The following is a 42,494-nucleotide window of genomic DNA, read 5'->3' on the forward strand; positions in this document are numbered from 1 at the left end:
GCCGACCGGGTTCGCAGCCCGGTAAGCGCGGTAATACCGCTCGAACCGCCAGACCTCGAGAAAGAAGACCGGCCAATAGTAGAGCGGCAGGAGGGCCAGCGTTTCAAGAATCCAGGCGCGGGTCAGCATGGCCCGAATTGGACCACGGGTTTTGTGGGGGTGGGATGAATTAGCGCCTCTCCCTTCTCCCTCGGGAGAGTGCGCAGGGAGAAGCATCGCATGTCGATGCGCCGGAGCACGGGGATGAGGGGGACTGGCTTGGCAACGCTCGCGCCCGCCGGAATGCTGCATCCCCTCACCCCTTGTCTCTCTCCCCCGGGGAGAGGGGAATAGACCGCTCTAGAGCGACCCGCCGGCGTCGGCATCGCAGTGGCGCGAGAGGTCGTCGACCGTGCTGCTGTAGCGCGGCGGCAAGAGGCGCTTCAGCTCAGGCCGGTCGATCTGGTTGCATTCCATCAGGCCGAGCACGAGGCGGGTATCGTTCTGGATCGTCTGCATTTTGCGGATCTCGTCGCGCGAAGCCCCGGCGCTCTTCAGCGCCTTTTCATTCTCCATTGCTGCGATGTGGCGCACGGTCAGGTTCCAGGCGAGCGGGAGGATGTCGTCGATGCGCTTGGTGTGCTCAAGCGCGGCTTGCCAGTCCCGGTCGAGGATATGGATGAAGCCGATATTCTCTTCCGTGTAGGCTACACCGACCGAGGTTGCGCCGCGCTCGCCGCGGATGCGGGCGGCTTCGTGCAGCTCCGACAGGGCTTCCTGCAGCGCCGTCTCGGAGTCCTCGCCGGGCGGGAGTTCCTCGCTGGCGACAAGGGCAACCAGCGTCGTGCCGACGCCGTGATGGGCGAGCTGGGCGTGCAACAGCGTCTCCTCGAAATCGCCGCCTTCCAGCATGGTCGCCGCCTTGCTGAAGGCCTGGTAGGCCGTCAGCGCATCGCCGCGCTTGCGCAGGCACTGGCCTTTCCAGAGCAACAGCATTGGCGCTTCGAGGCCGCGCGCAGAGGCCTGGTTCACATAGTCGACAACCGTCGAGCAGCCCCGGTTCCAGCCCAGCGAACTGTCGCTGGCAGAGCGATATTCCAGCGCCGCAAGACCAGCCGCGCCGCGTGCCTGGTCAGCCAGGCTTTCACCGTCCTGGTAAAGCGTGTTGAGCGCGGTGCGCACCGCCTCGCTGTTCTGGTCGCCCCAATCCTCAAGCGCCGCATGCAACATCAGCCGGTCGGCCGACGACAATAGCTCGCCATCGGTCCCGTCGGCGCGGAGCACAACCGCAATCACCTGCGAGGTCACCTCATTGAGCGGGATGCCGAGAAAGTGCTTCTGCGCGAGCTCGATCGCGTTTTCCTTGTAGCCGGCGGCCTGCTTGACCGAATCGGCCCGCTGGATTTCCCGGGCGAGTTCGGCCTGCCGGCGGGCGGCTTCATTCTCTTCGCGGATGGCGACAATGGCGGCTTGCGTGGACTCGCGCTGGCGCCCGGCCTCGCCGGCGACGATGCGCAGATTCATCTCGTTGAGCCGGGTCTGCTCGGCATATTGCGACTTCAGCCCGGACAGCTCCATGTAGAAATAGATCACGCTGCCAGCCACGATGACGGCAGCCATGCCGATGATCGCCGCCAGGGCGGTCATCAGGAACCGGAAGCTCTGCTGCTCCTCTCGCAGCTCGGCCAGCAGGTCGGCTGAAGTGATGCGCTGCTCGTCGGTTGTTTCACTCATCGCGGGATCCTCACGCGGATGCGGCCTTTCGGCGCCTTGTTCTGGTTATCCTGCCAGACCTGGTCGCCGAAGACAGGCTCCAGCAGCAGCTTCATGGCCGTGTCATTGTCATTTTCGCGGATGAAGGCTTCGGCGATCATCAGCTTGATGCGCATCTGACGGAAACGCCACATGTTCAGCGCCGCGCCGACAGCCGTCATCATGAAGAAATTCGTGGCGCCCAGCAGGCGCTCGGGATTATCGGACAACAGGTCCGCCCCCATCGGCAGCGGGTACTTGCCCGACAGGGTCGAGACGAAGACGACGAAACAGGTCAGGGTCGCCATGATGGCAAGCACAAGGATGTAACGCGACAGGCGTGCGCGCTCCTTGATCTGTCCCCTGTAGCGGCCAATGAGCCTGTTCATGCTCTCCATGCATCAAGGAGTCTGACGTTCCCGGCAGGAAGTCAATTCAATTCCCGGTACCGGTGACGCCGCGCAAACCAAGCCATGCGGGCGATTTGGCGCTATGATGCCTCAAAACAGAATAAAGGGAGGAAAAACATGGCCGACGGTACGAACCCAAAAGACATACCCCAAAGCATTTTCCAGGTATCGGCCTTCGATCCGGATGCGCGGAGCGACCCGCACACGCCGCTGAAGCAGTTGCGCGAACATTGCCCCGTGATGCGCGACGAAATGGCGAAGACGTGGTTCCTGACCCGCTATGAGGACATCCGCGCCACAGTGAATGACCGCAGCTATGTGCGCCTTCCCAGCAAGGCTGAGGAGGGTTCGCTCTCGCGCCGGCTGGTCGATGAGGAGAGCGGCGAGATGGAGCAGCCCTCCATCCTCTTCCTCGACGATCCCGATCATGCCCGCATCCGCCTGCCGCTGGCGAAAGCCTTCTATGCACGCATCCAGAAGATGAAGCCCGAGATCGAGGCGATCATTGACGAGATCATCGAGGCGGCGCCGGAAAGCGGCCGCTTCGACCTGATGAACGACATCGCCGTGCCGATCCCCGTCTTGGTCATCGCCCGCATCCTTGGCGTCGATGAAAACCGGCTGGCGGAGTTCCGCGACTGGTCGGAAGGGGTGATCCTGTCGCTCAACCCGGTGCGGACCGAGGAAGAGACCGCCCATCTCGTCCGTTCGGCAGACGCCATCAACGCCTATTTTGACGATCTTATCGCAGCGCGGCGGGCCGAGCCGCAGGACGATCTCGTCAGCGACATGGTCGCCCTGCAGGCGACCGGCGAGGCCGATATCAGCGATGAGGAGCTCCGGCGGAACCTGGAAGCCCTGCTGGTTGGCGGCAACCTCACGACGACGGACCTGATCGGCAATGGCGTCTGGCTGTTCCTGACCCATCCCGACCAGCTTGAAGCCCTGAAGGCCGATCCGGGCCTAGCCGGCCAGGCCGTCGAGGAAGTGCTGCGCTATGAGGCACCCGTCTCTGCAACCTCGCGGATTTCGCCGGATGAGCGGGAGATTGGCGGCTGCCCGGTCAAGGCGCGCCAGACGGTGTTCTGCTCACTCGCCTCGGCCAATCGCGATGCCGCGACCTTCGACCAGCCGGACCGGTTCGACATTACCGTCAAACGGCCCTCGCACGTCGCCTTTGGCGGTGGGCCGCACATCTGCATCGGTGCGCCGCTGGCCCGGATCGAGGCGCGGCATGTCTATGTGAAACTGTTCGAGCGCTATCCGGACATGAAGCTTGCCGATGCGCCGCTTGTCTGGCGCACCCTGCCCTTCTTCCGGGGCCTGGAAACGCTCGAGGTCGAGACCGGCGCCTAGGCGCAAGCCGGGTCAGACCGCCTTGGCGTGGCGCGGCTCGGCATTGGCGCGGGGCACATATTCGTCGAAGCAGCGCGCCACGGTGCGCAGCAGGGTGCGCGCCTCTTCCGGCACGGTGAGACGGCGCCCGTCAATCGCGCAAAGGCCCGCCACTTCAAGCGGCTGGGCGCGTTCCAGCGCGCAATCGAGGCTGTCCTCGGCAAGGCCGAATTCCCGGCAGACAGCCGCCGTGTCGACGGAGAGGTTGCACATCAGCGCCTCGATGGCGCGGCCGCGCAGGCGGTCCTGGGCGCCAAGCTTGAGGCCCTTTTCGCTGGCCAGCCGGCCTTCGCGTACAGCGTCTTCCCAAGCCCGGCGGTCCTTCGTGTTCTGCACGAAACCCTGCCGGAAAGCCGAGATCGACGACTGGCCGAGGCCGATCAGCGTCTCGCACGGATCGGTCGTATAGCCCTGGAAGTTGCGCCTGAGGCGGCCCTCGGAGGCCGCGCGTGCCATCTCGTCGCCGGGCCGCGCGAAATGGTCGAGGCCAATGGCAGCATAGCCGGCCGATGTCAGGGTTTCGGTGACGGCGTCGGCCTGGTCGAACCGCTCATTCACGCCCGGCAGCGCGGCGGAATCGATGGCGCGCTGGTGCTTGGCGAACCACGGCACATGCGCATAGCCGAACACCGCGACCCGGTCGGCGCCGGTGGCCGCCGCAAAGCAGGCCGCATCGATGACATCGTCGACGCTCTGGTGCGGCAGGCCATACATCAGGTCCATATTGATCGCGGGGATGCCGGCCTCGCGCAGGTCCTCGACCGCGAATGCAATCATCTCGCGCGACTGCACCCGGTTGATCGCCTGCTGCACGTTTGGCGCCAGGGTCTGCACGCCGAGACTGGCCCGTGTCACACCGCTCACGGCCATGGCCGCGATGCGCTCGGGCGTCAGTGAGCGCGGGTCCAGCTCGACGGCAAACTCGGCCTCCGGCAGGAGACCGAAAGCTTCGCAGATATGTTCAGAAACCTCGACGAAGTCCTCCGCCGACAGGGCGTTGGGCGAGCCGCCGCCGAAGTGCAGGTGCCTGACCCCGCCATGCGGCCCGAGGCGGCTGGCCCACAGCTCGATCTCCTTGTGCAGGTAATCGAGATAACGCTCGATCCGGCCATAGCCGTTCGGCACGCTGGTGTGGCAGCCGCAATACCAGCACAGCCGCTCACAAAAAGGCACGTGGACATAGATCGAAATCGGATCGTCATGATCGACACTGGCTGCCCAGTCGCTCGCAGCAGGTTCGGCAATGCCGGTGTGGAACTGCACCGCGGTCGGGTAGCTCGTATAGCGCGGCACGGCGGCGCAGGCGAATGGGATCCAGTCTTGTCTCATAAGCGCCATCAACACCGCCCGGCGCGCACGCGCTATCCGTGATATTCCCTAATGCCCCGCCGCCGCAGGGGCATGGCTTGCCCGGCGCGGCGCATCCTGCTCAATAAGCGCCAAGACCTGACCGAGGACACCGCCATGACCGATCATATCAAGCTCGACCTTTCCGACCGCATCCTGACCATCACCATCGCCCGGCCCGAGCGCAAGAATGCGCTGACCCAGGCGATGTATGGCAAGATGGCGGACGCGATTGTCGATGCGAACACGAACAAAGCCGTCCGCGCCATCGTCATCACTGGCGAAGGCGACATGTTCACGGCCGGCAACGACCTCTCCGACTTTGCGTCCATGGAAGAGCGCGAAAGCGGGACGCCGCCGGTGACGCGCTTCCTGAATGCGATCCGCGATGCCTACAAGCCGATCATCGCGGCCGTGAACGGACCGGCCATCGGCGTCGGCCTGACCATGCTGCTGCATTGTGACATTTCCTTCGCGGCCCAGTCGGCGAATTTCCGCGCCCCCTTCACCCAGCTTGGCCTGGTACCGGAAGCCGGTTCGTCGCTGCTGCTGCCGCGCATTGTCGGCCGCTCCATGGCCAATGAAGTGCTGCTGGCAGGCCGCATCCTGACGGCAGACGAAGCCCTGGCCTGCGGCCTCGTCTCGCGTGTCCTGCGCGATGAGGAACTGCTTGGTGCCGCCATGGCAACGGCGCAGAAAATCGCCGCCTCCGCACCGACGGCCATCCTCAAGTCGAAGGCACTGATCAACTCCCGGACCGCCGAAATTGCCGACCAGATGCGCGCCGAGGGCGAGATCTTCGCAGCCCAGCTCCAGTCGCCCGAATTTGCCGAAGCCGCCGCCGCTTTCGCCCAGAAAAGAGCCCCCGTTTTCGAGGATTGAGGCCCCGCTGGCGACGGCCCGGAACGCCCGGATTCCGCCGATTTTCGGGACTTTGCGGACCGGCCCCTGCAAACAGTTGCACACGCCCCTGTAAGGCCCTGTTTTTAAGGGGTTTTCAGGGGTGCCCAGGATTTCCCTTTTGGCCCCGAATCCTCTACAATTTCAAAGAATTGTGACGAATCACAAAAGGCAGGCAGAACCCCATGGCTGAAACAGCTGAAAACATGCCCGAATATGGCGCCGATTCCATCAAGGTCCTGAAGGGCCTCGAAGCCGTCCGCAAGCGTCCCGGCATGTATATTGGCGACACCGATGACGGGTCCGGCCTGCACCACATGATCTATGAGGTCGTCGACAATGCGATCGACGAGGCGCTGGCCGGCCATGCCGACGAAGTGACCGTCACGCTGTATCCCGACGGCTCCGCCGAGATTACCGACAATGGCCGGGGCATCCCGGTCGAAATGCACAAGACCGAAGGCGTTTCGGCGGCCGAGGTCATCATGACCCAGCTGCATGCCGGCGGTAAGTTCGACCAGAACTCCTACAAGGTCTCGGGCGGCCTGCACGGCGTCGGCGTCTCGGTCGTCAACGCCCTGTCGGACTGGCTGGAGCTGCGCATCCACCGCGGCGGCAAGGAGCACTATGTCCGCTTCATCGAAGGCGGCCAGGTCGAGGCGCCGCTGAAAGAGGTTGGCGAGAGTCCGCTGCGCGCCAATGGCAAGGTGCTGACGGGCACGGCGGTGCGCTTCATGGCGAGCCCGTCGACCTTCACCATGACCGAATATGACCGCAAGACGCTGGAACACCGGCTGCGCGAACTGGCCTTCCTGAACTCCGGCGTGCGCATCGTCTTCCGCGACGAACGGGGCCCTGAGCCTTACGAATCCGTGCTCGAATATGAGGGCGGCGTGAAGGCCTTTGTCGAGCATCTCAACCGCCAGCGCCAGACGCTGATCCCCGACACGATCTATGCCGTCGGCGAGAAGGACGGGATCACTGTCGAGGCGGCGCTCGCCTGGACCGACAGCTATCACGAGCAGGTGCTCTGCTTCACCAACAACATCCCGCAGCGCGATGGCGGCACGCACCTTGCCGGTTTCCGCGGCGCGCTGACCCGGATCATCAACAAATATGCGACCGAAACCGGTATCGCGAAGAAGGAAAAGGTCGAGATTTCCGGCGACGACGCCCGCGAGGGCCTGACCTGCGTCCTGTCGGTAAAAGTCCCTGATCCGAAATTCAGTTCACAGACGAAGGACAAGCTGGTCTCCTCCGAGGTGCGCCCGGTCGTCGAGAGCCTGATGGGCGAGAAGCTGTCGGAGTGGTTCGAGGAAAATCCGCGCGAAGCCCAGAACATCATGCAGAAGATTGTCGAGGCCGCCGCCGCGCGCGAAGCGGCCCGCAAGGCGCGTGAGCTGACCCGCCGAAAGACTGCGCTCGATATCACCTCCCTGCCCGGCAAGCTGGCCGATTGCCAGGAAAAAGACCCATCAAAATCAGAGCTCTTCATCGTCGAGGGTGACTCGGCTGGCGGCTCGGCCAAGCAGGGGCGCGACCGCTCCAACCAGGCCATCCTGCCCCTGCGCGGCAAGATCCTCAATGTCGAGCGCGCGCGCTTCGACAAGATGCTCTCATCCGACCAGGTCGGTACACTGATCATGGCGCTCGGCGCCGGGATCGGGCGCGACGAGTTCGACATCAACAAGCTGCGCTACCACAAGATCATCATCATGACGGACGCCGATGTCGACGGCGCCCACATCCGCACGCTGCTGCTGACCTTCTTCTATCGTCAGATGCCGGAGGTTATCGAGAACGGCTATCTCTACATCGCCCAGCCGCCGCTCTACAAGGTGACGCGCGGGCGCTCGGAGCGCTATCTCAAGGACGATTTGGAGATGGACAATTATCTCATCAATGAGGGCACGACGGGCGAGACGCTGATCCTGGCCGACGGCACGCAGATTGCCGGTGAGGACCTGCGCGAGAATGTCCGCAAGGCAGCGCAGTTCAAGCAGGCGCTATGGCGTCTCCAGCTGCGCGCGCCCGGCCCGATGGTCGAGCAGGCCGCGATTGCCGGGGCGCTGGCTGCGGGCGCCTCCAACACCGAAGCGCAGAAAACCGCCGACCGGCTGAACCTGTTTGCCGAAGAGGGCGAGGATTGCTGGGAAGGCGAGTTCAACGACGAGGGCAGCCTGGTGCTGCGCCGTGAAGTCCGCTCGGTCGAGGAGAAGGCCGTGCTCGACCGGACCTTGCTGGCGAGCCAGGATGCGATCCGGCTCAACAATCTCGCCAACGAGATCCGCCCGATCTATGTCGAGCCGTCCATCCTGCGCAATGAGAAGGCCGGCGAGGTCAACGTTTACGGGCCGGTCGGCCTGTTCGAGGCGGTGCTCGCCTCCGGCCGCAAGGGCCTGAAGATCCAGCGCTACAAGGGCCTCGGCGAGATGAATGCCGACCAGCTCTGGGAAACGACGCTCGACGCCAATGCCCGCACGCTGCTGCAGGTCAAGGTCGCCCATGCCGACGACGCCGACGAGATGTTCACCCGCCTGATGGGCGACATCGTCGAGCCAAGGCGCGAATTCATCCAGGACAACGCGCTTGAGGCGGAGGTGGATGTCTAACATCCTCTCCGCCGGTCCCAGCGAAAGCGGGGACCCAGGACGGTCCGGTAGCGCCAGACGCTATCGTCTCGATTTTCTCCCAAAAAGCATCTTGGATACCTGCTTGCGCAGGTATCCGCGGCGGGCGGTTGAGCAGGCCAACTAACGGTAATCGCGACGCATTCCCCTCTCCCTTGGGAGAGGGGCAGGGGTGAGGGGGACAGCCCTCTCGGCCTGATGGGACAGCAGCGACGGTCCCATCGGAGCAGAGCCCCGCTCATGTACCGCTTGCGGCGAATATTGCTCCCCCTCATCCCCGGCCCTTCTCCCCGAGGAGAAGGGTGCAGGGCGCCGCAGCCCTGCCCCGCCCCGCTTGACCTCCCCGCCCATCCGGCCCACATCCCCGCGCCATGGCCCTGAAAGACTATCCCCACACCCCCGATGGCCGCTATTTCGTGGCATCCGGCAAGCTGTGGCGCTGTTCCGATCCGCGCCTGACGCCCGAGGGCCGCAAGGCGCTGACGGCGAAGCTCATGGCGGCGCGGCGCAAGGTGAAGGAAGTCCAGCACAATGAGGCGCAGCTGAAACGTGCCCGGCGCGCGGTCAACGCGGCCAAGGAGGCGCTCGGCGAGCGCGGCCCGGTCTGGTGGGACGATTGCGCCCCCGACGAGACGATGAAGGCGCCGTCTGAGTCCTCCTATGCCGACTGGTGGGCGAGCCTCAGCGACGAAGAGCGCGTGAAGGGCTATGCCAACCCGCGGGGGTAAAGGCGCTTCCCATTTCGCCTCTCACGTGTAACGCTCCACCCCTGTTCCAGTGGGAGGACGCATGATGAGACTTGCCATCGCTACGGCGCTTGCCGCGATCGCGCTGCCGGCCGCCGCGCAGACCGTCACCGTGACCTTTGACGACGAGGCGGCCATGTCCGTCTATGGCTACCAGCTGGACGACTTCCATCAGGAGCGGCTCGACCACTGGCGCGGCGAGATCGAGGCGAAGTCCGCCGAGATCGGCGCCCAGCAGGCCCGGATCGCGCAGGACGGCGCGGTCTGGCCGGAAGAAACCCTGCTGCTGCAACAGCAGAGACTGGCCGAGCTGCAGGACCGGCTCGTCGACCTGAATGTCCGCGCCAATGAGGAGGTCGACCAGCTCGCCCGCACGGCCAAGGCCGGTTTTCGCGCCGATGCCCGCCCCTTCATGCGTGATTTTGCGAAAGCGAACGGGATCGGCGAGATCCTGGTCGATCCCATCGACGATGACGGGCCGTCCTTCCTTGTCCTCAATCCGGCCTATGACATCTCGGCGCCGATCGGGGAGATGATGAAGTCCGGCCCGGGCGCGGACGTCCCCAACGGTCCGGACCGCCCGCCGGTCATCCGCTATGTGCACGCCAAGGATGTCTATTATTTCAGCGGCAACCAGGCCGCGCGCGAAGCCGACCTGGGCGAGCGCCTGCGCGCGGATGAAAACAGGCTCGCGGGCGAGCGCCGGGACCTCGACATGCGGCTTGCCAATCTCGAGCAGAGGCGGCTGATCATGTCGCCCGAGGAACAGGAACTCGCCGAGCTGAAGCTAGAGGCCGATAGCGAGGACATGACCGAGGCCTACCGGCAATCAGGCGAACGCTTCGTCCTGCTCGGCAAGGAACGCCTCGCCTCCTTCAAGACCGACATCTACATCTATCTCGCCAACAACCCCGATGAGGTGAAGGCCGATATTGTCCGCTTCATCGACGATGACGCGCTGGATGGCACACTGCTGGTCGCGCATCCCGATCTCGACATCACCGAAATGGTGACGGCGCGGATGACGCTGCCGGAATAGGCGCTGGCGCTACAGCCGCACCGTGCCGGAGCTGCGGATCGCGGCGAGCTTGCGGTGCATCTCTTCGACGTCGGAGACCTCGATGCGCTGGGCATCCTCGAAGCGCCAGTCGCGCTTCTCGCCATACTGGCGCTCATAGGCGCGGTCGAACTTTTCCTCGGTCAGGTCGCCGGCAAAGCGGTAGGTGGTGAGATCGTCGCCCGCATCGGCGCGCGAGCCGCCCGGCAGGTAGATCGCGCCGGAACCGAAGTCGACCGCAAAGGCGATCAGGCCCGGCACCAGGAAGAGCAGGAGGCCAAGCCCATCGAGGATGACCACGGCGGTGTCGAGCCGTCCGCCCGTCTGGCCGCGGCGTTCAGGGTAAAGCAGCGTGCCGCAACCGCCCAGCGGGGCGGCGAGGGCGGTGGTTCCGGCAAGGGCCAGAAGGCGGCGTCGGGATTGATCCATGATTTCCTCCTCCAGATCGGCTCACCCAGCTGGAAACGCCGTGCCGCGCGCACGGTTCCCGTCAATCGGCCGGGCAATCGGCCTCGTAGCGTACAGCAATAAAAGCTGACGGGTCATTATTGGAATAGTTTAAACTATAGAAAGGCTGAGACCGCGTCTCGCACCGGCCAAGGCGCGCGGCGGAGGCTTCGACCTTGGGGAAGTCTTCCTGCGCAGTCCGGTTCTCCAGATTGACGAGGTAGACCACCGGATAGGCCGCCTCATCCTCCGGCAGTTCGAGCGGGGTTTCCGGCGGGTGGAGGTTCTGCGTGCCGAGGGTGAGGACGTAGGACGGCTCTGCAAAGCCAAGCGCGAGGACGCGGTCGGGCCCTTTGGTCTCGCCGCAATCGGTGCGCGGGATGCCGCAGACATCAGCCAGGGCGAGCTTCGCGGTCTCGGTCGCCTGCACCCAGGTCTGCGTCGGCAGAACATAGATCCGCGCCTGCCAGCCGAGCAGAATCGCCGCTGCAACGCCGCCCGCCACGGCCCAGCTGATGCGCCGGCCCAGCATGGCGACGGCGGCAAGACCGGTCGCGCCGAGCCCCATCCACCAGAGGAAGAGCGGATAATCGGTCGAGCCGGACCATTGCGCGAGGACCGCGTCGGCCCCCACGGTCTTGAAGTCGCCCGCCTTGTCGGCCTGCAGGGCCTCGATCGCCCAGGGCGAGGTAAAGGCGATAAGCGCGGCCCCGCCAATCACGAAGAAAGCCGTCGAGACCCAGCGCGCGACCGGGGCGCGGTTGCCCTCCATCAGCTTCACCGCCGCCCAGCCGCAAAGCAGCGCAAAGGCCGGATAGGCGGGCAGGATGTAATGGCTGAGCTTTGTCAGCAGCAGCTCGAAGAAGATCCAGGTCGTCAGCGACCAGGCGACCAGGAATTTCAGCGCATCGCGGTCGACATCGCCGAGCGATTCCAGCGTGCGGTGGCGCAGGTAGCGCCAGGTGAGCAGGATGGCTGGCAGGACCAGGATGATGCCGGGGAAGAACCAGGCCGGCAGGTGCATCAGGTGATAGCCCGGCAGGCCGCCATGGCCTTCGGACGCGGTCACCAGCTTGTCGCGCAAATCCTTGCCGACCGCCCCTTCGACATAGGTGCCCTGCGTGGCGATCTGGATCATGATGAACCAGGGCAGCACCATGAGCACGCTGATCAGCGGCCCCGGCCACCAGGCCAGGCTCTTCATCCAGTCATGGTCACGCCGGTCCCAGAGCCACAGTACCAGCAGCGCCATGCCGGCCACCAGCGAGATCACCGGCCCCTTGATCAGGAAGCCGGCGCCATGGATCACCCAGAAGGCGATGGCGAGCTTCCTGTCATTGTCCTTGCGCAGGTAGAGCCGGAGCAGGCAGCCCATGGCAGCGGTGATCAGGAAGACGAGAACGCCGTCTGTCTTGGAGATATGCGCTTCGGAGGTCAGCAGCAGGCTGGAGCCGAAAAGGGCGGCGCCGATAAATGCGCCCCGTCGCCCGATCGCGGCGATGCCGACCCAGAACACCATCAGCGTTGCCAGCCCCGCGCCGATCCAGCTCGGCACGCGATAGGTCCAGACGTCCAGATGTTCACCCTCGCCGAACGCTGCGGTCGAACCGGCCTGCAGCCAGTGAATGCCGGCCGGCTTCTTGTTGCGGTATTCGTCCTGGTAGCGGATCGTGATGTAGTCGCCGGTCTCGAGATATTGCTTGGAGGCCTGCGCAAAACGGCTCTCGTCCCGGTCCAGCGCCGGCAGGTTGAAAACCCCCGGCGCGGCCGCCGTGATGGTCAGCGCGAAGAGCAGCACCCAGGCTTTCCAGCCCGTCGAAAGTCGGTCGATCCAGTCCATGTGCGCCTGCTTGTAAACGGTTCCGCCAGCGTGTGAAACGGCAAACCGCCGTCAATCCGCACAAGCCGATTTGATTTCAGCGCGGCGCCGTCTAGGCTGCGCCCCAATCTGGTGGTTTGAAAGGGGTTCGGGATGAAGGCCTGGTTCAGGATTGATCTCTGGAAGCGCGTAATGATTGGCCTTGCGATCGGCCTCGCGATCGGCACGGCGGTCCGCTACGGGATGATATCGTCGCTCGGCCATGATGACGGCATTGCCCGGTCGCGGGAGATCGCCGAGATTTTCAAACCGCTCGGCGATCTCTTCCTCAACCTGATCCGCATGCTGGTCGTGCCGCTGATCTTCCTGACGCTGGTCTCTGGCGTGCTCGCCCTTGGTGATCCGCGCAAGCTCGGCCGTCTCGGCGGGCGGACCATCGGCATCTACATGATGACGACGCTGGTCGCGGTCACCCTTGGCCTGATCATGGGCACCATCTTCCAGCCGGGCAACGGCTACGACCTGTCATCGGTGACCCCGGAGCAGATCGCCGAGACGCAGGCGCGCCTGGAAAGTGGCGGCGCGCTCGAACAGGTCGGCGTTTACGAGTCGATCATGCGCACCATCCTCTCCATCGTGCCGACCAATATCGTCGCCTCGATGACGAATGGCGACGTGCTGCCGATCATCTTCTTCGCCATCATGTTCGGCATCGGCATCCTGCTCGCCGGCGAGGCGGGCAAACCGATGGCGAAAGTCTTCGATGCCGGCTCCGAGGCGATCCTCAAACTCACGCTGATCGTCATGGAAACGGCGCCATTTGGGGTCGCCGCCCTGATGGCATGGGTGATGGCCGACCAGGGCTTCAGCGTCGTCTCCTCGCTGGCACTGATGACGGTCGCGCTCTACCTCGCCTGCGCGTTGCACATGCTGCTGACGCATGGCTTCCTGATCAAGGTGGTCGGCCGCCTGCCGCTGATCCCCTTCTATCGCGGCATTACCGATGCGCAGCTCGTTGCCTTCTCGACCTCGTCCTCCAGCGCGACATTGCCCGTCACCCTCAGCGTCGCGGAGAAGAACCTCGGCGTCGGCAAGTCGGTCGCCTCATCGGTGCTGCCGCTCGGCTCGACCATCAACATGGACGGGACCGCGCTCTATCAGGGGCTCATCGCGCTTTTCGCCGCGCAGGCGCTTGGCATCGACGTGTCGATCGGCATGTATTTTACCGTCGCCGTCATGGCGACGCTGGTCTCCATCGGGACGGCCGGTATTCCATCCGTCAGCCTGTTCCTTGCCACGACGACGCTGGGGGTTGTCGGTGCCACGCCCGAGCAGATGTTCGTTATCCTCGCCCCGCTATTCGCCTTTGACCGGCTGCTCGACATGATGCGGACGGTGACCAACATCACCGGCGACCTCGCCGTCTCGACGCTGGTGGCAAAATGGGAGGGCGACCTGGATGAGGACATCTTCCGGGCCGAGGACAATGTCACGGCGGAAATCGACCGCACGGTGACGCACGACGCTTAAGGCGTCGCTGCATCCTTTCGTGTCGACAGTGCCTCGCGCACACTCTCGCCGATCATGCGGGCCTCGGCTTCACGCGGGGATCCGGCGCGCCAGGCAATCCCGATCTGGCGGCCGATCACCGGCTTGTCGAAGGTGCGCAAAGTGACATCCGTGCCCGCCGTCACGCCAGCATCGGCGGCAATACGCGGCAGCAGCGAGACGCCCAGCCCGCCGGCCACCATCTGCACAAGCGTCGCCAGCGAGGTCGCCCCGACATCGGAACTCGCACTCGATGGCGACAGGGAACAGACCGACACCGCATGGTCGCGCAGGCAGTGGCCGTCTTCCAGCAGCAGCACGTCCTCGCCATTCAGGTCGTCCGGCTGGAGGCTGTTTGCCTTCGACAGCTTGTGATCCTTCGGCCCGACGAACAGGAATTCGTCATCGCCCAGGACTTCGGTCTCGATCCCGCTGGCCGGCCAGGGCAGCGCGATCAGGGCGGCGTCCAGCGTGCGGTTTCGGAGGCCCTCCAGCAGCCGGTCGGTCTGGTCTTCGCGCAGGTAGAGCTTCAGCTCGGGATGACTGGCCCGCAGCGAGGCGAGCGTGCGCGGCAGGAGATAGGGGGCGAGCGTCGGAATGGCGCCGAGATGGAAATGCCCGGTCAGAGGCTCACCGGCCTGGTGGGCGGCCGCGACAAGGTCTGCGGCGCTGGACAGGATCGCCCGGGCGCGCTCGACAGCGGCCTCGCCGGCGCGGGTCAGCGAGGCCCCGCGCGCTTCGCGTTCGACCAGCTGGACGCCGAGGATCGCCTCGACTTCCTTGATCGCGGAAGACAGGGTCGGCTGCGTCACATTGCACACATCGGCAGCCCGCGAGAAGGACTTCTCATCGGCCAGGGCGCACAGGAACTGGAGCTGTCGGAGGGTCGGTAAATGCATAGACCTAATCTATTGCAGGAATTTTATTTATCAATTGGATTTCTTGCACCGCAGCATGCCATTGCCGCATCACGACAGCGGTCAGCGCTGCAAATATGCATAATAGTTCACAGTGAAAGGACCTCCCATGCTTGGAATTGGCGAAAAGATCCCGGAATTCAAAGTCGTCGGCGTGAAGCCGAAATTCATGCAGCACGAGCAGAACGGCGAGAGCGCATTCGAAGAGATCACGCAGGACAGCTTCGAGGGCAAGTGGAAGGTCATCTTCTTCTACCCGAAGGACTTCACCTTCGTCTGCCCGACCGAGATCGCCGAATTCGGCCGCCTCGCCGGTGAGTTCGAAGACCGCGATTGCGTTGTCCTCGGCGGCTCGACCGACAATGAGTTCGTCAAGCTTGCCTGGCGCCGCGACCACCAGGACCTGCACGAACTGCCGATCTGGCAATTCGCCGACACGACCGGCTCGCTGGTCGACGGCCTCGGCGTGCGCAACCAGGAAGAAGGCGTCGCCTATCGCGCGACCTACCTGGTCGACCCGCATGGCGTCATCCAGCACGTCTACGTCAACAATCTGAATGTCGGCCGCAACCCGCAGGACACGCTGCGCGTCCTCGACGCCCTGCAAACCGACGAGCTGTGCCCGTGCAACCGCGCCATCGGTGGCGACGTTCTGAACATCGCGGCTGAATAAGGTTTCTGTCTAAACGCGGCAGCCTGCCTGCCGCCTCCATCATCATGACAGACAACTGGCGCCGCCCCTGACCTGCTCAAGGGCGGCGCATTTTTCTCGACCTGCAACTTATCAGACATTCTGGAAATCTTCTTATGACGATCGACACACTGAAGTCGGCCCTGCCCGACTATGCCAAGGACCTGAAGCTCAATATCGGTTCGCTCTCCAATGAGACGATCCTCGACGATGAGCAGAAATATGGCTGCATGCTCGCCTGCGCCTATGCGGTCGGTTCGCCGGACATCGTGAAGAACATCGCCGCCGAGGCCGAAGGCAAGCTGAGCCCGGAAGCGGCCAAGGCTGCCAAGGCCGCCGCCGCCATCATGGCGATGAACAATGTCTATTACCGCTCGGTCCACCTGGTCTCGAACGACACCTACAAGACACTGCCCGCCCGCCTGCGGATGAACGTCATCGGTGCGCCGGGCATCTCCAAGGCGAATTTCGAACTGTTCTCGATGGCCGTGTCCGCCGTGAATGGCTGCGGCATGTGCCTCGACGCGCATGAAGCCGAGCTGCGCAAGGCTGGCATGACATCGGAACAGATCCAGGCCAGCCTGCGTATTGCGTCCGTCATCAACGCCGTGGCGTGCGTCCTGCAAGCGGAGACCGCCGCGGCCTGACCGGCTCGAATCGAGACTGGCCGGGGCGCACCGCAGGGTCGGCTCCGGCCGGTAAATTATAGTTAAGGAATGGCCCGGCCGCGTGTTGCAAGGCGATGGCGGCTGAGCCACAATGCGAGCGAAATGGAACTCGGCGCCCCCGGACTGGAAACCAGCCTCATCAGGCTGGAAGCGCTCGGTGCAGAGCACCGGCCCGCGCTGCTCGAATGCGGGGTGGCTGACGACATCTGGAAGCTGATGCCGCTCATACCAGAGGGCAATTCTCCCGAAGCCTATTTCGACTACACCATGCGGATGGGCGAATTGGGGACCGGCCAGGCCCTTGCCGTTATCGTGCGCGAAACCGGCGCCTTTATCGGCATAGCGGCCTATCTCTATCCCAACCGGCTGAACCGCCGCGTACGGATCGGCTACACATGGATCGATCCGCGCTACCGGGGCATCGGCATGTCGGCGCATATCAACTATCTGATGCTGAAACGGGCGCTCGAATGGCGCGCGCGGCGCGTCGAATGGATGATGTCGATGCGCAGCGAACAGGCCATCGCCGTCATGGACCGCTGGGGCATGGTGCGCGAAGGCGTCCTGCGCGCCTATTCGCGCATGGCTGATGGCAGCTGGGCCGACGTCGTCGTCTATTCCCTGATCGCCGATGAGATTCGCGCGACGTTGATGCGGATGGGCGGCGAGATCGGCGAGCTCGAAGCCGCGCCGGGCGCTTGATTTCAAGCGGCTATCGTGCTTTAGGGCGCATCTTAAATCACGCGCAAAAGGTACAAGCGCACTTTTCCAGGGCCATGAACCTGGCGAAGTCCCTGCTCGGCGACGTTTCGCTCAGCGGGGTCGCGACGCTTTGCGTGAACGGTATGAGCGCTTACCTGTAAGGCAATTGCAGGCAAGCATGGAGTGACGCGATGTTCGACGCGCTGACAGACCGCCTAGGCGGCATATTTGACGGACTGACCGGGCGCGGCGCCCTGTCGGAGAAAGACGTCACGGCTGCGCTGCGCGAAATCCGCGTGGCGCTGCTGGAAGCCGATGTCGCGCTGCCGGTCGTCAAGGACTTCATTTCCAAGGTCAAGGAACGCGCGGTTGGCGAGGAAGTCATCCGTTCGGTGAAGCCCGGCCAGCAGGTCATCAAGATTGTGCATGACGGCCTGGTCGACATGCTCGGCGGACCGGATGCGGAAACGCGCCTGCGCGTCGACAATCCGCCATCGGTGATCATGATGGCCGGCCTGCAGGGCTCGGGTAAGACCACCACCACCGGCAAGATCGCCAAGAGACTGGCCGATCGCGACAAGAAGAAGGTCCTCCTCGCCTCGCTCGACGTGCGCCGTCCGGCCGCGATGGAGCAGCTCGCCATCCTGGCGGACCAGGCGGGCGAGAACGTCAAGTCGCTGCCCATCGTCGAAGGCCAGATGCCGGCCGAGATCACGCGCCGCGCGCTGCAGGCGGCCAAGCTCGGCGGCTATGATATCCTCTTCCTCGATACCGCCGGCCGCACGAGCATCGACGAACAGATGATGGCCGAGGCTTCGGAGATCGCGAAGATCGCCGAGCCGAAGGAAACCCTGCTCGTTGCTGACGCGCTGACCGGCCAGGACGCGGTCGAGACGGCCAGGCGCTTCCATGAGCGCCTGCCGCTGACCGGCCTTGTGCTGACCCGGATGGATGGCGACTCGCGCGGCGGCGCGGCCCTCTCCATGCGCGCAGTGACCGGCCTGCCGATCAAGTTCCTCGGCACGGGCGAGAAGCTCGACGGGCTCGATGCCTTCGATGCGAAGCGGCTGGCCGGCCGCATCCTCGGACAGGGCGACATCGTCTCCCTCGTCGAGAAGGCCGGCGACCAGTTCGACCAGGAAAAAGCCGAGCGCATGGCGAAAAAGATGCGCAAGGGCGAGTTCGACCTGAACGACCTTGCCGACCAGCTTCGCCAGATGCAGAAAATGGGCGGCCTTGGCGGCATCATGGGGCTCCTGCCGGGCGCCAAGAAGGCCAAGCAGGCCATGGCGTCGGCCAATATGGATGACAACATGATCAAGCGTCAGGAGGCGATCATCTCCTCCATGACGAAGAAGGAACGCGCCAAGCCGGCCCTGCTTAACGCGTCCCGCCGCAAGCGCATCGCCGCCGGCGCCGGCGTCAGCGTGCAGGACGTCAACAAGCTGCTGAAGATGCACCGCCAGATGGCGGACATGATGAAGAAGATCGGCAAGGGCGGCATGAAGGGCATGATGAACGCGCTTGGCGGCGCGGGCGTGTCACAGGCCGACATTGCGAAAATGGGTCAGGGCGCAGCGCTGCCCGGCGGCATGGGCGGCGGCCAGCTCCCCGGCCTCGGCGGCAACGGACTTCCCCCCGGCATGGGCGGAGGAAAGAAGAAGTGAGCGCCATCCCCGAACTCGAGCGCCTGCGCGCCAGCATCGACAATATGGATGCGATCCTGCTGCATACGCTGGCCGAGCGCTTCAAGCTGACCCAGCAGGTCGGCGTGCTGAAGGCCGAGCATGACCTGCCGCCGGCCGACAAGGCCCGCGAGGCGCGCCAGATCGAGCGGCTGCGCCAGCTCTCAGTAGAAAGCGGGCTCGACCCGGCTTTTGCCGAGAAATTCCTCAATTTCATCGTGGCCGAAGTCATTCGCCACCACGAGAAAATCCGGGAGGGCCAGGAATGAGCCTCCCACAAGAACACGCCCCCGACCTTGCCCTCCACAAGCAAGGCGCAGGCGCAGTGGCCGCTGGCTTCAGCCAGCGATCAGCCACGAGCAAGACACTCACGAAGACGCCATAAGACACTTAAGGAGATACACCATGGCTCTCAAAATCCGGCTCGCCCGCGGCGGGTCCAAGAAACGCCCCTTCTACCGCGTTGTCGTTGCCGACTCGCGCGCCCCGCGCGATGGCCGCTACATCGAGAAGATCGGCACCTATGATCCGCGCCTGCCCAAGGACTCTGAAAACCGCGTCCAGATCGACGGCGAGAAGGCCGCCGAGTGGGTCAAGAAAGGCGCCAAGCCGACTGACCGCGTTGCGCGCTTCCTGAGCGCCATCGAAGTCGACGGCAAGCCGGTCGTCGCCTGGGAGCATGGCAACAACCCGCAAAAGGGTGAGCCGGGCACGAAGGCGAAAGAGCGCGTGCAGGAGAAGGCTGACAAGGAAGCTGCCCGCAAGGAAGCTGAGGAAGAAGCCAAGAAAGCTGCCGAGGAAGCCAAGAACGCACCGGCTGAAGAAGAAGCCCCTGCCGAAGCAGAGGCTGAAGCCGAAGCTGAAGAGGAAAAGGCCGAGTAAGGCCCTTTCCTTTCGAGAGACACTGAAGGCCGGACGGGCAACCGTCCGGCTTTTTTTGTCTGCAGGTTACGCTACCAAGTCCTAGAACCGCACGCCGCCATTTCCGATCTTGCGGAATTCCTCAGGCGTCAGGCGGACATATTCGCCGGTCTCGGGATCGTGATACCAGACCGGATCCTCGACGGCCTCCGGGTCGAAGCCCTGTTTGGCGAGGTCCACCTTGCGGTATTTGAACGTGCCCGTCGTCTCGGCCTGCTGCTGCTCGCGGATGAAGACCGGAACGGCATATTTCGGCAGGCGCGCGGACAGACGGTCGAACAAATCCTTGTAGTCGAGATAGCCGCTGACCGTGACCGAGGCCATGCCGGCCTTGCCTTCGGTGCCCGGCACGGTGACGCCATAGACATTCGCCGTCTCGACACCCGGCACCTGCGACAGCGCTTCGGCGACTTCATTGGTCGAGACATTCTCGCCCTTCCAGCGGAACGTGTCGCCCAGCCGGTCGACAAAATAGACATAGCCATGCGCGCCCTGACGCATCAGGTCGCCGGTGCGAAACCACATGTCGCCCTTTTCAAAGACATCGCGCAGCACTTTGGCTTCGGTGTCCTTCGGGTCGTTATAGCCCTCGATGCGCGTGCGGGCATCCTCGCCGATCCGGCCGATGGCCTCGCCCGGCTCACCCATCGCGGCGCGCTGGCAGAGGCCATCCTCGCCGCGCAGGGGTTGTCCGGTCTCGACATCATAGCGCACGAAGGCGATGTGATCGAAATGCTTGGCGGCATAAGGCGGGATCCGCCCGCAGGCGCCCGGCGTGCCATCGAAGTTCATGAGCTTCACATTGCTCTCGGTCGAGCCGTAGAACTCGATCATCTTGCCGACGCCGAACCGGGTGCGGAAATCGTCCCAGATGTCCATGCGCAGGCCATTGCCGAAGCCGCAGCGCACCTTGTGCGCGCGCTCCATTGCGCTTTCCGGCTGGTTGATCAGGTAGCGGCAGAGCTCACCGATATAGACGAAGGTCGTCACGCCATGGCGCACGCAGTCTTCCCAGAAATGGCTGGCCGAGAATTTGCGCCGCAGGATGACTTCGGCGCCAGTATAAAGCGCGATGCCGACCCCGCACAGCCCGCCCGTGGCATGGTAGAGCGGCAGGGTGACATAGACCTTGTCCTTCGCCGTCGTATTGCAGGGCGAAATGAAGGTCCGCATCATCGAGCGCACCCGTGCATGGGACATCTTCGCAGCCTTGGGCAGGCCCGTCGTGCCGGAGGTGTAGAGATAGAAGCAGATGTCGCGATTGGTCAGATGCGCGCGCAGCTCACGCGATGGCCGGTCGCTGCTGTGGTGATCCAGATCGGCCGCAAGGTCCTCGCCCGCCGAGCCGCCAAGCGACCAGACAGACGGCGCCCCGGTCAGGAAGGGTTTGGCACTCTCGACCTGCGCGTCCTGCTCCTCGCCGGTAATCACGGTCTTCGCGCCGGCAATGTTGATGCAGTGCGCCAGGCCCTCGCCCGACAGGTTGGAATTGATCAGGGCGGGGATGACGCCGATCTTGGTGAGGCCGAACCAGGCGGCGACATATTCCGGACGGTTCTCCATGAAGATGGCGGCGCAGTCGCCTGCCGCAAGACCTTCCGACAGGGCCCAATGGGCGACGCGGTTGGCCATTGCATCCAGCTCGCCATAACTCATCTGGCGATCCTCGAAGCGGAAGGCGACACGGCCCTGATGGCGGTCGACCGCTGCTTCCAGATCGTCTGCCAGGAGGTCTGCGGACTCGTTCGTGACCGGGTCGAGCCACTTCTTCGCGCGCAGCAATACGTTGATCGCGGTCCATTCCCGCTTCACAGCGTCAAACATTTCCATCACCATCATTCCAGTTTCCGGCGCGGTGCGGGGATGGGCTATTGCCTGCTTCTGGCCCCGCATGCCGGTTTCCACGTGCAGCCCGGGATGCTAAGCGCGCGTGGTTAAGATCTGATGGGAAAGCCTATTGAATATGACTGACGCTGTTTCCGAATTGTTAGCCCTTCTCGAAGTCGAGCGGCTGGAAGTCGACCTGTTCCGCGGCTTCACGCCGGAGCATGAGGTTGGCCGCGAACGTGTCTTCGGCGGGCAGGTGATCGCCCAGGCGCTGGCGTCGGCCTACCGGACCGTGAAGGACGACCGGCTCTGCCATTCCCTGCACGCCTATTTCATCCGCCCGGGCGACCCGAAGATCCCTATCATCTATGAGGTCGACCGCTCGCGCGATGGCGGCAGTTTCACCACCCGGCGCGTCGTCGCCATTCAGCACGGCCAGCAGATCCTCAACATGTCCGCCTCCTTCCATGTCCACGAGGATGGCTGGGACCACCAGCACAAGATGCCCGAGGTGAAACAGCCGGAAGAACTGAAGTCCCGGGCTGAACTGGCCGAGGCGTTCAAGGACAAGATTCCCGCCGACCAGCTGGCCCACTGGACGCGCCCGCAGCCTTTCGAGATGAAGGAAATATCGGCGATCAACCCGTTCGATCCGAAGCCGAAATCGGATGTGAACCATGTCTGGCTGCGCACGATGCGCGAGGTCGATATCAGCGCGCCGATGCACCACTGCCTGATCGCCTATGTCAGCGACATGAACCTGCTCGGCTCCAGCCTCCGCCCGCACGGCCTGCACTGGCTGAACCCGAAGCTGATGACGGCGAGCCTCGACCACGCGATCTGGTTTCACGCCCCCATCCGGGCCGACCAGTGGCTGCTCTACACGATGGACAGCCCGAAGGCGGGCAATGGCCGCAGCTTCAATCGCGGCTCCATCTACACCCGCGACGGCAAGCTGGTCGCCTCGACCGCGCAGGAAGGCCTGATGCGGAAGCTGACGAAGAAGAAGTAGGGCCGTTTACCGGGGAGCGCCCTTCGGCCTCAACCCGTCACTCGCCTTCGCTCTTGAAGCCGCCCCGCTGAAGCCTTAGCAGGCCCCATCATGCTTACGATCGACAACCTCACCTACCGGATCCAGGGCCGGATGCTGCTCGATGGCGCATCGGCAACGCTGGCGGCTGGCTGGAAGGTGGGCCTGATCGGGCGCAACGGGACCGGCAAATCGACCCTGCTGCGCCTCATCCGCGAGGCCGACGAGGATGCCGACGCCGCCATCCGGATCGGCAAGGCCGCCAAGCTCGGCTGGGTGGCACAGGAAGTCGAGGCCTCGGACCGCACCCTGCTCGACGAGACGCTTCAGGCCGACACCGAACGCCATGCCCTGATGCAGGCCGCCGAGACCGAAACCGATCCGATGAAGCTTGCCGAAGTGCATGAGCGCCTGACCGCGACAGACGCCTGGTCGGGCGAAGCGCGGGCCGCCTCGATCCTCACCGGCCTCGGCTTTTCGCAGGCCGACCTTGGCCGCGCCTGCAGGGAATTTTCCGGGGGCTGGCGGATGCGCGCGGCCCTCGCCGGCGTGCTCTTTGCCGAGCCGGACCTGCTGCTGCTCGACGAGCCGACCAACTATCTCGACCTGGAAGGCGCCGCCTGGCTGGAAAGCTATCTCAAGCGCTATCCGCATACCGTGCTGCTGGTCAGTCACGACCGGGAACTGCTCAACAATGCGGTCACGCATATCCTCGCGCTGGAGCACCTGAAGCTGACCGTCCATGCCGGCAATTATGACAGCTGGCAGAAGAAGCGCGCCGAGCAGCTCGCCCTGGCGCAGGCCCAGAAGGCCAAGCAGGACAAGCAGCGCGCTCATCTGCAAAGCTTTGTCGACCGCTTCCGCGCCAAGGCCTCGAAGGCGACGCAGGCCCAGTCGCGCATCAAGATGCTGGAGCGGATGCAGGATATCGTCATCCCGCTCGAGGAGCGCACCCATCCCTTCAACTTCCCGGACCCGGAGAAGCTGGCTTCGCCGCTCTTCGTGCTGGACGATGCCGATCTTGGTTACACGCCCGGACAGCCGGTGCTGCGCGGCGTGAACCTGCGCGTCGACAATGATGACCGGATCGCGATTGTCGGGGCCAATGGCCAGGGCAAGTCGACGCTGGTGAAGGCGATTGCCGGCCGGCTGAAGCTGCTGGACGGCAACCGCGTGGCCGCGCCCAAGGTGGAAATCGGCTATTTCAGCCAGGACCAGCTCGATGAGCTGTCGGCCGGCCAGAACGCCATCGATCATGTCCGGCGCATGCGCCCGAACGCAACCGAGGGCCAGCTGCGCTCCATTGTCGCCCAGATCGGTTTCAACCGTGACAAGGCGGAAACAAAGGTCGAGAAGCTGTCGGGCGGGGAGAAGGTCCGCCTGCTGCTCGGCCTGACGGCGTTGAAGACCCCGCATATCCTGATCCTCGACGAGCCGACGAGCCACCTCGATATCGACTCGCGCGAGGCTCTGATCCTCGCGCTGAACGAGTATCAGGGCGCGGTGCTGCTGATTACCCACGATGTCTATCTGGCCGAGGCAACCGCTGAGCGGCTGTGGCTGGTCAATCAGGGCCGGGCGGCGCCCTATGATGGCGACCTGTCGGACTATCGCGCGCTGGTGCTGGCAGCCGACAAGTCCCGCGAGGGCGGTGGCGCGCCGGCCCTGCTTCCGCCGCCGCCTCCAGCGCCAAAACGCTCGGAAACCGAGATCCGCCGCGCCACAGCCGACATCCGCAAGCGGATTTCAGCCGCAGAGCGCGAGATGGACACCCTGCAGGGCAAGCTCGCGGCACTGGACAAGAAGCTCGCCGATCCGACGCTGTATGACCGCGATCCGGCTGAAGCGCAGTCGCTCGGCAGTGAACGCGACAGGCTCGCGGACGCGCTCAATGCGGCCGAGCAGGCATGGCTCGAAGCCAATGAGGCCTATGAAGCCGAGGCCTCGGCCTGATCGCAGCCGAAGCCTCGGGAATGCCACAGTTTCCGGGCAGTTGATCGATCAGGCGAACCCTTCCATTTCAGAGGGATCGGAATCGATTCGAGGGCGTTGATCCCTCAGGAAAGGCGGCAGATTTGCGCAAACCGATGACAGGCTGGCTGGGAGCGGTTGGCGCCGGTTTGCTGGCGGCGGGTCTGTCAGCGTGTGACCTGCCGGTCCGCAACGAGGCCGGCGACCATTGCCGCGAGCTAACCTACAGATCGAACCCCTATGTCGTGTGCAGTTTTGACGCGGCGCGCGAGGATATCCGCCTTTTCTATACCGGCGATGACGGCGTGCCCTACCTGCAGTTCGACGCCCTGGCCGAGGCCGTCGAAGCCGATGGCGGCACGCTCGTCTTCGCGATGAATGGCGGCATGTACCATGATGACCGCCGCCCGGTCGGATACCTGCGTACCGGCTCCGGCGACACCGCCACGGTCAATACGAATGACGGGCCCGGCAATTTCCACATGAAGCCGAATGGCGTGTTCTGGATCGATGAGGGCAAGGCGGGCGTCAGCGTTTCGGAGGCCTATCTCGAGGCAGGAATCGACCCCGACTATGCGACCCAGTCCGGCCCGATGCTGGTCATTGATGGCGATATCCACCCCTCGATCAATGCCGACGGCACATCCCGCAAGCGGCGCAATGGCGTCGGCGTCAGCGAGGATGGCGAGACGGTGTATTTCGCGATTTCGGACGGCGCGGTCACCTTCCACGAATTTGCGAGCCTGTTCCGCGACAGGCTCGATGCGCCGAACGCCCTCTTCCTCGACGGGCAGGTCTCGCGCCTCTATGCTCCGATGATCGGACGAAACGAGCCCGGGCTCGATATGGGTCCGATTGTCGGGGTGGTGGAATGAGGCAGATCCAGCTCAGTGACGAACGCCGCGACGCGCTGATCGGCCATCTGCAGACGCTGTTCTCGACAGAATTCGACGAAACCCTCAGCGATTTCCGGGCAGGTGAAATCCTCGACCGGATGCTCAAGACGCTTGGCCCCACCGTCTACAACCAGGCGGTCGAGGATGTCCGCGCGCACCTGCAGACCAAGCTCGATGACCTCAATGGCGAGGTCTATGTCGATGAAAACTAATTGCAGTTTGTAACCTTGACGTTACTTTCAGAAGCGCCCATTGTGTAACGCGAAGGTTACACAGAGGCATGCTCATGACAAACACGGAAAAACTCTCGGTCCGCCGGCGCTGGCTGCTCATCCTGCTGGGGCTGTCTTTTGCCATCTGGACGCTGGCCGATCTTGAGGTTGCGGAAGCCTATGCCGCAGACGGTCATGGCTGGATGGCGCTGCTTGGCGCGGCGGCCGGTCTGGTCTGGGTCGCCGGGCTCTTGTTTTTTACGTTCTCCTTTGCCCGCTCCAAGCTCGATCCTGCGTCGAAAGCCGCGCTTGAGGACGAACTTGTCGAGCAGAACCGCAAGACGTCCTTCTCGATTTCATACAGCGTACTGATCCTGCTGACGGTAACGTTCTTTCTCCTCTCGCGGATGACCGAACTCAACGCGAAGGACACAGTGACCGTCCTGCTGACCGCAGGCATCGTGACGCCGATGTTCACTTTCGCCTGGCTGGAGGGAAAGGGTGCCTGACCATCCAGACCTTGCCACGTCGCTGAAGGATTACCGTCAGGCCGCCGGCCTCACCCAGGCAGATCTTGCCGCAAAGGTTTCAGTCAGCCGCAAGACGATCAACACGATCGAAAATGGCGTCTTTGTCCCGACAACCGTGCTCGCCCTCAAACTCGCGCGCGCCCTCGGCTGCCGGGTCGAAGACCTGTTCAGCCTGAGAGACTAGTCGCCATCGTTCAGGTCGCGGATGGCCTCGTCGGTCTCACGAGCCATCTCCTCGGCAGCCTGGCTGGTCTCCTCGGCCGCTACACCCATGATCCGGTCCATCCGGGCCCCGGCTTCGGCAAAGGAGCCTTCGGTGATCCGGAAGAAGATCAGCAAGACGAGAAAGACGGAAGCGAAAAGGACGATAAGTCCGTACAGAAATTTGCCCATGGCGTGATGTTCCCTTGGTCTGGCCGGCTGCCTTGAGCGGCCGGCTTCCTTGCCATGGTTAACCCGCAAGGCGCCGACGCGTTCCGCGCTGACGCTTGGCAAGACCGGCAAATGACCCGATATCCCCCGTCAGATATCCGGAACACGAGATGAGGAGCGCGCAATGGCAAACCTGACGCTTTACGGCCTGAAGAACTGCGACACCTGCAAGAAGGCGATGAGCGAACTCGACAAGGCCGGCCATGATGTGGCGATGGTCGATATCCGCGCCGATACCGACCTCGCCTCGAAGGTCCCGCAATGGCTGAAGGCCGTCGGCCCGGACGCGCTGGTCAACAAACGCTCGACGACCTGGCGGGGCCTGTCGGAGGCCGAGAAGGCCGCCGTCGAACAGGGCAAGGCCGAAAAGCTGCTGATCGCCAATCCGACACTGATCAAGCGCCCCGTCATCGAGACAGGCGCCGATGTTCATGTCGGCTGGACCAAGGATGTGCAGGCGGTCTTCTGAGCTAGACCACCACATACCACAGGCAGGCAATCACGGTCGCGAGCATCACGACCAGCGACAGGAGCGTGCCCCACATACGCCCGGGCGATCCGCCGGACGAGCCGCCGAGGCCGACGGCATGCAGCACCCGCGCGAGGAATAGCGTTGCGCCGAGCGCATGCACCAGCCAGACCGGTGCGCTGAGCAGGGCAAGCCCGACAAGCCCAACGAGCGTCACCGGCACGTCTTCGACGGCATTACCCTGCACACGCTGGGCGCGCTGGACAGGCTCCTTGCCGCCATCGCCGAACATCACTTTCTCTTTCGCGCGCACGCGCCCGACATTCATTTTCAGCGCCAGCATCAGGAGCAGGCAGAGCGCCGTGTAGAGTACGGCGGCTTCAATCGCGGTCATGGATCAGTCCTCCCTTTATTGCCGTAGAGCTTCACCGGCTTCGCAGCGCGCCGTCAATTCAAATCACAAGCGCCAGGGTGGACTTCGCGCGGCGCGGCCTATCTACTTTCCACCAAGGACGGACGTCAGAATCCGGGAAACGAGGCACGATGTTAAGAGGGCCGATCAGGGAGGCGATCGACACCGGCCAGCCGCTCGCCGCGAGCGCGCTGGAGCGCGTCAGTACGCAGTTTGGCCATCGAGACGACTATGCCGACACGCTGATCGTGCTGGCCGCGGACGCAACGGACAATGTCTCGGCGGCCGCAACCTGGCTCATCAAGCATCACCTTGAGCAGGGAAAGACACTCTCACCGGCGCAGACCGGCAAGCTGATCGAGACCCTTGTCGCGGTGACGGCCTGGGGCGCGCAGCTGCATGTCTGCCAGTCCATCCGGTTTCTCGACATCCCGCCGAACTATGCGACCACGCTCATCGCCTGGCTGCGGCCCCTGCGCAGCCATCAACGGCCATTCCTGCGCGCCTGGGCGCTCGATGCGACCTGCCAGGTGGCGCGCCAGAGGGAGAATGCCATGCCCGAAGCGCGCGCGGCGCTTGAGGCTGCGCTGACCGATCCTGCCGCGTCGGTGAAAGCGCGGGCCCGCGCAATCAACCGCCAGTTCGAGGCCTGACCGGCTTGCGCGTCGGACTGGCGGTTGACTAAACTCGCCGGAATCAGGTGGAGGACGCATTCTATGCGGATCGGAATCATTGCTGCGCTGGCGGCGCTGGGCGGGCTGGTGCAGCCCGTCGCTCACGCGGACGAGACAGCAGCAGACGCGGCCACGCCGCCGGCCTGCCCGGATGATGCCGTGCAGCAGATGTTCAATGTCCAGATGGCCGTCCTTGCCGGGCAGCTGACGGACGTCCAGCAATTGTTCAACATTGCGGAGAACGCGTCTGCAGCCTGCCCCGAAAACAGCGCGGTCCAGTCCTATGCGAGCCTCTTCTACGGCATGGTCAGCAAGTCCGTCCCCGAAGCCGAAAACCAGCTCATGTTGCTGTCAAAAGCCTATGATACGGCGATCGCCGCCGAAGCCCATATTGGCAGCTCGTCGGCGGAACCAGTCACCCTGCCGGACGGGACGGCGCAAACGGTCTATCCCTACGGACAGGCTTTCGGCGCCCTGAAGAAGGAAGTCTTCCCGGACCTCGCCAAGCTGGCGGCAGCCGGACATGTCCACCCGATCTTCGAAACCGAAACGCTTGAGGCCTGCCCCTATGTGACGGCCTATAATTCGAGCGTCCAGTTTGAGATTGACGGCTTTGCCTGGACCTCGCCCTACGAAGCCGCCGATTTCGTGACGACGCGGCTGGAGGCGCTCAAGGGCGCCTGCCCGCACAAGACGACCAACATTGTCGCCGCGCTCGGCCGTGTGAATGAGCGGGCCGCGCGTTCGGCCCGCGAGGCCGGCGACGAGGCAAAGGCTCTCACCTACGCCCAGGCCGCCTTCGACTATACCGAGGAATTCGCGGCGCTGCCATCTTCGGGCAGCGAATGGGAAGGACTTCACATCGCGATGGGTAACATCCGCGCCACAATGAAAGCGGACTTCCTCAAAGATGCCCAAACGGCCCAATAGGGCCTTCCGGGCCGGGCGGACCTGAGAAAACTCGGAACACAACCAACCCCCTTCCCGTTGTTTGGGTAAGCAGACAACAGGAAAGGAAAGCCATGAAACGTATCATGACTGCACTCGCCGCAACGACCGCATTTGCCGCCGCGCCGGCCCTTGCCGACCATCACATGGACAAGAAGGATGACCATGCCGAGATGGACATGAAGGGCGACCATATGGACGTCTCCCAAAAGGACTGGACGAAGGCGCAGATGAACTCCGAGGTCACGGCCCTGAAGGCCAGCCAGGTCTTCCTCGCCATTGATGACGAGAATGACGGTGTGATTTCGAAAGCCGAGTGGAGCGACTGGCAGAACCGCTCCAAGGACAGCACCAAGCAGTTCTCGGACTATGATGCCGACTCCGATGGCGATATCGAGCTCAGCGAATACCTCGCGACCTTTGACATGTCGTAGGATGAGCTGATTGCTGGAAAGCAACCGGAAGCCCGCCAGAAAGGCGGGCTTTCTTGTGTGCGCAGGTGAGGGCGTACGGCAAAGACGCTTGATGCTTCGGCGGCCCCGGGGCACACCCGGCCCATGCTGATCGCCTTCAACAAGCCTTATGGCGTGCTTTCACAGTTTACCGACAAGGGCACGGCAGGCTCCACCCGCCCGACCCTGTCAGCCTATATCGACGTGCCCGGCGTCTATCCGGCCGGGCGTCTCGACCGGGACAGTGAGGGCCTCCTCCTGCTGACCGACGACGGCAAGCTGCAGGCCCGGATCGCCGAGCCGAAGCACAAGATGGAAAAGACCTACTGGGCGCAGGTCGAGGGCCTTCCCGACGAAGCCGCGCTACAGGCCTTCCGCACCGGTCTCGACCTCAAGGACGGACGCACCCGTCCCGCCCGCGTGGCGCTGATCGATGAGCCGCCGGGCCTCTGGGAGCGCGACCCGCCGATCCGCTACCGAAAGTCGGTGCCCGATTGCTGGCTGGAGATCAATATCAGCGAGGGCAAGAACCGCCAGGTCCGCCGCATGACCGCAGCCATCGGGCATCCGACGCTGCGCCTCATCCGCTGTTCGATCGGCGACTGGATGCTGGACGGACTGAAGCCGGGGGAATGGCGGGCGGTCGATGTTTCATGATCGTGATTTGGAACGCCGTGCCAGCGCGCTAGGTTAACCTTCAGGACGCCCGGAACAGCACCATCAGGGAAGGAAACCACCATGCGCCGTACGCTTTTCACCACGCTTACCGCCGCCGCCGCGCTCGCCCTCTCAGCTGAGGCCGGCGAGGCCGTCACCTATGATGTCGATGGCATGACCTATGAAGGCTATCTCGCCGAGGCGACCCGCGAGGCGAAGGGGCTTGTCATCATCATCCATGACTGGGGCGGCCTCGATGACTACGAAAAGACCCGCGCCGAAATGCTCGCCGATGAAGGCTACGATGCCTTCGCCGTCGATCTCTACGGCGCCGGCAACCGCCCGGACACGACCGAAGCGCGTAAGGAACTGGTCGGCCAGCTCTATGGTGATCGCGACATGATGCGCGCCCGCATTCTCGGCGGCATCGCCAAGGCCCGCGAAGTGTCTGGCGAGAACGAGGCCATTGTCATGGGCTATTGCTTCGGCGGCGGGGCGACGCTGGAACTCGCCCGCTCCGGCGAAGGCGAAGGCATTGCCGGCTATGCGACCTTCCATGGCAGCCTCGATGCGCCCGAAGGCGCCGACTATTCGAAGACGGATGCACCCATACTGGTCATGCATGGCGGGGCCGATGCGGGCATCCCGAACGCGCTCGCCGCGCAGGCGGCCGACGCAATGGAAGCGGCTGGTGTGACGTATGAGGTGCAGATCTATTCCGGCGCACCGCATGCCTGGACGGTGTTCGGCTCCGACCGCTACCGCGAGCATGCCGACCAGCAGTCCTGGGACGCCTTCCTCGACTTCACAGCCCACAACCTGCAGGGCGGCTGAGCAGACACTTGGCCCGGCGGGACAGCCGATGCGTCACGCCACGGATAATTGTCACGGCAGCCAGCGCCTGAAACGTCTTCTTGCGCACCAATTCTGGTCTAACGAGGGACATGAAGACGCAAATGCCGCGTTTAAAGGCAGATTGACCCGGATACAGCACACATAGCGATTGAGTGTCGCCGTCAAACGTAATAAGCCCGATGGTACAAATGTAGCAAAGGGATGGGGACATCACACATGACGGACGACAAGGCGCCGACGCGCAAGGGTGAGGCGTTCAACCGCCTGCTGACGGCACTGGCCGCTATCATGCCGAGGCGGCCTGAACGGTCCGAATTCGTCGATTCCGCCGAACTCGCCATTGCGCATTCCTCAAGACTGCGGCTGGCGCGCTACATCGATCATCCGCGCGGCGATGCACAGGCCAGCCTGCCGGAGTCCCGCAAGCGCAACGCCGCCAAGGCGGTCGGACGAATGATCTCGGCGGGCGCGTTCAAGGAAGTGATCGTCCCGAACGGCGACCACAAGAACATCAACCTGCCCGAATCCGGCATGATCGCGGTATCGATCAGCCTGGCGGAACTGAACGTTCAGTACAATCGCTGGGTCGAGGGCGGAAAGGTTGGCCCCAAGCCGTCGCAGGAAGTGATTGCCGACAATATCCGCAAGCAGTCACTGCTCTGGTCGCTGGAAAGATCGGAGACGCAGGACCTGCCGATCCTGCTCCGGGATATCTGGATCGTGCACGGGTCCGGATCCTTCGACATGCTGGTTCTCGTCATGTACCGCAAGTCGGATGACTTCATGACCTATGTCCGCGATGTCGTGCAGCGCACCGAAGGCGTCCTCAACACGCATACGATGCAGATTTCGACGATGTTGTCGGAGGATCAAGGCCCCGCCTGATCAGCGATACTTGCGCGGATTGTGGTAGAGATTGGCCTCGTGATGGTCGAGTGCGCGCGCCGTCTTGCCATTGCGGATATCGCCCACCTGACGCTTCACGTGTTTGCGCACATCGTGATTGTAGCGCAGCATGGTGCAGAACAGCTGGATCACGGTTTCGAGCGGGCCGTAGGTTTCCGAATCCCGGATCTTCACCTTCCATGAGCCGCCGAGATTGATGACCCGGTGATCTAGCACGCCGATCTTCCGGCCCTGCCAGTCATACAGCACATAATCGGCCCCGATCGCGAAGACCTTGCGGCGCAGGCTGTAGAATTTCGGGCCGTCGCGCGTCTCCAGGAAGAAGGAAAAATACTCTGGCAGGAAAGGCCACTTCAGGGCTGACCGCTCAAGCTGGACGAGCTGGTCGTGCCGCGCAAGGTTGATCGTGTAGGCACATACCGGCAGCCCGCGCGCGCCCATGGAGAGCTGCATCGAGCGGCCCATCATCAGCTCCATCGATGCCTTCCAGTTCATCGAATCGGTGAACTGCTTGATGACCAGCCGGCGCTTCAAGCCGCCCTCTTCCTTCCAGGCTTCCTTGCGGTAGGCGAGCACGCCCGTGCGTTCGCCGCCATCACGGACCTGGCCGATGATTTCCATGTCATGGCTGAACTGGTCGGACGCGGCCTCATGCTGGGTATGCTTCATGATGCCCAGCTCGGTGAGGTTCATGTCGGTCAGCCAGAGATCGACCTTGAACCGGCGCCATTTCGTCTTCGCCCGGCTCTTCGAGCTGGCGTTTTCTGCGGTCGCTATGGCCATGGGTTGTCTCCAGATCTGCTTCGCAAGTGCGGGCAAGCTCGCGCATCGAGGTCGACAGAAGGTTAATGGAAGGCGGGTTTCCGTTAAGCCTGACAGACCGGCGGCGTTTGACGGGGATCAAGGACCCGCGGCGCGATCCCTGAAAAATGGGCGCTATTGTCAGCATGGGAGCCCGCACATGAAGGACACACTGCGAACCAAGGCCGTCGATATCATGGAGGCCTGCCAGGACCTCGCCATTGCGACCTTGCGCGAGGACGGCTTTCCCCAGAACACCACGGTGTCCTTCGTCCATGATGGCCTCGAAATCTTCTTCGGCGTCGGTACCGACAGCCAGAAGGCCAGGAACATGCGGCGCGACCCGCGGGTCTCGATCAGCATGACACCGCCTTACAAGGACTGGTCCCACATTCGCGGCCTGTCGCTGGCCGGACAGGCGCGCGAGGTGACCAGCGATGAAGAGACCTATGAGATTGCGCGGCTGATGGTCCGGCGCTTTCCGCAGATTCCGGCCATGGAGCTGCCGGAACTGAGCGGCGCGGCTTTCTTCCGCGTGATGCCGACGGTTATTTCCGTCCTCGACTATGAGAAGGGTTTCGGTCACGCCGACACAGTCCGCGTCCAGGACAATGACATTGCCGAAAGCCTTGAGAGCATGAAGCATAAATGGCTGATCCCGGTGAGCTGAGCCGGGGCAAGCGGCTACCTGGCCGTCAGCTGCTTTTCTGTTAGAGCTGATGATCGGGAGGGCGCGACGCCTCGAATCGCGAAAGGAGAAAAGCATACGATGCAGAATATGTTCCGCACGCTGGTCAGCATAATCGCATATCTTGGACTGGTATTAGCCGTCGTCCCAAGCGCCATGTCTCAGCAAGGTGGAATGGAAACGCCGGAGCCCTGTCCCGAAGGGGCCGAAAAGGTGCTTCTGACGACGATGATCGGCCTCTCCACGGGTCAGTATGAAAACCTCGGGCAGCCATACGGCGTTGCGACGGCCGCGGTCGGACAGTGCCCGGATAACGGGATCGCCCTGAGCCTCGCTGCGAGCCTGATCGCCGATATCGGCATGCGTCTCGGCAATGCCCAGTCCGACCAGGCGCCCCGCGTGCTCGCAGAAGCCTTCGATACCATAATCGCGCAGGATAATGCGCCCGCGCAGGCGCCCGTAACGGTTCAGGTCGGCCAGTACGACCCGATTACCTACACGACCGAGAATACGCGGACGAATGTCGACGAGATGCTGAAGAAGCAACTCCTGCCCGTTCTGATCGGGGCCTCCAGGCAATATGAGATCAGTTCCCGGTTCAATGCCGATGTGGAGGCTTGTCCCTATTCGAGCCGGGGCCAGATTCGCGCCCTTCGCGAGGCTGAAGGGATCGTGTCGGCCCTTGGAACCCGGGCTGACGGGTTCAATCACGAAGCTCCACTCTCGCGGCTCGAGACACTTCGTATCAACTGCCAGGAACAGACACGTCCGCTTGCCATGCAGGAAATGAAGGCGCTCATGGACATGTCCGAGAAACTCACCGACCTCGACAAGGACAGCGATGCGGCCTGCCTTGCCGACAAGGGACGCGCCCTGATTGAAGAGTACCGCGCCAATGCGGGCGCCGAGGAGTCTGAAGCTGCTAATCTCAGGAAACTGGAGGCGTGGGACAGCGTGATGAAATCCAATAGTCTCGTCGTCTGCCCAGAAGAGGACTGAAGCCTTCATACGCGGCTTCACAAACCGGGACGCAGCGCATAAACCGCGCGCATGTCTCTTGTCGGCCTGATCGGCGGGGTGAGCCCCGAAGCTACGAAGATCTATTTCGATCTCTTGAACGCGCATGCGCGCACCCGCTTGGGCGGCCAGCACTCGGCGCGCTGCGTCTTCTTCATGCTCGATTATGGCGTGATGATCGGCCACTATCATGACGACGCCTGGGACGCCTTCAGAGCGGAGGTCGTCAAAGGGGCGAATGCGCTGAAGGCCGCCGGCGCGACAGCGATCGCCATCACCTCCGGCACCACCCATGTCGCGGCCGAGGCCGTCGCGAAAGAGACCGGCCTGCCGGTGATCCACATGCTCGACAGCCTCACCGAGGCGATGCAGGCGAAGGGCGTCGCCCGCCCGCTGCTACTTGGCACGCCCTGGGTGATGAGCGGCGACTTTTTCCGCCCGGCCCTGCTCCAGCGCTATGACGGCGACCCGGTCGTGCCCAGCCAGACCGACCGCGACATCATTGGCCGGATCATCTTCGACGAACTCGTGAATGGCGTGGTGAAGGACAGCTCGCGCAAGGAGATGCAGGCCCTCGTCGCGCGCTACGATGTCGATGGCGTGATCCTCGGCTGCACGGAGCTATGCATGATCCTCGAAGACGGCGACTGCGATGTGCCGGTCTTCTCGACGACCCATATTCACGCCGATGCCATAAACGACTGGATTGGAGACGGCCTCGCATGACGACCATTACCATCCCGCCCGCTTTCAATGGCCCGCCCGGCAGCGGCAATGGCGGCTATTCGGCCGGCCTGCTCGCCGCTCACCTCGACGGCCCGCACACGATCCGGATCAATGCACCGATCCCGCTCAATCGCCCGCTGGCGATGCGCCGCGAGGACGGCATCACCACGCTGCATGATGGCGACGCGGTGATCATGACGGCCCGGCCCGAAGCCCCGTCCATTGCGCCGCGCCCGGCGCCCTCCTTCGAGGCAGCGAAAGACGCCAGCGAACACCCCCGGCCTTTCGGCGCCGGTGAGCAGTCGGTCTGCTTTGTCTGCGGCCGCAACCGGGCAGAGGGCGAGGGCCTGCGCATCTTCTGCGGGCAGCTCGACGACGGAGAAACCGCCGCCACGGTCTGGACCCCGCACGAGACCTTTGGCGGCGAAGACGGGCTGGTGCGGCCGGAAATCCTCTGGAGCGCGCTCGACTGTCCGGGCGGCTTCTCCCTGCCGGATGTCGACCGCGCGCTTTTGGGTGAGATGAATGCCGAAATCCTAGAGCGCCCGCCTGTCGGCGAGCCACTGATCATCCAGGCCTGGCGCACCGGCGGAAAGGGCCGCAAGCACTTTGCCGGCACCGCGCTCTACCGCCCGGACGGCACGCTGCTCGCCCATGCCGATACGGTCTGGTTTGCCGTGGATACTGAGCAGTTCGAGGCCAATGCCTGAGCCGGCGGCCCCCTTGCAGCGCCCGGCTTGAGGCCATGCGGGCATCGCCCTACCCTCTTTGAAACGCATTGAGGGGACGCCCATGATCAGACCGCTCGCCATCGCCATGGCACTCGCAGGCCTGCCGTTCGCCGCCGCGGCGCAGGCCGCTGAAACGACCTGTCCAGACGATGCCTTCCAGCAGGTCAAAACCCTGCTCGACCGGATCGACGCCTTGCCAGCAGACAGTGGCCCGCCCGAGGCACTGAACGCCGACGTCCAGTCGCTCCATTCGGCCTGTCCCGGCAATATCGAGGTCCAGCTGCGCGTTGCCATGGCGGCCTGGCTGCTCATCGATTTCGAACCGGACAGCGACGGCGTCGCGCGCAAGGCTGTCTTCGCATCAAACGCCCTTCGCAATGTCGAACGCCGCTGGATGGCAGACGATGCGGCCGAAAGCTGGCCCTACGCCAAGGGGACGCCCCCGGAAAAGCGGGCCGAAGCGCAGGCCGAAGCCCGCGCGTCGCAGATCGACCTCGCCAAGCAGATCCTCCAGGGATTTGTCGTGAAAACCATGTTCGAGCGGATGCTTGAGGGCATTTACGATACCGGGTTTGACGGCCCGGACGAGACGGCCTGTCCGTATGCCTCGTCCGATCTACTAGCCGCAGAAGTGGAGACACATTACGAATTCATTGCTCAGCTTGCACAGCAGGTCGACCAGCAAGGCGCCGTCATTCCCAGCCTACCGAATGTCTACCGGCTGAACCTGCTGCGTGACCGCTGTGAGGCGGCCGGCCGCCCGATCGCAGAAGGCGTCGCGGAATACTATGTGCAGCTCGCCGACTTCGCGCAGGCCTATTCTGGCCGCCCCCTGCCAGACGGCTCACCCGCCCCGGATGACCTTCCGGAGCAGCTGGCCAAGGCCGCGCTCAGCCAGCTCGACGCCTATGAGACCCTGCCCGAAGTCCCAAGGTCGGACGCAGAACAGGCAGACGACACCATTGCCGACATAAGACGGCGCGCCAACACCATCCTCGCCGAGGCCGGCTGAGCGCTTGCCCCTATGCAGCGCCTGCCACTTCCGTTAGGGTCAACCATATCCGAGGGGCGCGCATGGCAAGCGCTGAGATCGGGCCGAGGATCATTCAGGGAAAGTGGGAAACGGTTTCCCGTCCGGAATGATCCCATCGCAAAGATGGCCGCCTGAGCACCCTTTGAACCTGATCCGGGATGAACCGGCGTAGGAACGGAGCAAGACTTGGGCGCCAGCGTCACCCTTCCGAATATCCCGGCCGCCGTGAAAGCGGTCTATAACCGCTATCCGAAGCCCGCGCGCATCCAGCTCCTGAAGCTCCGCGACCTCGTCTTCGAGACCGCCGAAACCCTGCCCGAAACCGGCCCCATCACCGAGACACTGAAATGGGGCGAGCCGTCCTACCTGAACAAGGCCGGCACCACGATCCGCCTCGCCTGGTCAGACAAGCGCCCGGATGTCGTCGGCCTCTTCGTCAATTGTCAGACAAGCCTGCTCGACGACTGGCGAGAGCACTATTCCGAAACGCTCGACCTCATCGGCAACCGCGAAATCCGCCTGCCCCTCGGCGCGCCGCTCCCGCTCGAGCCCCTCCGCCACTGCATCGCCATGGCGCTCACCTATAAGAGCCGGAAGGATGAGAAATGACGCTCCAGAAACACCGCTTCGCATGGCTAATGCCGCCTCTGTTGTCGTTGCTCTGCGCCTGTGCAGGCACGAATAGCGATCCGGAAATCCTGCCAGAAGCGCAGGCGCTGGAGCCGGGGACAACCCTGCACTATGTGCGTTCCAATCATGATCTGACCAATCCGAGGGACATCTACGTCCACCTTGTCAGCCCCACAGAGCTCGCCGTTGTGAAGCGGCAGGCGCCGTGCACGGATGCGGCACTCGTAACAGCGACCTTTGATCCCGAGACGGGCGAAGCGCTGACCATGACAGGCGGCCGGCTTGACCGGAATGGCGAACAGGTCGCCCAGGCATTTTTGACGTTCGATCCCGACACGCGGATGATTGAGATCCGCTTCGGCAGCCCTGACGGGACGGAGCCGCAACTGGCGGAGACCGCGCCGCCCGCGCCCTGGCGCATGTATGACTTCGACCTTGCAGAGTTTGCGCTGTTCGGGCCGGCAGGCATGCAGGGAACGGAGGACTTCACCTTCGGCCTTGCATTGGCCTGGCCTGCCGACGATGCCCCGCCATTTCAGATCCTCGGCGACTACAATGCCGAATTTTCTAACTCCCAACTCGGAGACGACGGGCTGGCGAAGTGGAACATGTTCAAAGTGACCGGCGACGGTATCGAGGAGGGCGACCTCTGGCTCGATGCCCGCTCCGGACACGTTGTCCAGGCGTATTTCCAGCGACCCAATCACCCTGGATATGACGACTTCAGCCTACGCCTTGTGGAAACCATGGAGGGCGCACCAGCCTGGACCACGCTTCTCCAATCGCACTGGACGACCTGTCCGGAAGAATCTGACTAACTGAAAGTCCCCCATCATGAACAAGCCCACCCCTCAGTCCGACTTCTCAACCCCGAAAGTCACGACCGGCCCGCTGCCCGCGAGCCGCAAGGTCTACACCCATCCCAAGGCCGATCCGAGCCTCAGCGTCCCGCGCCGGATGATCGACCTGCACCCGTCGGCCAATGAAGAGCCGGTGCCGGTCTACGACACCTCCGGCCCCTACTCCGACCCGTCGGTCACCATCGATGTCGAGAAGGGCCTTGCCCGCCACCGCACCGAATGGGTGCTGGAGCGCGGCGGCGTCGAGGAATATGAAGGCCGCGACGTGCGCCCGGAGGACAATGGCGGGGTTTCCGGCAAGCATCTTGCCCGCGAATTCCCCACGAAACATCGCCCGCTCAAGGCAACGAATTTCGACCCGACCGGCAGTGTCGCGCTCAACCCGAAGCGCACCGACGCCGACCGCGAGGCCAACCGCAAGCCGGTCACCCAGTATGAGTTTGCCACCGCTGGCATCATCACCAAGGAAATGATCTACGTCGCCGAGCGCGAGAATCTCGGCCGTCAGGAAATGCTCGAAAACGCGGAAGCGCAGATCGCCCAGGGCGAGAGCTTCGGCGCCGAGATCCCGCCCTTCATCACGCCGGAATTCGTGCGCGACGAGATCGCCAAAGGCCGCGCCATCATCCCGGCCAATATCAACCATCCGGAGCTTGAGCCGCAGATCATCGGCCGCAACTTCCTCGTCAAGATCAACGCCAATATCGGCAACTCCGCCGTGACGTCCTCAGTGGAAGAAGAAGTCGACAAGATGGTCTGGGCGACGCGCTGGGGCGCCGACAATGTCATGGACCTGTCGACGGGCCGCAACATCCACAACACCCGCGAATGGATCATCCGCAACAGCCCCGTGCCCATCGGTACCGTGCCGATCTACCAGGCGCTGGAAAAAGTGAACGGCGTCGCCGAGGACCTCACCTGGGAGATCTATCGCGACACGCTCATCGAGCAGGCCGAGCAGGGGGTGGACTATTTCACCATCCATGCCGGCGTGCGCCTGGCCTATATCCACCTCACCGCCAAGCGCGTCACGGGCATCGTCTCGCGCGGCGGCTCGATCATGGCCAAATGGATGCTCGCCCACCACACGGAGAGCTTCCTCTACACCCATTTCGAGGACATCTGCGACATCATGCGCGCCTATGATGTCTCCTTCAGCCTCGGCGACGGCCTGCGCCCCGGCTCCATCGCGGACGCCAATGACGCGGCCCAGTTCGCAGAGCTGGAAACCCTCGGCGAGCTCACCAAGATCGCCCACGCCAAGGGCTGCCAGGTGATGATCGAGGGGCCGGGCCACGTCCCGATGCACAAGATCAAGATCAATATGGACAAGCAGCTGCGCGAATGCGGCGGGGCGCCTTTCTACACGCTGGGCCCGCTCACCACCGACATCGCGCCCGGCTATGACCACATCACGAGCGGCATCGGCGCGGCGATGATCGGCTGGTACGGCACGGCCATGCTCTGCTACGTCACGCCGAAGGAGCATCTCGGCCTGCCGGACCGCGACGATGTGAAAGTCGGTGTCATCACCTACAAGCTCGCCGCCCACGCCGCAGACCTCGCCAAGGGCCACCCCGCCGCGCAGATCCGCGACGATGCGCTCTCACGCGCCCGGTTCGAGTTCCGCTGGGAGGACCAGTTCAACCTCTCCCTCGACCCCGAAACCGCCCGCGATTATCACGACCAGACCCTCCCCAAAGAGGCCCACAAGGTCGCCCATTTCTGCTCCATGTGCGGCCCGAAATTCTGCTCCATGAAGATCACGGCGGAAGTGAGGGATTATGCGGCCGGCATGACTGACAATGAGAAGGCAGACCTCGAGCGCCAGGCGAAAGAGGCGGAAGAGGGCATGAAGGCCAAGAGCGCCGAATTCATGGCTCAGGGCGCTGAGATTTATGTGGAGCGGGAGTGATATGCTGATCGCCCACGTTCACAAAACTGGCGAATGTTAGTCCCGTAATTACCATTTTTTAGGCGGGATATTGGACAACTCGGAGAAATCACTTTTAAGTTTCGTCTGGGCCAGTTTGGGGTAAGTTAGTGAAACCGTTCATTAAGTGGGCTGGCGGCAAGCGATGGTTAGTCGGAGAAGCTGGCTTTTCATTGCCTGAGTTCGATGGACGGTACATCGAACCCTTTTTGGGCGGTGGTGCAGTATTTTTTCATACTCTTCCCGATTCTGCGATACTTTCAGACGCAAACTCGCGGCTCATCGAAACCTACAATGCTATAAAGTCAGACTGGCAAAGGGTTTACAGCGCCCTCCAACAGATGCAACGGGATCACAGCAAAGAATATTATTATATTGAAAGAGCGAGGAAGCGCCGAACTCCATATTCTCGTGCAGCGCAATTTCTATACTTAAATCGCACGTGCTGGAATGGACTATACAGAGAAAACTTGAAGGGTGAGTTCAACGTTCCGATTGGAACTAAGTCAAAGGTTATTTTCGAAAACGAAGACTTTTCGGAAATCAGTATTGCTCTACGTGACGCAGAAGTTATTTGCTGTGATTTTGAAGAGACTATCGATAGAGCGGGGCGGGGAGATCTGATATTTGCGGATCCGCCTTATACCGTTGCTCATAACTTGAATGGCTTCGTTAAATACAATCAAAATATTTTTAGTTGGTCGGATCAGGAGCGATTGCGAGACTGCTTGTGCTCAGCTGCTTCGAGAGGCGCTCAAGTGGTCCTGACCAACGCAGACCATGAGTCGATACGAGATCTGTACGATGGAGTTGCCACGTACAAAAAGATGCAACGGGCATCTGTGATTTCTGGATCGTCAGCCGCTCGGCGAACCACCACAGAAGCGATTTTGTTGATGGGTTGAGAGGCGCGCAAACGATGTGGTCTGCTCCCTGAAAAGTGGTCCATTATTTGAGTTAGTTCCGGCTTCAGATATGGAGCTGAGACATGGGCAAGAGATCTACGCCTGAAGAGATTATTGCGAAGCTGCGGGAGGTGGAGGTGCGCCTTGCTCGCGGTGAGACGACGGGTCAGGCCGTGCGTTCGATCGGCGTGACGGAGCAGACCTACTACCGGTGGCGCAAGGAGTATGGCGGGCTGCAGGTTGGCCAGGCCAAGCGGATGAAGGAGATCGAGAAGGAGAATGCGCGGCTTCGCCGGGCGATCTCCGATCTGACCCTCGACAACCAGATCCTTCAGGAAGTCATCAAGGGAAAGTTCTAAGCCCTTCACGCAAACGCGAAGCGGTCGATCATGTGGTTGAGACACTCGGCGCAACCGAGCGCCGGGCCTGCCGTGTGATCGGCCAGCACCGTTCCACTCAGCGCAAGCCGCGCGTGCCGCGTCAGGACGAGGATGTGCTGACAGCAGCCATCATCGCCCTGGCGGAACGGTTCGGCCGGTATGGCTACCGCCGGATCACGGCCCTGCTGAGACGGGATGGCTGGCATGTGAACGAGAAGCGCGTCTATCGCATCTGGCGGCGTGAGGGGCTGAAAGTGCCAATGAAACAACCGAAACGTGGACGCCTCTGGCTGAATGACGGTTCGTGCGTAAGACTTCGGCCAGCGCACAAGGGCCATGTCTGGTCATATGACTTCGTGCAGGACCGCACCCATGACGGCAAGGTGTTCCGCATGCTGTGCGTCATAGATGAGTTCACCCGCGAATGTCTCGCCATCCGCGTCGAACGCAAGCTCAACTCGCGTGATGTGCTCGACACGCTGGGCGAGCTGTTCGTGCATCATGGCCCGCCGGAGCATATCCGCTCCGATAATGGCCCCGAGTTCATCGCCACAGCTCTACGGGACTGGCTGGCACGTATCGGCGTGAAGACGCTCTATATCGAACCGGGAAGCCCATGGGAAAACGGATACTGCGAAAGCTTCAACTCCAAGCTCAGGGACGAGTTGCTGGCGAGGGAGATCTTCTATGATCTCAGGGAGGCCAAAGTCCTGATCGAAACCTGGCGGCGGCACTACAACACCGCGCGCCCACACTCTTCTCTGGGCTACCGGCCACCCGCTCCACAAACCATCTTGCCCGCGGCGTTCATACCGCCTTACTGTGACGAGGTAGCGGCATGAACGCCGCTACGTGGAAACCGCCGGACTAACATTACCGGTGGACCACCCCTGTGGGGCAGAGCA

44 protein-coding genes, 1 pseudogene and 1 riboswitch are annotated in these 42,494 nt (G+C 63.2%); of the genes and pseudogenes, 35 read left to right on the forward strand and 10 right to left on the reverse strand.

Annotated features, from left to right (window positions below; genetic code table 11):
* Window positions 1-339 precede the first annotated feature (339 nt).
* Together D1223_RS09670 and D1223_RS09675 are read right to left on the reverse strand one after the other, a co-directional pair.
* On the reverse strand, window positions 340-1,713 hold the full coding sequence (locus D1223_RS09670; RefSeq protein ID WP_119376243.1) for a hypothetical protein: 1,374 nt from the start codon (window positions 1,711-1,713) through the stop codon (window positions 340-342).
* The gene (locus tag D1223_RS09675; RefSeq protein ID WP_119455218.1) at window positions 1,710-2,120 is read right to left on the reverse strand and encodes a hypothetical protein; all 411 of its coding nucleotides are present in this window, start codon (window positions 2,118-2,120) and stop codon (window positions 1,710-1,712) included. The genes D1223_RS09670 and D1223_RS09675 overlap by 4 nt, the downstream gene beginning before the upstream one ends.
* A 138-nt stretch (window positions 2,121-2,258) precedes the next feature.
* On the opposite strand from D1223_RS09675, the gene D1223_RS09680 reads away from it, so the two are divergent.
* Window positions 2,259-3,497 carry a cytochrome P450 gene (locus D1223_RS09680; protein WP_158588447.1) on the forward strand — a complete coding sequence of 413 codons (1,239 nt, stop codon included), beginning with the start codon at window positions 2,259-2,261 and terminating at the stop codon, window positions 3,495-3,497.
* Between the two features lie 12 nt (window positions 3,498-3,509).
* Here D1223_RS09680 and hemN read toward each other — a convergent pair whose 3' ends face one another.
* Entirely contained in the window at window positions 3,510-4,865 is a 1,356-nt protein-coding gene (gene hemN / locus D1223_RS09685; RefSeq protein WP_119376282.1) for an oxygen-independent coproporphyrinogen III oxidase, read from the reverse strand.
* Window positions 4,866-5,000: 135 nt separating this feature from the next.
* On the opposite strand from hemN, the gene D1223_RS09690 reads away from it, so the two are divergent.
* The 4 genes from D1223_RS09690 to D1223_RS09705 all read left to right on the forward strand — a co-directional run bounded on the left by D1223_RS09690 (window position 5,001) and on the right by D1223_RS09705 (window position 10,198).
* Window positions 5,001-5,765 (forward strand): enoyl-CoA hydratase, encoded by a 765-nt coding sequence (locus tag D1223_RS09690; protein ID WP_119376283.1) that lies wholly within the window; start codon window positions 5,001-5,003, stop codon window positions 5,763-5,765.
* A gap of 203 nt (window positions 5,766-5,968) precedes the next feature.
* Window positions 5,969-8,395 (forward strand): DNA topoisomerase (ATP-hydrolyzing) subunit B, encoded by a 2,427-nt coding sequence (gene gyrB, locus D1223_RS09695; protein ID WP_119376246.1) that lies wholly within the window; start codon window positions 5,969-5,971, stop codon window positions 8,393-8,395.
* A 389-nt stretch (window positions 8,396-8,784) separates the two neighbouring features.
* The gene (locus D1223_RS09700; RefSeq protein ID WP_119376247.1) at window positions 8,785-9,141 is read left to right on the forward strand and encodes a hypothetical protein; all 357 of its coding nucleotides are present in this window, start codon (window positions 8,785-8,787) and stop codon (window positions 9,139-9,141) included.
* A 61-nt stretch (window positions 9,142-9,202) separates the two neighbouring features.
* Window positions 9,203-10,198, forward strand: coding sequence for an OmpH family outer membrane protein (locus D1223_RS09705; protein ID WP_119376248.1), 996 nt, complete (start codon window positions 9,203-9,205; stop codon window positions 10,196-10,198).
* A 9-nt stretch (window positions 10,199-10,207) separates the two neighbouring features.
* On the opposite strand, the gene D1223_RS18935 is transcribed toward D1223_RS09705, so the two are convergent.
* Entirely contained in the window at window positions 10,208-10,645 is a 438-nt protein-coding gene (locus D1223_RS18935; RefSeq protein ID WP_199288208.1) for a hypothetical protein, read from the reverse strand.
* A 61-nt stretch (window positions 10,646-10,706) separates the two neighbouring features.
* Window positions 10,707-12,503, reverse strand: a complete 1,797-nt coding sequence (locus D1223_RS09715; protein ID WP_119376249.1) for an ArnT family glycosyltransferase — start codon at window positions 12,501-12,503, stop codon at window positions 10,707-10,709.
* Between the two features lie 132 nt (window positions 12,504-12,635).
* On the opposite strand from D1223_RS09715, the gene D1223_RS09720 reads away from it, so the two are divergent.
* Window positions 12,636-14,012, forward strand: coding sequence for a dicarboxylate/amino acid:cation symporter (locus tag D1223_RS09720; protein ID WP_119376250.1), 1,377 nt, complete (start codon window positions 12,636-12,638; stop codon window positions 14,010-14,012).
* Here the strand turns inward: D1223_RS09720 and D1223_RS09725 are convergent.
* On the reverse strand, window positions 14,009-14,929 hold the full coding sequence (locus tag D1223_RS09725) for a hydrogen peroxide-inducible genes activator (protein WP_119376251.1): 921 nt from the start codon (window positions 14,927-14,929) through the stop codon (window positions 14,009-14,011). The genes D1223_RS09720 and D1223_RS09725 overlap by 4 nt on opposite strands.
* A 127-nt stretch (window positions 14,930-15,056) precedes the next feature.
* On the opposite strand from D1223_RS09725, the gene D1223_RS09730 reads away from it, so the two are divergent.
* From D1223_RS09730 to rpsP, 6 genes are all read left to right on the forward strand, one after another.
* Window positions 15,057-15,620 carry a peroxiredoxin gene (locus tag D1223_RS09730; protein WP_119376252.1) on the forward strand — a complete coding sequence of 188 codons (564 nt, stop codon included), beginning with the start codon at window positions 15,057-15,059 and terminating at the stop codon, window positions 15,618-15,620.
* A 134-nt stretch (window positions 15,621-15,754) separates the two neighbouring features.
* Window positions 15,755-16,285, forward strand: coding sequence for a carboxymuconolactone decarboxylase family protein (locus tag D1223_RS09735; RefSeq protein ID WP_119376253.1), 531 nt, complete (start codon window positions 15,755-15,757; stop codon window positions 16,283-16,285).
* 123 nt (window positions 16,286-16,408) lie between these two features.
* The gene (locus D1223_RS09740; RefSeq protein WP_119376254.1) at window positions 16,409-17,008 is read left to right on the forward strand and encodes a GNAT family N-acetyltransferase; all 600 of its coding nucleotides are present in this window, start codon (window positions 16,409-16,411) and stop codon (window positions 17,006-17,008) included.
* A 191-nt stretch (window positions 17,009-17,199) separates the two neighbouring features.
* Window positions 17,200-18,675, forward strand: coding sequence for a signal recognition particle protein (ffh, locus tag D1223_RS09745; protein ID WP_119376255.1), 1,476 nt, complete (start codon window positions 17,200-17,202; stop codon window positions 18,673-18,675).
* A complete protein-coding gene (locus D1223_RS09750; protein ID WP_119376256.1) occupies window positions 18,672-18,962 on the forward strand; it encodes a chorismate mutase in 291 nt (96 codons plus the stop codon). Before ffh ends, D1223_RS09750 begins: the two co-directional genes overlap by 4 nt.
* Before the next feature lie 136 nt (window positions 18,963-19,098).
* Window positions 19,099-19,575 (forward strand): 30S ribosomal protein S16, encoded by a 477-nt coding sequence (gene rpsP / locus D1223_RS19275; protein WP_119376257.1) that lies wholly within the window; start codon window positions 19,099-19,101, stop codon window positions 19,573-19,575.
* Between the two features lie 81 nt (window positions 19,576-19,656).
* On the opposite strand, the gene D1223_RS09760 is transcribed toward rpsP, so the two are convergent.
* Window positions 19,657-21,507, reverse strand: a complete 1,851-nt coding sequence (locus tag D1223_RS09760) for a long-chain-acyl-CoA synthetase (RefSeq protein WP_233353116.1) — start codon at window positions 21,505-21,507, stop codon at window positions 19,657-19,659.
* Between the two features lie 70 nt (window positions 21,508-21,577).
* Here D1223_RS09760 and D1223_RS09765 point away from each other — a divergent pair, with 70 nt between their 5' ends.
* The 6 genes from D1223_RS09765 (at window position 21,578) to D1223_RS09790 (ending at window position 26,264) form a co-directional block, all read left to right on the forward strand.
* Window positions 21,578-22,453, forward strand: a complete 876-nt coding sequence (locus D1223_RS09765; protein ID WP_119376258.1) for an acyl-CoA thioesterase — start codon at window positions 21,578-21,580, stop codon at window positions 22,451-22,453.
* 90 nt (window positions 22,454-22,543) lie between these two features.
* Window positions 22,544-24,424: an ABC-F family ATP-binding cassette domain-containing protein gene (locus D1223_RS09770; protein WP_119376259.1), complete on the forward strand. Its 1,881-nt coding sequence runs from the start codon at window positions 22,544-22,546 to the stop codon at window positions 24,422-24,424.
* Window positions 24,425-24,558: 134 nt separating this feature from the next.
* Complete coding sequence (locus tag D1223_RS09775; RefSeq protein ID WP_119376260.1) at window positions 24,559-25,317, forward strand: phosphodiester glycosidase family protein; 759 nt, start codon at window positions 24,559-24,561, stop codon at window positions 25,315-25,317.
* Complete coding sequence (locus tag D1223_RS09780; RefSeq protein ID WP_119376261.1) at window positions 25,314-25,550, forward strand: DUF2164 domain-containing protein; 237 nt, start codon at window positions 25,314-25,316, stop codon at window positions 25,548-25,550. The genes D1223_RS09775 and D1223_RS09780 overlap by 4 nt, the downstream gene beginning before the upstream one ends.
* A 74-nt stretch (window positions 25,551-25,624) precedes the next feature.
* The gene (locus D1223_RS09785) at window positions 25,625-26,059 is read left to right on the forward strand and encodes a hypothetical protein (protein ID WP_147372771.1); all 435 of its coding nucleotides are present in this window, start codon (window positions 25,625-25,627) and stop codon (window positions 26,057-26,059) included.
* On the forward strand, window positions 26,052-26,264 hold the full coding sequence (locus D1223_RS09790) for a helix-turn-helix transcriptional regulator (protein WP_119376263.1): 213 nt from the start codon (window positions 26,052-26,054) through the stop codon (window positions 26,262-26,264). The genes D1223_RS09785 and D1223_RS09790 overlap by 8 nt, the downstream gene beginning before the upstream one ends.
* On the opposite strand, the gene D1223_RS09795 is transcribed toward D1223_RS09790, so the two are convergent.
* Window positions 26,261-26,473: a hypothetical protein gene (locus D1223_RS09795; RefSeq protein ID WP_119376264.1), complete on the reverse strand. Its 213-nt coding sequence runs from the start codon at window positions 26,471-26,473 to the stop codon at window positions 26,261-26,263. The two genes, D1223_RS09790 and D1223_RS09795, sit on opposite strands and share 4 nt — an antisense overlap.
* Before the next feature lie 163 nt (window positions 26,474-26,636).
* On the opposite strand from D1223_RS09795, the gene D1223_RS09800 reads away from it, so the two are divergent.
* Window positions 26,637-26,981 (forward strand): ArsC/Spx/MgsR family protein, encoded by a 345-nt coding sequence (locus D1223_RS09800; RefSeq protein ID WP_119376265.1) that lies wholly within the window; start codon window positions 26,637-26,639, stop codon window positions 26,979-26,981.
* Between the two features lies 1 nt (window position 26,982).
* On the opposite strand, the gene D1223_RS09805 is transcribed toward D1223_RS09800, so the two are convergent.
* The gene (locus tag D1223_RS09805) at window positions 26,983-27,375 is read right to left on the reverse strand and encodes an MAPEG family protein (protein WP_119376266.1); all 393 of its coding nucleotides are present in this window, start codon (window positions 27,373-27,375) and stop codon (window positions 26,983-26,985) included.
* 149 nt (window positions 27,376-27,524) lie between these two features.
* Here D1223_RS09805 and D1223_RS09810 point away from each other — a divergent pair, with 149 nt between their 5' ends.
* From D1223_RS09810 to D1223_RS09835, 6 genes are all read left to right on the forward strand, one after another.
* On the forward strand, window positions 27,525-28,046 hold the full coding sequence (locus D1223_RS09810) for a hypothetical protein (RefSeq protein WP_119376267.1): 522 nt from the start codon (window positions 27,525-27,527) through the stop codon (window positions 28,044-28,046).
* Between the two features lie 63 nt (window positions 28,047-28,109).
* A complete protein-coding gene (locus D1223_RS09815; RefSeq protein WP_119376268.1) occupies window positions 28,110-28,997 on the forward strand; it encodes a hypothetical protein in 888 nt (295 codons plus the stop codon).
* Window positions 28,998-29,089: 92 nt separating this feature from the next.
* Window positions 29,090-29,449 (forward strand): hypothetical protein, encoded by a 360-nt coding sequence (locus D1223_RS09820; RefSeq protein ID WP_119376269.1) that lies wholly within the window; start codon window positions 29,090-29,092, stop codon window positions 29,447-29,449.
* 123 nt (window positions 29,450-29,572) lie between these two features.
* Window positions 29,573-30,124, forward strand: coding sequence for an rRNA large subunit pseudouridine synthase E (locus D1223_RS09825; RefSeq protein ID WP_119376270.1), 552 nt, complete (start codon window positions 29,573-29,575; stop codon window positions 30,122-30,124).
* Between the two features lie 81 nt (window positions 30,125-30,205).
* On the forward strand, window positions 30,206-30,958 hold the full coding sequence (locus D1223_RS09830; protein ID WP_119376271.1) for a dienelactone hydrolase family protein: 753 nt from the start codon (window positions 30,206-30,208) through the stop codon (window positions 30,956-30,958).
* Window positions 30,959-31,195: 237 nt separating this feature from the next.
* The gene (locus D1223_RS09835) at window positions 31,196-31,864 is read left to right on the forward strand and encodes a hypothetical protein (RefSeq protein WP_119376272.1); all 669 of its coding nucleotides are present in this window, start codon (window positions 31,196-31,198) and stop codon (window positions 31,862-31,864) included.
* On the opposite strand, the gene D1223_RS09840 is transcribed toward D1223_RS09835, so the two are convergent.
* Complete coding sequence (locus tag D1223_RS09840; RefSeq protein WP_119376273.1) at window positions 31,865-32,668, reverse strand: hypothetical protein; 804 nt, start codon at window positions 32,666-32,668, stop codon at window positions 31,865-31,867.
* 178 nt (window positions 32,669-32,846) lie between these two features.
* On the opposite strand from D1223_RS09840, the gene D1223_RS09845 reads away from it, so the two are divergent.
* The 10 genes and pseudogenes from D1223_RS09845 (at window position 32,847) to D1223_RS09890 (ending at window position 42,431) form a co-directional block, all read left to right on the forward strand.
* On the forward strand, window positions 32,847-33,356 hold the full coding sequence (locus D1223_RS09845) for a pyridoxamine 5'-phosphate oxidase family protein (RefSeq protein ID WP_119376274.1): 510 nt from the start codon (window positions 32,847-32,849) through the stop codon (window positions 33,354-33,356).
* 99 nt (window positions 33,357-33,455) lie between these two features.
* Window positions 33,456-34,373 (forward strand): hypothetical protein, encoded by a 918-nt coding sequence (locus tag D1223_RS09850; RefSeq protein WP_147372773.1) that lies wholly within the window; start codon window positions 33,456-33,458, stop codon window positions 34,371-34,373.
* A 51-nt stretch (window positions 34,374-34,424) separates the two neighbouring features.
* Window positions 34,425-35,117, forward strand: coding sequence for an aspartate/glutamate racemase family protein (locus tag D1223_RS09855; RefSeq protein ID WP_119376276.1), 693 nt, complete (start codon window positions 34,425-34,427; stop codon window positions 35,115-35,117).
* Window positions 35,114-35,827 carry a hotdog family protein gene (locus D1223_RS09860; protein WP_119376277.1) on the forward strand — a complete coding sequence of 238 codons (714 nt, stop codon included), beginning with the start codon at window positions 35,114-35,116 and terminating at the stop codon, window positions 35,825-35,827. Before D1223_RS09855 ends, D1223_RS09860 begins: the two co-directional genes overlap by 4 nt.
* A gap of 82 nt (window positions 35,828-35,909) precedes the next feature.
* Window positions 35,910-36,860 (forward strand): hypothetical protein, encoded by a 951-nt coding sequence (locus D1223_RS09865; protein ID WP_119376278.1) that lies wholly within the window; start codon window positions 35,910-35,912, stop codon window positions 36,858-36,860.
* 42 nt (window positions 36,861-36,902) lie between these two features.
* Window positions 36,903-37,073, forward strand: a riboswitch (TPP riboswitch).
* Window positions 37,068-37,490 carry a DUF1801 domain-containing protein gene (locus tag D1223_RS09870; RefSeq protein WP_233353118.1) on the forward strand — a complete coding sequence of 141 codons (423 nt, stop codon included), beginning with the start codon at window positions 37,068-37,070 and terminating at the stop codon, window positions 37,488-37,490. It overlaps the preceding riboswitch by 6 nt.
* Entirely contained in the window at window positions 37,487-38,329 is an 843-nt protein-coding gene (locus D1223_RS09875) for a hypothetical protein (RefSeq protein WP_119376279.1), read from the forward strand. The genes D1223_RS09870 and D1223_RS09875 overlap by 4 nt, the downstream gene beginning before the upstream one ends.
* Window positions 38,330-38,345: 16 nt before the next feature.
* Window positions 38,346-40,154, forward strand: a pseudogene (gene thiC, locus D1223_RS09880) (phosphomethylpyrimidine synthase ThiC); the annotation flags it as partial.
* A 260-nt stretch (window positions 40,155-40,414) separates the two neighbouring features.
* Entirely contained in the window at window positions 40,415-41,209 is a 795-nt protein-coding gene (locus D1223_RS09885) for a DNA adenine methylase (RefSeq protein ID WP_119376281.1), read from the forward strand.
* 83 nt (window positions 41,210-41,292) lie between these two features.
* Window positions 41,293-42,431 (forward strand): IS3 family transposase gene (locus D1223_RS09890; RefSeq protein ID WP_119375279.1). Its coding sequence is split into 2 segments (ribosomal slippage): window positions 41,293-41,551 and window positions 41,551-42,431, totalling 1,140 coding nucleotides; the frame shifts between segments, so codons are not numbered across the junction.
* Window positions 42,432-42,494 lie beyond the last annotated feature (63 nt).

The organism is Henriciella mobilis (assembly GCF_003576285.1).
Lineage (GTDB): Bacteria > Pseudomonadota > Alphaproteobacteria > Caulobacterales > Hyphomonadaceae > Henriciella > Henriciella mobilis.

Bases quoted from the DNA above. Each gene is read 5' to 3' on its own strand.
- D1223_RS09735 (WP_119376253.1), top strand. From the start codon at position 15,755: ATGACGATCGACACACTGAAGTCGGCCCTGCCCGACTATGCCAAGGAC.
- D1223_RS09850 (WP_147372773.1), top strand. From the start codon at position 33,456: ATGCAGAATATGTTCCGCACGCTGGTCAGCATAATCGCATATCTTGGA.
- D1223_RS09720 (WP_119376250.1), top strand. From the start codon at position 12,636: ATGAAGGCCTGGTTCAGGATTGATCTCTGGAAGCGCGTAATGATTGGC.
- D1223_RS09815 (WP_119376268.1), top strand. From the start codon at position 28,110: ATGCGGATCGGAATCATTGCTGCGCTGGCGGCGCTGGGCGGGCTGGTG.
- D1223_RS09760 (WP_233353116.1), bottom strand. From the start codon at position 21,507: ATGCGGGGCCAGAAGCAGGCAATAGCCCATCCCCGCACCGCGCCGGAA.
- D1223_RS09855 (WP_119376276.1), top strand. From the start codon at position 34,425: ATGTCTCTTGTCGGCCTGATCGGCGGGGTGAGCCCCGAAGCTACGAAG.
- D1223_RS09795 (WP_119376264.1), bottom strand. From the start codon at position 26,473: ATGGGCAAATTTCTGTACGGACTTATCGTCCTTTTCGCTTCCGTCTTT.
- hemN (WP_119376282.1), bottom strand. From the start codon at position 4,865: ATGAGACAAGACTGGATCCCATTCGCCTGCGCCGCCGTGCCGCGCTAT.
- D1223_RS09700 (WP_119376247.1), top strand. From the start codon at position 8,785: ATGGCCCTGAAAGACTATCCCCACACCCCCGATGGCCGCTATTTCGTG.
- D1223_RS09765 (WP_119376258.1), top strand. From the start codon at position 21,578: ATGACTGACGCTGTTTCCGAATTGTTAGCCCTTCTCGAAGTCGAGCGG.
- D1223_RS09865 (WP_119376278.1), top strand. From the start codon at position 35,910: ATGATCAGACCGCTCGCCATCGCCATGGCACTCGCAGGCCTGCCGTTC.
- D1223_RS09800 (WP_119376265.1), top strand. From the start codon at position 26,637: ATGGCAAACCTGACGCTTTACGGCCTGAAGAACTGCGACACCTGCAAG.
- D1223_RS09715 (WP_119376249.1), bottom strand. From the start codon at position 12,503: ATGGACTGGATCGACCGACTTTCGACGGGCTGGAAAGCCTGGGTGCTG.
- D1223_RS09780 (WP_119376261.1), top strand. From the start codon at position 25,314: ATGAGGCAGATCCAGCTCAGTGACGAACGCCGCGACGCGCTGATCGGC.
- D1223_RS09845 (WP_119376274.1), top strand. From the start codon at position 32,847: ATGAAGGACACACTGCGAACCAAGGCCGTCGATATCATGGAGGCCTGC.
- rpsP (WP_119376257.1), top strand. From the start codon at position 19,099: ATGGCTCTCAAAATCCGGCTCGCCCGCGGCGGGTCCAAGAAACGCCCC.
- D1223_RS09680 (WP_158588447.1), top strand. From the start codon at position 2,259: ATGGCCGACGGTACGAACCCAAAAGACATACCCCAAAGCATTTTCCAG.
- ffh (WP_119376255.1), top strand. From the start codon at position 17,200: ATGTTCGACGCGCTGACAGACCGCCTAGGCGGCATATTTGACGGACTG.
- D1223_RS09785 (WP_147372771.1), top strand. From the start codon at position 25,625: ATGACAAACACGGAAAAACTCTCGGTCCGCCGGCGCTGGCTGCTCATC.
- gyrB (WP_119376246.1), top strand. From the start codon at position 5,969: ATGGCTGAAACAGCTGAAAACATGCCCGAATATGGCGCCGATTCCATC.
- D1223_RS09730 (WP_119376252.1), top strand. From the start codon at position 15,057: ATGCTTGGAATTGGCGAAAAGATCCCGGAATTCAAAGTCGTCGGCGTG.
- D1223_RS09705 (WP_119376248.1), top strand. From the start codon at position 9,203: ATGATGAGACTTGCCATCGCTACGGCGCTTGCCGCGATCGCGCTGCCG.
- D1223_RS09810 (WP_119376267.1), top strand. From the start codon at position 27,525: ATGTTAAGAGGGCCGATCAGGGAGGCGATCGACACCGGCCAGCCGCTC.
- D1223_RS09670 (WP_119376243.1), bottom strand. From the start codon at position 1,713: ATGAGTGAAACAACCGACGAGCAGCGCATCACTTCAGCCGACCTGCTG.
- D1223_RS09835 (WP_119376272.1), top strand. From the start codon at position 31,196: ATGACGGACGACAAGGCGCCGACGCGCAAGGGTGAGGCGTTCAACCGC.
- D1223_RS09675 (WP_119455218.1), bottom strand. From the start codon at position 2,120: ATGAACAGGCTCATTGGCCGCTACAGGGGACAGATCAAGGAGCGCGCA.
- D1223_RS18935 (WP_199288208.1), bottom strand. From the start codon at position 10,645: ATGGATCAATCCCGACGCCGCCTTCTGGCCCTTGCCGGAACCACCGCC.
- D1223_RS09775 (WP_119376260.1), top strand. From the start codon at position 24,559: ATGACAGGCTGGCTGGGAGCGGTTGGCGCCGGTTTGCTGGCGGCGGGT.
- D1223_RS09690 (WP_119376283.1), top strand. From the start codon at position 5,001: ATGACCGATCATATCAAGCTCGACCTTTCCGACCGCATCCTGACCATC.
- D1223_RS09805 (WP_119376266.1), bottom strand. From the start codon at position 27,375: ATGACCGCGATTGAAGCCGCCGTACTCTACACGGCGCTCTGCCTGCTC.
- D1223_RS09725 (WP_119376251.1), bottom strand. From the start codon at position 14,929: ATGCATTTACCGACCCTCCGACAGCTCCAGTTCCTGTGCGCCCTGGCC.
- D1223_RS09830 (WP_119376271.1), top strand. From the start codon at position 30,206: ATGCGCCGTACGCTTTTCACCACGCTTACCGCCGCCGCCGCGCTCGCC.
- D1223_RS09825 (WP_119376270.1), top strand. From the start codon at position 29,573: ATGCTGATCGCCTTCAACAAGCCTTATGGCGTGCTTTCACAGTTTACC.
- D1223_RS09860 (WP_119376277.1), top strand. From the start codon at position 35,114: ATGACGACCATTACCATCCCGCCCGCTTTCAATGGCCCGCCCGGCAGC.
- D1223_RS09840 (WP_119376273.1), bottom strand. From the start codon at position 32,668: ATGGCCATAGCGACCGCAGAAAACGCCAGCTCGAAGAGCCGGGCGAAG.
- D1223_RS09875 (WP_119376279.1), top strand. From the start codon at position 37,487: ATGACGCTCCAGAAACACCGCTTCGCATGGCTAATGCCGCCTCTGTTG.
- D1223_RS09820 (WP_119376269.1), top strand. From the start codon at position 29,090: ATGAAACGTATCATGACTGCACTCGCCGCAACGACCGCATTTGCCGCC.
- D1223_RS09770 (WP_119376259.1), top strand. From the start codon at position 22,544: ATGCTTACGATCGACAACCTCACCTACCGGATCCAGGGCCGGATGCTG.
- D1223_RS09740 (WP_119376254.1), top strand. From the start codon at position 16,409: ATGGAACTCGGCGCCCCCGGACTGGAAACCAGCCTCATCAGGCTGGAA.